Here is a 44,295-nt window from a genome sequence, read left to right as displayed (position 1 = left end):
GAGGCGGGGCGCGCTTTCGCATTCTGGCAGGGCCTCACCGCCCGGGACCGTCGGTGGCTGCAACTGGCTGCACGTGTTGCGTCAAGGGGTAGCCGATTCGGTGCTCCGCTTCCTCCCGATGAGGCGGGCTCTGCCGGCAAGGGTGACGTAAGTGAATGGGTCCAGCGACTTCCGGGCATTCCCCTGTCACTGCCCGGGAGGTACTGGATCCATGTCCAATCATGGCAGGGCAGCTCGCATCTGCGGTAGATCTTCGGGGAAGAAAGACCCCGTCGGCGGATGCGGGGGGCGCCGACGGGGTCTGAATCGCCTCACAGGGGATGGGGGCGACCGATGGATTCAATCACAAGAGAACCGTTCCGGCAGGAAACCTGTTACCGGAAGAGATGTGGCCTGCGCTGGATCTGAGGGTCCCGGTTGTCTGCCCTCGTCGTCGGTGAGCATGATCGTTCCGGTGGTGTGGACCTCGGCAACCCCGGCAGGAAAGGGAAAGGAGCGGGGCGGTTACTTTATGCGCGTGCTCAACAAGATCGAGACCGTCACTGTCATGGTTTCGGCACATCGCGACGACTCGTACCGGAAGGTCGAACAGTGTGCGAGACGGCAGTGGGCAGACGTGCTCGCCGAACGGGGTGGACAGTGGAGTGATGCCGGCCTCGAACTTGTCGACCGCCAGCCGGACACCGACATCGTCGGCCGCCTTGTCTACCGGTTCGAAGGGACGATCGTCGAGTACGCCGGTCGCGTCAGCGGGTAGAAGGCCCAAATCTGCCCGCGAAGAAGTGGCCTTGCTGCGTACATCCGGTGAAGGCCAGTGAACTTCTGCCGGGTGGACTTGCGCCGTCTTCGTTATCCCAAGCCGGATTGGTTCTGCATATCCACGTGAGGGCGGGCAAGGGCTGGTGCTTCCCAGGCTCATGCCCCGTCGACCGCCACACCGAACCCTACCGTGCAGCAGAATGCCCTGCTCCTCTTCGGAGGAGCAGGGCATTCTGGCGTTTAGGGGATGACTACGGGCGCATCACAGGAAGGACCGGAAGTTCGCCGATCTCGATGTCCGTGCCGGCGACAGAGCATGCCCGGGCGACAGCCTCCGATGTGGAGTTGAAGTCACTCGCAGCTGATTTGCTCAACCCCAGATCCAGCGGATCGTCCGGAAAGGATTGAACGACCTGGCCTATCCGATCCTTGATGTCAGGGTTCGTCGAGGTCAGTCCGGCAGCGTCGATCTGCCCGACAAGGTTGTCCATCTGCGCGTACCAGTCGGCCTTCGCTCCTCCCCACCCGGCGCGAATGCCATCGGAGATATCGGACTGAGCGGTGGAGAAGTCGGTGCAGACTTGGGTGCTGTTGTCTGCCGGTTCGGATTCGCCGCCGCACGCGGACAGTAGGAGTAGGGCGGGTGCGATCACCAGCGGGCGAAGACGAATCATGCTCGGATCATCTCGTCATCTGTTGCTGGTGTTACGCGCGTAACCGTCACCAGACCATCAGCGCATCCATGGCAGACACGAAAGAGGTGGCCGGACCCGTCGTCTGGTTCCATCCTGCACAGCTCGGAATGCTTTCCGCACTTCGGGCAGTTGGCATCCTGAATGTGGAACAGCTGATAGAGGGGTGCAATGCTCAACTCTCGTTCCTCGCAATCGATGCAATCCGATGTTCCGACCCGCTCAAGGGTAAGGGTGTAGATCAGCAAACACCGTGAACACGCCGGCTCTCATGCGGCGGCCGCTTCGGCGTCGCGCCACTTCCTCACCGAGGTGTCGCTCACCCCAATCTCGCGGGCGACTGCACGTAGCGACATGCCGGTGGCGAGGAGCTCGAGCGCATGGGCCCGACGGTCCTCTGGGGTGGCATGTGCCGTGGCCGTGGCCGTGGCCGTGGCTGTTTCGGGTTCGATGTCGATGGTGGGGGAGTCCTCGAGCTGCTCCCGGGCATCTCGCGCGAGCAGCACCGCGAGGTGGGGTGCCACCAGAAGGCACAGTGGTGGCACCACCGACACTGCAGCCGCGAATACCGGAGGTAGCGGGCCTGGCGGGATGAGGTGGTTGGCGACGGCGGCGATGACGGAGACGGTGGTGCCGGCGGCGAGGAGTGCCCACGCGTAGGACCGGTTTGCTGTGAGGCGGAGGACGCCGCGGGTGGCGACGATGGTCAGGCCGTCGACGATGAGTGGCCATGCGTGTGCGGCGTACGGGTCGTAGCCGGCGCGTAGGGCGAGGTCGGTGAGTTTGGTGTAGGACAGTCCGAACGCCAGGGCGGCGATCGTGATGGTGGCGTATGCGTCGATGTCGTGGACGCGTTTGGTCACAGGGTTCCTCCGGGGAAGTCGAAGGGGATCAGGGGTGCGGTGGGTATGCCCACCTTTGCCCACAAATTGCCCACACTTGCCCATGAATCACGATCGGAGACAGTCGGTGATGATCGCAGTTTCAGCAGGTCAGAGTGGATAATTGACAGGAAGTCGCAGAGTGTGCGTGGGGGTCTGAACGAACTCATAATCCATTGGTCGCGGGTTCGAGCCCCGCCCGCCCCACCAGAGTTAGTGCAGGTAGAGCCCACATTCCGAGCCTTGGGATGTGGGCTCGCCGCATTTCTGCCCACATTTTGCCCACGCTCGGATCACGCCTGACCCATCCGAAGCGGCAGGACATTTGCGCCAGTGGGGTTGATGTCGGCGTCGATCGCAGCGGCCACGTCGTCGAGATCGTCCTCGAACAGATGCCCGTAGATGTCGAGCGTCATCGACGCTGATGCGTGCCCGAGCATCCGCTGCACAGCCTTGACGTTGGCGCCGGCGCGGATCGCGATCGACGCCGCCGAGTGCCGCAGATCGTGTGGGGTCACCTCGAGCGATGGCACCGGCTTCTTGCCATCCTCCGGTTCTTCGGTTGGCGGGAACGTTGCGAGCACCGCCGCGTCGAACCAGTCGCGGCGCGCGTTCTTGTTGCGCATGACGCCACCACCTCGCGCAGGGAACAACAGATCGTCCGGCGCGCGCCCCTTCACTGCCTCGTCGAGTCGTGCAGCCAGGAACCCCGGTACCGGCACCGACCGAACCTCGTGCGTCTTCGGGGTGCCCCACTTCAACTGGCCGTTCACCTCGGTGACAGCCTCGGCGACCGCGAGGCGACGCCTCTGAGAATCCCACCGCTTCACGCGCATGGCAGCCATCTCACCCCACCGCAATCCGGTGAACCCGAGGGTGAGCGTGACGAGCTCCCCGCGCCCCGAGTTACCGGCGAGCTCGAGCACCCGATCCGAACTGAGGAATGTCGGTTCCTTCTTCAGGAGCCGTGGCAATGTCACACCGGCGGTGAGGTTCGCTGCCACGCATCGGTCCCGCACCCCTGTGTCGACGATCATCGACAGGAGGTGGTGTGCCTTGCGGACCGTTGAGGGTGACAGGCCGCTGCGGGACATACGTGCTATCCATGCCTGGACGTCGCCTTGCTCGACATCAGCGACTGCGATCGGGGCCCATTCCGGTTCGACTTGGCCGGACCATGATGCGCGGTACCGTTCGAGGCTCGAGTCCTTCAGGTGGACTTGTTCGTCGCGCCATTGTTCGTAGAGTTCGCCGATGGTGACGCGGCCGGCGGAGGCGGCGATGTAGGTGCCGCGGAGTTTGTCGACTTCGACTGTGGCGGCGAATGCTTCGGCGGCCTTCTTGGTGGTGAAGCCGCGCTTGTCTGTTTGGCGGCCTTGGGGTGTGCGATAGCGGACGCGGTACCGCTTGCCTTTCGCGGTGTCGTAAGCACTGACGGTGGCCATGTGACCTCTAGTTGTTCCAGGGTTGGCGGCGTGCCAACTCGCGGTTGATGTGCGCGCGCTCCTCTCTGGTGAGGTGCGCGACCCGGGTGGTGAGGGTTTCGACTGTCACCCACAGTTCTTCGGCGAGTTCGTGAGGGTGCTGGGTCCAGACGGCGGCGTCGAGGAGGTGGGGGAGTGTGATGAGCCTACGGGCGGCGAGTACCTCGACGATGTGCTCTTCGAGTGCGGCGAAATGTGGATGGTCGGGCGCGGGGCCGCGTTCGAGGTGCTCTATCTCGTGGGTGAGGGTGCAGCGTCGGCCTGCCTGATTGAGGCGACAGTCGAGGTAGATGCCACTGGTGGTGAGAAGGCCCTTGCGTCCTGCTTCGAGCTTGTATTCGCAAGTTACGGGCACGCGTGGGTGGTGGCGTCCGAGGTGTCGCCAGGGATGCCAACGCTTCGGTGTGCATGCTATCGACTGCCGCATGCCCGGATTAGAACATATATTCGAACATTACCGGCGGGTTTCTACTACGCGATGTCGTCACATTCTGTTGGTCGCGGTATTCGGATGTGGCAGCCTGCTGGTGCGACCCCAGCGTGATGTCATCGCCGAATGTAGAAGCCGTTGAGGTCGTCGCGGACTCGGTTTGCCTGGGTGTATGCATAGAGCAGGCGTGGAATCAACATCAACGCCAGGATGACCGTGTACGTGAAGAGGCCAGCACTGATCCAGGCAGCAGGGCCTGCTAGGGACTTGGCATCTTCCGGCGCCATAACAAGTCCGATGGTCAGGACTGCGGCGTTGACGAAGAGCAGGAAGGATGCAAACAAGACGTGAGTCACACTCTCGTCAATGGCAGCCTTGTCGTTTTCTCCATCCTGCTCGCCGGGGTCGTAGCGCTCGCCGAGTTTGATTCTGAGCGACGATAGTTCGGCAAACGCTGCGATCAACGCCCCCGCCAGCAGCGCCACGGCAGTCAAGAGTGCAGTTGGTTGCGCCAGACTCCAGCCGCAGACGATCATCACTCCCGGCGCGACGATGCTCGGTATGAGAAGCCCAAAACGGGCAGGCCAGTCAGGTACTGTTCCGTCGCTCGTGTCCTTGCTTAGAACCTTCCAGTGGGCACGGAAGATCGGGCTCAGATCGAATCGTCCCAGCATGCAACCCTCCTCACCATCCGGTGAAACCGATCGTAGCGTGAGCCACTGACGCGATCCGTGTGATCTGGGTTCTGATCTCGTTGCGAATTTCCTGGTCAGAAGGCCTGCTGCTACTGATTGGGTACGTGAAAATCTCGGGCATGCGAGAGGGGCTTACGTGCTTCTTGCCCCTGCCTGTGTCGATGACAAGCCAAGCATCGTCAAGCCCGAGCGCAGCGACACCTGTACCCAGTTCCTGGGCAAGTTCGTCGGCAAGGTCCGCATCGTTCTTCTGGTTGAGAAGAACTCCCTCAAGCTTCTTGAGTGATCGGCTCTTGCTTGCTGGATCGAGTCGACTAGTGATTCTGAACTCCTCGCGGCGGGTCATCCTCGATGCCCCAACCGACTTCTTGATCAGTACCATCTCTTCGACCGTGCTGGACTGCAAGAAACTCTGCACCTGTTGAGGATCGGCAAGCCCCCAGGCGTTGAGCTTGTACCAAGCGTCTGGTGTGCCGTTCATCGTTGCATCTTCCTGTGACCAGTACCGGGCCCAATTCACAAGATGCTTTGACGGGCACGCGCCGGAAACGGCCTCGACCGCGAGGACTCCTTCGTGACCTGCTGATGGGAACATCAAGGCGAAGCGGTAGGTCCGTGTGGGCGCGTAACTAGTCAGGTTGATGGGCGTCTGCCCTGCGTGGCTAGCGGTTGGAACTGCCCAATCGTGGCCGGCGGGACGTCCGTAGCGGAGTGCGCCGAAGATGTGATCGCCGAGTTGTTTGACCGAGCGCAATTCCAGCACTGGATCAGTGTCCGGAGATGAACTGCGAGGTTGCCCATCCAGCCGCGGTGGGAGTCCGTAAGCGCAGTGAGTCAGTCGAGATGACATCGCCGCGAGTACGTGATCGCGGTAGGTCCAGGTGGTGCCATTGCCGGCCGGTGCTACAAGCGGATGTAGTGACCGCGCTCGAGCCAAGTTGATATTGAATGTGAAGAGTCGCACTCCGTAGCTATCCAAGGACAATGCCTTTCGTGGTGAAAGTCTGAAGAAGGCTGATCTGGCTTTAACTGCTGGTGTCGTCGGGATACACGCCGCTCGGATCGTCGCTTGTGTGCGCGGCGAGGATCTCGTCGGGTCGCAGTTGGTCAGGTGGCGGCATCTGGTTGCCGGCAACGCTTACAGCACCCGGTCCAGACGAAGGATCGAGATCAGTGCCTTGGGTCTTCCGATTCAAGCGTGTGGCCTTGCCGCGTTTTATGGGGGCTCCTGGCCGGCCGCGATCCGCGCCAGCCTTGCCGCTGTCGACCGTGCTGCCCGCTTGCGCCCGCGATTCCTGCTCTTCTTCGGTGCCTGCTCCATGGTCATCTCCGAGGCTTCGGTCGCGCTCGTTTCGGATGATCGTGATCAACGTTCGTCGGACATGCTCCGGGAGTGATGGGTCCATCCGCACCGCTTGCTCGGCATCGGTGGCCGACGCGATGTAGCCCGGTATTCCCATGCTCTCGAGGCCGGCCGCAGCGAGCTGCTGAACCGAAACCCCGAGCCCTGCGGAGAGTGCGTGGAGCTGCTTTCCGACGAGCGTCGTCACTTCATCATTCCGAATCCGTGCGACGTTGGACTTACTGAGGACGTGGCCGCGTGCCTTGGCTCGGTTCGCCACATCGATGTCAGACCAGCCGTTGGCTTTCTTGGCCTGCTCGATGAGGGCCCCGAGTGGGTGCTTTGCGTTCACGGTGATCAGTTCAGCCTCTCGTGGATAGAGCGTCAAAACATCCGGCCACCCGTCCAGCAATCCAGGCGGACACTAGCCGGATTCCAGATTACTGCCAGATCGCGCCAGGTCAGCACCTACGTGCAGGAATGTTGTCTGCGCTCCGCTTGCGGAGTGGACACCATGCCGTCTATGGTTTCCAGTATTCCTGGACACCATGGACCAAGTGAGGTAACTTCAATGGCGCAAGTAACACCCATCCGAATCGGGGAGCTGTACATGATCCTTCGGGACCGCAAGCGCCTCGCTCGGCTGATGGTCATCCAAGACGTTTCCCAGAGGGAGCTCGCGAGAGCTGCTGGGTGGAAAGCCCATTCATATCTGGGCCGACTACTGAAGGGGGACGCGAAAACCTTGGAGCCAGAGCCGGCGTTGCGAATCGCGAATTACTTGCAGGTCGCTGTCGACGATCTTTTTTTGATCAAGGTGGACAGCATTCCTGGTGGCACTGCCCAGGAACGCAAGAAGATCTGCGCATGAAAACGGCCCCACACCTGAGCGACCAGGTGCAGGGCCAACGACAAGAGATTGGAGATCACATGTCCCACACAGTCTACAAGCTGCTCACGAACGACGACCTCGTCGCTGACGAGATCATCGAGGTTCACGAGTACTGCGTATCGACGCTCAACGGATTCCCGGAGCCGATCGCGATCGTGTCCGTTCAGATCGACGCGTTCGAGCCGCTGCGCCTCGGCCTGCCGCTCGACAAGTTTCAGGTGCGGGCGGTGCTGGCGTGACCAACCTCGTCGAGATGTCCGCCACCGATGCTCGCCGCATCACCGATCAGATCAAGGCTGGCGTCGAAGCTGTCTGGCATCTGATCGAGCAGGCGTACACCACCCGTGCGTGGTCGGCTCTCGGATACAGCTCATGGGACGACTACTGCACCCGAGAGTTCGGCACGTCGCGGCTGCGGCTGCCGCGTGAGGAACGTTCGGAAGTTGTTGCGTCGCTGCGGGAATCGGGGTTGTCGATCCGGGCTATCGCGTCCGCAACGGGACTTGGGGACGGAACGGTTCGGCGAAGCCTTGAAGGTGCGCCATTTGGCGCACCTGAGCCGAAGCTGATAACCGGCACAGACGGAAAGACGTACACGCCGAAGCCGCGGCCCGTCGACCCGGAACCGATGATCGACGACGAACCCGAGCCCGAGCCGCTCCCGCCCGGATTCAATCCCGGAGACCTCGACGCGCTCAATACTCCGGCTCCCGCTACGCCGAAGCGGAAGCCGCTGACCGACAGCTTCTTCGAGGCCGCGTACGACCTCCAGAAGATTGCGGAACGAATCGAACGGCTCGCATCAGATGACCGCTTCGAAAAGAACTCGGGCCAGATCGCCCAGAAGAACCTCGGCGAACTGACCCGATCCCGAGACGCGCTGCAACGCGTCATCAACCAGCTCTCTCAAGCCTGAAACGAGGATACCCATGTCCAACGAAATCCCCAACGGTGACGAACTCGAACTGGCCGTCGACCGAATCACGCACTCAATCGTCACCATCTCTTCCGACACAGCTCGCCGCTGGCTCGAGCAGAACAAGAAGAATCGATCCATCTCCGCGGCAGTCGTCAACCGCTACAAGACCGACATGGAACAGGGGCTCTGGCAGTTCGCGGCCGACCCCATCCGGTTCGACATTAATGGGCACCTGATCGACGGACAGCACCGACTGACCGCCCAGTCCGAAACGGACGTCACGCTTCCCTGGCTTGTCATCAGAGGGCTCCCGCTCGAATCGCAGGGCGTGATGGACCAGGGGCGCAAGCGAACCCCCGGGCAGCAGCTTGAGCTTCAAGGCATCAAGAACTCATCGAACGTGGCTGCCTCGATCAAGGTGCTCATGCAATGGGAGCAGGGGCTTCTATTCCGTGACACTGCGCTCAGTGCTCGACTTACCTCGCCGAAGATCACGCAGTACGTGGAATCACATCCCATTGACGTGGAAGCGCTTCAGGGGCAGCTGGTCAAGATCCGATCGATCGACGCGACCCCTTCGGTTTGCGGAGCCTTCTTCATTGTCGCGCACCGACTGTCACCGGACGATGCACTTCGGTTTATCGATCAGCTGTACAGCCAGGTCGGAATGAGTGAAGGGCACCCGATCTACACGCTGGATCGGCGGCTGCGCCGAATCCGCAAGGAAGGAATCAAGACGTCGAATCGCGACTACCTGGCATTCCTGATCCTCGCTTGGAATGCATGGCGTGACGGGCGACGCATGACGAAGTTCCAGCGCCCAGCTGGTGGATCCTGGTCCGCCGAGAACTTCCCGGTGGTGAAGTGACGATGAGCGACCGCAACGATATGACCGCTCCACACGGCCTCACGCACGACGACGCGCATGGATTGACGGTGTCATTCCAGCTGAACAATCCCTATTCGACAGCGATGGCTGCACTTGTCGCCAATGACGACGGTGAGATCTCGGTCGGCGTGAAGGCGCCGGATGGGCTGAGCGAAGACGAAGCATTCGACCTCGCTCAGCTCCTCAATCACCTGTCGGCAGTCGCTAGATTGGCGCGCAACCTGCGGGTGTCATCCCCATGCAGCGGAACTGGACTTCCGGATGGGCTGAATGATGATGGGGGTCGACGGCTCGACCAGGATTCGAGTTCCATCGTCGATTCTGAACAACTCCCGCTTGCCGGCCAGGATGACCGCCTCGAGTCTTTCGATCGTGGCGGCGTCAGTTTTGATCGTCTCGCCGGCATAAATGATCTTCCATCCGACGATGGGTCGATCGCTCACGATTCTTCTCCTTCTGTTGATGGTTCTGGCGATCCCACAGTAGGAGACGGGCAGGTCGCGGAGGGTGAACAGCCCTCCGCGACCGACACCACGGGCGGTGCAGCATGAGCGCCGCAATCCGACTCGACGGCTGCGAGCGTGTCGACCTGGTCGAGTTCTACACCGGCACGGACGGCAGGCAGCTCGCCCTCATCGAAGCCGACTACCACGACGGGTTCGGCCCGATTCAGATCGCTGTCACTACCGATCGTTTGGTGGTGACGGCATGAGTGCCTTCATCAGATTCGATCCGTACCCCGGCGATGATCTCGCGTCGCGGTTGGCGTCGCGCTGCAGCGCAGCGAACGAAATCGGCCACGTCTGCGATCGCATCGAAGGTCACGACGGTGAACACGTCGAGGTCTCCGGTACCAACCTGGTGCTGGACGCCTGGGGCGGCCCCAATTCGGCCGGCGGGATCGACGCTCGCACCCGCAAGGTGATCGAGAAGCTCGCCCGCATCCGAGAAGTGCTTGAGGAGGCGATCCGAGAAGCCGACTGGGAAATCTACAGCCTCCGCAAGGAATACAAGGACGACGAGGTTCTCCTCGAGCTCATCAACGATGCCGATGTTCCTGACGTGTACGTCGAAATCGGGCTCACAGATGAGGAATCGGAGTGGCCTGCCCAGATTGACGCGATCCGGCGGCGGATCGCGAAGCGCAAGGAGCGTGCAGCATGACCCTCAAGAAGCCGTTAACTGTCGCCGAGGTGATGGCCGTATCGGGCCGCGGCGAGGTTCGTGTGCGCAGCGCCGCGAACTCGGGTGCCCTCAAGCACCTGCCGCGTAACCCCCGCGCCCGGTTCTTCTTTACCGAAGATGCGGTCGCCGAATGGATCGCGCAGGGCTCCCCGGAAATGCCGGCGCCGCAGCGGCGGGGGAGGCGAGCCGCATGAGTGCCTCTGTCGGAGAACCGATCATCCAGATCGACGGCCGCAGCTACACGTTCCCGCAGCTGGTCGCTCGGATCCGAGAGTTGTCGCCGGAGTGCGGGCCCGACGCGAAGGTCGGCACGTACACCAATGTCACGTACTGGGTGTACGAGGACAGCCCATACGGCAAATTCGGGTGGCTTGTGAGCGAGGGTGAGGCCGCAGCGATCTCGTACCGGGACAAATTCCGTCCCAAGGGGCGAGTGGAGAAGCACACCGCGGTCATCACTTCGGCCACGGAAATCATCTCGGCGCCGAAGGAGGTGTCGGCATGACTCGCCTCCGTGCGTCCCTGTTCCTGGCCTGTTTGTTCGCTGGCGGCTTGATCGCTGGTGCCTGCCACGACGAGCCCGTGTACACGCCGCCGGTCGGCACGTGGGAGGTGCAGCGATGAACACTCGCCCGAACGAAATCGACGTGCGTATCGCAGCGGCCGGCATCGGTTTCTTCGCTGCCCGTAACCGCAAGCCGCGCACTGATACCCCGATTCATGACGCGCTCTGGGATGAGCAGCGTCCCCCGATGTTCCGTGAGGAGGACTGATGCAGCACTTCACCATCCGTGACGGCGAGATCATCGAGGCTCCGCGTGTGCGCCTCGGCTGGCTGTTCTGGCTGTCTGTCGGACTGTTCACGATCCTGCTCGGGTTCGTCATCCTCATCCAGGGGCCGGGACTGTGAGCAAAAAGCCGCCAACCATCAACGAAGCCACCTGCGGAACGAGCAGCGGATACACCATCCACCACCGACGGGGTGAAAGCCCTTGCGGCCCATGTCTCGCAGCACGTCGCGACTACGACCGGCGCAGGTGGGCCGTCAAGCGCGCCTCTGTCGCCATCGAAGACGGAGTGCGTGTTCCGGCAATCGACTTCGCTGAGTTGTACCTCGCTGCCCCGATCGAGCTGCAGGACCGATTGGACAAGCGACTCGGGACCATCACGATAGATGCCCTCATCAAGGCGTACGACGCCTACATCGATTCGACGCAGAAGGACCGCGCATCATGACCGCCGCCAAGTGCACCACCCGCGGATGCGGCGGAGGAGGGCAACTCCGCCGCGGCATGTGCAAGAGCTGCTACGAACGCTGGCGGGTCAGGCAGCACGCGTACGGCCGATTCGAGTCGCAGTACGTCGACGCCAGCAAAGCGCGCACCCACATCACCCAACTCCGGGAAGTGGGCGTGTCCTGGCGGCAGATGGAACTCCTCACCGGAGTGAACCGCAAGCAGCTCACCACCATCTACCGCGGCGCCGACATCTCGTCTCACCGAACCGTGACACGAATCTTGTCGACACCGATCCCCGCCGGCAAGCACGTGGCGGCCGCAGACTACGACCGCGTCCCATCCATCGGGGCAACCAGGCGCCTGCAAGCGATGGTCGCGAACGGCTGGACCCAAACGTACATCGCGCAGCGTCTCGGCATGACCGTCCACAACCTCGGTGTGGTCGTCCACGGGCATCAGGCCGCGGTGAGTGCCCAACGCGACCGAGACATCCGCGCCCTGTTCAACGAACTCGAAGTCCGCAAGGGCCCCTCGACGCGGGCCCGGAACCTCGGCGTCAAACACGGGTGGGCTCTGCCGCTCGAGTGGGACGAGGAAGCGATCGACGACCCTGCCGGCGAACCGATCCCGTCTCGCCGCACCTGGGGCGACGCACGCAAGGACGCTGCCGCTGAGCGTCGCGGCCGCGTACGGGAACTGACCGAGCAGGGCCTGTCCGCTGAGGTCATCGCATCCCAACTGAAGGTGTCCACCCGCCAGATTGTGAGAGATCGGAGCGCAGCATGACCGCCATCTTCGACCACCATGATCACCTGATCGTCGACGACGAAGCCCTGTCGAAAGCAATCGACGTCTGGGCTCGGTCGATCCCGAACCGGCCGGCATTGAAACCGGATCCGGCCCTGTGGGAAGCCTTTTCCGAGGACCGGGCACTGTATCCGGCGCCGGTGTCAATGCCCATGGACGTCGAACTCAAACGCTGCGCGAACCCGGACTGTCAACAGTTGATCCGGCCGAAACGCGCACGTGCCACCCAGTTCCCCGGAACTGTCCTCGCTGGATCGAAAGGCATGTGTCAGTGGTGCTACCGGACAGGTAAGGCCGCATCATGACCGCCCCGTTGCCGCCGGTGCCTGCCGGTCACGCCGACTGGATCGAAGTCGACGAACGCGAATTCTACCGGGCATGGAAAGACGACTTGCCGTGCTGGAAGTCCGATGTCGTGCACGGAGACCGCCACTACACCACGTACATGATCGCGCACTACAGGAGCCACCCATGACTGACATCACCCGCCGCACCATCGCCGCATCGATCGCCGCCCTCGCCATCGTCGGAATCACCGCCGGATGCTCGAGCGACGCCGACGTGGTCTCCCAGAACCTCTCCAAGGCAGCCGACCAGTTCGAAATCACCCGCCGCGTCGTCTTCTTCAACGGCATCACCGACAGCTACCTCCTGACGATCGAAGGCAAGTGCTCGATCAAGGACGAGAACCGGCAGCTCGAGGTCACCTGCAAGACCGCCGGCGGCGAGTACAAGAAGCACTTCCTCGGCTTGAGCGACAACGTCTCCTACATCGCCGAGCAGATCGAAGGCGCGAACGTCAGCGCCGACCACTACCGCGTCATCTTCAAGCCGGAGGTGGTGGTCCCCGATGTCGATCGCCCGTAGCGGATCGCGAATGCACGCCGCCCACCTCGCCAACCGCCACAGGAGCCACCCATGACCCACACCCCAGAATCGTTCCGCACCGCAGCTGACTTCCTCGCATCCATGCACCTGCATGCCGCAGCCGACACGCTGCGTATCGAAGCCGACAAGCTCGAACGCCAGGCCGACGAGAAGCGCATCGACGAGCTGGCGCGCATCTTCTACGAGGCGGAGATCGTGGAGATCGGCGATCCCGACGGCTATCCCGAGTACCACGATCAGAAGACGAACTACCGCAATGGCACCATCGCCGGCGTACGCGCCCTGCTCGCGAAGCTCGACAAGGAGAATGCCGCCGCCACCGGTACCGCCAAAGAGTGGACGGTACCGACCCGCAGATGGGGCGACCTGGACGACATCCCCGCTGACGTGCGCACCGTCTACAACGCGAGCGGCAACCTCCTATGCCGGCAAGGCGACGGATGGCTCGACACCGAATGGAATCTCCACCCCACCAGTGGCAACGGCGCGCCGTTCACCGAGTCGAACAGGAACCTGAAATGACCGCTCTCGATCCTGGCGCTGCGGCTGACCGCGCCCACGAAATCCAGCTCGACCACGAACTCGGCATCACCACCGGCCAGTTCCGGCACCCCGGCCCCACATGGATCTGCAACCGCGAAGGCTGCGGACGCACCGCCGCCTGCAAACCCGCCGGATGCGCCAACGACCTCATCGACCGACGCGAATTCCGCGCCCAATACCGCGGATACACCATCACCGACGTCGACTTCGCAGACGGGTGGGACGAATGAGCGACATCTACCACAACGGTCACTGGACACTCCACATCTACCCCAACCTCGTCACCGGACGCGTAATCCTCGAACTCACCCTCGACGGCGAAGTCATCGCCGCACCGTCCTTCGCACCGCAGATCGCCACACAAATCGCCAACGACATCGCGCACTACGCACAGCGAGGAACGAAACCATGACCGACCTGTTCGACCCACCCGGGTCCGCTACTGGCGAAGTGGCGAAGGACTTCAAACGCAACGGCCGGATGCAGCCGATGATCCTCCCGCCAGGAGCATCAAAGCCGCTGCCCTACAGCAGGTGCACCACCTTCGTCGACGCCCTCGACGACAAGTCCGGGCTGATGAAGTGGAAGGCCCGCATGGCAACCGTCGGGCTCGCCGGCCGCCCCGATCTGCAGCTGGCGATCTCCTCCACACCAACCGACGACAAGCGCGGATTGGATCGCATCGTCGAACAGGCCCTCGAGGCTGCGCAGGCATCAGCGGCGGCAACCACCGGCACCGCACTGCATCAGCTGACCGAACGCATCGACCTCGGGCTCGGCATCGACGGACTCATCTTGCCCGATGAGCACCGCGCAAGCCTCGACGCCTACCGCAACGCCACCACCGGAATCGAATGGCTCGGTGTTGAGCAGCGGCGAGTGTGCCACCAGCACAAGGTCGCTGGCACCGCAGACCGGGTCGCGATCGTCGACGGAAAACTCACAATCTTCGACATCAAAACCGGCAGCATCGACTACGCACTCGGGAAGATCGCGATGCAGCTGGCGATGTACGCACACTCGCAGCCTTACGACGTCGACACCGACATCACCGGCGAGGATCTTGCACCCGTCGATCTCGAACGCGCGGTCATCATCCACCTGCCCGCCGGGCAAGGCGTCTGCACCCTGCACTGGGTGGACATCGCGGCCGGATGGGAAGCAGTCGGGTTGGCAGCGCAGGTCCGTGCGTGGCGCAGCCGATCACGGAAACTGTCCACCCCAATACACAGCAGCCTCACTGGCAGCCCCGACCTTGTCGACCAGGTGGAAGCATTCACCGACCTCGACAAGCTGCGGTCCTGGTATCTGCAGATGGAAGCCGCCGGCCGAGGATCCGCCGCGCTACTCGCCGCCTGCACAGCCAAAGCCGACGAACTCAAGGCCGCCTGATGGCCAAGATCCGCCCACGCTGCACCGACATGTTCGACACCGTGTGCCCCGACTGCGGAGCCCCGGTGGTGCAGTTCCGCGACGACGTCGGGCTGGTGTGGCGGATCGAGGCAACACAGCTACCCATCACCACGAACCTCGCCGACATGGCAGGTCGGGTGTGGGTGTGGAATCCGCAATCCGATTCGTGGATCCACAAATTCGGTCTCCGCCGCGACTGGCGAGACCACCGTGCCGAGCACCAATGCGCGGCACATCAACCCTGAGAGAAAGCGAAAGCACATGACTGACATGTTCGATGCCCCCGGCTCCGCGTCCGGTGTCAAGTGGGAAGACCTCAATGGCAAGCTGCTGCTGATCCAGCCGCTGTCCGAAGAGGCCGGTATCAACACCTCGTTCGGTGCGGCGAACGCGGTACGCGCCAACGTCACCGTCCTCGACGGCCCCACCGCCGGTGAGGAATTCAACGACACCCTGATCTTCCCGAAGGTCCTCCAGTCACAGGTGAAGGGGAACGTCGGCACCGGCCGGTTCAACCTTGGGCGCCTCGGTAAGGGACTGGCGAAGCCGGGCCAGTCCGCCCCTTGGATGCTCGGTGACCCCACCGACTCCGACAAGGACATTGCCCGCGCCCACCTCGCGAAGGCCGCCTCCGCTCCGTTCTGACCGGTGTGTCTCACCCATCCGAGTGCGCGCCTCGGGTGGGTGGGGCAGACCAGGCCAGAACCTCAGCTGCAGAACAGGAGACCACGATGGACAGCTACACAACCTGCAGAGTGTGCAGCGAGCTGATGTTCGTCACCGACGAACTCGAACCACCCGTACACCCGATGTGCGCCGACAACGACAATCCGCTGTACGTCGAAGACCTCACCACCCGATTCCTTGCAGCAGTCACCGGTGGCGACAGCGCCGAAGCGGACCGACTCGAGAAGCTCGTCACCGACTTCGATGCGGCACCGCCGCGGCTCCTCGATGCCGCACTGCTGTACGCGTCGTGGGGGTGGCCGGTGTTCCCACTCCGCCCCGGCGGAAAAGCACCGTTGACGCGCCACGGATTCAAGGACGCCTCCACAGACCCGAACCAGATCCGCGCCTGGTGGACGAACACCCCGGCGGCGAACATCGGACTGCCCACCGGGCACGCGTTCGATGTGGTCGACGTCGATGTGCCCGCCGGGATCTTCGAGTGGGCGAAGCTGCGGGATTCGGATGCGATGCCCGACGGGCATGGGGTCGTCACCACCAGTTCCGGTGGCCGGCATATCTACATCCAGCCGTCCGGTGGTGGGAATCTCGCCGGGTTGCGGCCGGGCATCGACTACCGCGGGCGTGGCGGGTTCGTGGTGGCACCACCGTCGCGGCGGGCCGATGGTCGTCCGTGGGTGTGGACGGTGAAGCCGTCGCCGGTGATCGTCGGGCAGCCGGCGGCGGCCGGGAAGGCTGCGTGAGGGGAGTGCACCCATTCCTGCAGCGGCTCGCCGACCACGGCATGTACGACCCAGGTCGACCTGTCGCCGTGAAGCCGCTGAACGTTCCGACCGCCGCACCGGGTGACGCCACCCGATATGCCGAGGCGGCCCTCGAGGCGGAATGCCGCGCTGTCGCCTCCGCTGTCGAAGGCACCCGCAACCATGTTCTGAACAAGGCAGCGTTCAGTCTCGGGCAGCTCGTGTCCGCTGGGCACCTCAACGCCGATCATGCGTTCAATGCGCTCGCCCAGGCCGCGCAGATCGCCGGGTTGTCGTCGTCGGAGATTCAGCGCACCGTACCGCGGGCTCTCGGTGACGGTGCGCAGCATCCACGGCAGGTGCAGTTGCAGCAAGATACTCCACAGGCGTTCACGATCGACGCACCGAAGCCGGACACCGGCGCCGACGGAGACACCACCACAGGCGAGCTCGAGAACCCGTTCGACGGGAAGATGAAACCCGGTGGGGCATGGATCCTCGACATTCCAGACATGCCGCCGGTGATCTGGGGGACCGGTCAGCGGGTGGCGTGGGTCGAAGGTGAATCGTTGATCGTCACCGGCCCTCCCGGTGTCGGCAAAACCACTGTGGTGCAGCAGTTGATCCTCGCCCGCTGCGGGCTCGCCTCCACATTCCTCGGGCTCGATGTGACACCCACGAAGTCGAAGGTGCTGTATCTGGCGATGGACCGGCCCAGGCAGATCGCCCGATCGTTGCGGCGCATGGTCGACGAAAAGGATCGCGAACTGCTCGACAAGCGCCTCGTCGTATGGCAAGGCCCCCTCATCGCCGATGTGGTCGCCGCCCCCGGGATCTTCGCAGCCATGGCCGAACACGCCGGCGCCGACACCATCGTCGTCGACTCCGTCAAGGACACCTCCGTGGGGCTCACCGACTCCGAAGGTGCAGGCCGCTACAACCGGGCCCGGCAGATCGCCCTCGACGCCGGGGTGCAGATGGTGGAGATCGCGCACCAGACGAAACGTGGCGGCGGCGAAGGGAAGTCCCCGAAGACGCTGCAGGACGTGCACGGCGGTATGGAACTGACCGCCGGCGCAGGTTCGGTGATGCTCATCTGGGGTGCCGCCGGTGACCCCGTCGTCGAAATGCGGCACCTCAAGCAGCCGATGGAAGCGTTGGGTCCGTGGCAGCTCGTCCACGATGCGCCAGCGGGACGCACCACGATCCAAGAGTCGCTGGATGCGTACACGGTGCTCAAGGGCGCCCCGTTCCAGTCGATGACGGTGCAGCAGGTGGCGGAGAAGATCACCGATGCGGTGAAGCCGTCCCGGGCTGATATCGAGAGGGCTCGCCGTCAGCTCGAGAAGGCCGTGCAAGACGGTCACGCTGTCTGCATGGAGATGCCTGCATCGTCCGGAGGCAAGCCGGAGAAGCGGTACCAGTGGTCCGACAACGGGGCCCGCTCCACGACGTGGCAGGGGGAGATGTGAGCAATCACGCGAGCAATCACGGAGCAATCACGCGAATCACGGAATCTGGCCATCTGCGGCGTTCCTGCTGGTCAGAGCGAAATTCGTTGCGTGATTGGAAGAGTTCCAGAAACGACAAAACCGCAGGTCAGATAGATACACGAAAACCTGCGGAGTGGCTGGCGCCGCCGCAGGCTCTGGCGCCAAGCCTAACGGAGCAGAAAAAATCCGTCAATTTTCCGGCGTGTCGCCCACCGAAAACAACACTCAGGAGTGCCCCGATGACCCGCACCCGCAAATCCGCCAAGGCCGCCGGACAACAGTTCGAGAAGCTCATCGTCGACCATCTCGCCACCCACGTCGACGACCGCATCGAACGACGACGCCTCAACGGCAGCAACGACCGCGGCGACATCACCGGATTGAAGATCCACGGACTGCGCACCGTCATCGAATGCAAGGACTACGGCGGCCGATTCCAGATCAAACCGTGGCTCGACGAGGCGGAGATCGCCCGAGGTAACGACGACGCCGACATTGCGTTGGTGGCCGCGAAACGACGCGGAACGGCGAAGGCCGGAGAGCAGGTCATCTTCATGACCCTCGACGACTTCATCGCACTCATCACCGGCACACGACCAGGAGAGCCCCAGTGACCGACACCCTCACCCGCATCGCCGCGGTCGTCGACAACATGCGCCGCGAAGCCGACCGACTGCGCCGCACCAACCGCCACGACGCCGCCCAATACGTGGCGGGTTATGCCGACAACCTCGCCACCATCCTCGAAAAGAGCCAGCAGTGAACCTCATCAACGTGACCACCTGGTCCGGCCGCAAACTCCACCTCGCCAACCCCGATAGCGAGCAGCCGCGCACGTACGGCACGTACCTGCCGATGCTCTGCGGAACCAGCGACGCAGTGCGCCCGGGAGACCGGTGGGTCAGCCACTACACGCAAGGCCTCATGAGGCAGGAGTTCATCGACTCCCTCCCGCCGTGCAAGAAGTGTGCCAAGCGCCGCGAAATCCTCGAACGGAGCCAGCTGTGAAGACCGCCGCCACCCTCGCCGGTGTCACCGGCCTGTGCATCGCCGGGTGGCTCACCGTCGCCGCCTGGACCATCGACCGAGCCTCACAAACCCTCTACGAGTGGAGCGACCATGAGTGACCGAGACGAACTCGCCGAGATCATCGGCCGCCACGAGAAGCCTGGCTTCACCACACGATTCGTCGGCTCCCAGCAGCGCACTGTGTGGGATTGCGTGTGTGGGTGGAAGAGCGACGAGCAGGTCGGGTTCGACTCGATTGTTGCGAAAAATCATATCGCCGACGCGATCCTCGCTGCCGGCTACCGCAAGCCCCGCATGATCTCCACCGAGGTAGAAGCCCTCGCACTCCCCGAAGGAGCAGTCATCCGCTCGCTGAGCGGCGACGTATTCGAGATGCACGAACCCGAATACGGGAAGCCCTACGGATACGGCATCGCCGAAGAGTCGGGCACCTTCATCGATGGCTGGCATCTGCCCGCGACGGTCCTCTACACCCCCGAGGAGCCACGGTGAGCCTTCACCACGATCGGCAGCGCGCCCAACACGGCCACCCCTTGCACCGCGACCACACCGAAGACCTCGAAACCGGCATCGCATCCGCCGTACGCGAAATCGACGAGATGCGCGCCGCACTCGACGACATCCGCAAGTACGCCCAGCTCCTGCGCGACCTTGCCCAGGCGCACCGCGAAGCCGAAGCCCCATTCATGGCGCGCCTGTACGACGACATCGCCACCACCCTCGAACGCAAGATCGGAGACAAGCCGTGAACGATCCGACGACACCCGAAGGCCGCGCCGAACTGCGAGAACGCCACGTGCTGGCGACCGATCACGGCAAGGAAACGCTCGCTACCCGGCACCTCACGCACCCTACGATCTACGTCGACCACAGTGACGGTAACGAGGACGGACTTGTTGGTGCTCTGCCGATCTGGGGCAACCGTTACGCCGAGCTGATCGTGGCCGCGGTGAACGCACTACCGGCACTGCTCGACGCGCTCGACGACGCCGAATGCGAGATCGAGCGGCAGCGTGGCGACCTCGTGATCGAGCGCCGGCGCGCCAACGCCGCCGAGGCCGCACTCGCCCGGGTGCGCAAGGTCGCCGACCGGTACGCAGCAGCCCGCCCACAGTGGGACCGCCTGCCGTACATCTCGGACGACCGGGCCGAAGGCATGAACACCGCTGGCGAGGCGATCCTCCGCGCCCTGGACGGTGACCAGTGACCGCCACGACCAGCCGGCTACCCATCGCATGGGACGGGCACCCCGTCGAATGGGGTGCCTTCACCGAAGACCCCACCATGTGCCGACTCAGCGAGGACGGCACCACATTCGAGGCCGTGCCACCGGGCCTGTGCTGGCACTGCGGAGTCCGCGCCGAATCCGTCACCGCAGAAGGCCGCGTCCACATCCCGAACTGGCCCTACCGACTGGTGTTGCGCCGCTGCACTCGCTGCGGTCACGACCGAGTGCGGAATCCACTGACGGGGCAGGAGTGGGATCTGGACGAGTCCGACTATGGGCCGGACGGGTCGTGGGAGGAGGCGCCATGACCGCCGAGCAGCTCGACCTGTTCGCGCGCACCGACATCAACCTCGACCACCTCTGCGCCACCTACTTCAACGCCTGGTCCGACGACTGGCACACCGTCCCCGGAGTCATCTACTGGCACAACCTCAGCAGCGAAACCGCCAAAGACCACGTACGCGCCGGCATCCGCGCCGTACTCACAGAACTGAGGCTCACATGACCTTCACGTACTGCGATGCCCGACACGACGGCACACCCGTCCACCGCTGCCTCTGTCAACACCAAGTTATGCATAACGGTGCGCATAAATGTGTATGCGGGCACACCTGGGGCCTCGACTGGAACCACCTCACCTACGACTGTCCCGCACCACCGAACCACAGGAACTCACCCTCTTCTGAGGAGACACATGCTCCGACCATGCCGACACCCCCGCTGCGACCTCGACAACGGAAACCCCACCATCACCAACCTTGGCATCTGCGAACACTGCCAACGACGACTCCGCAAACTCTTCACCTGGGTCGTCCTCGACTGGGTCGACCTCACCCACAACCTCCCCACCCCCACCCCACACCAAGACGTCACACGGCGATCCGCGCAACAGGCCTATGGACATCCCGCTGAATGGGCATCTGACACCGCCCGAACAATCGCCGACATCCTCAACGACACACACGACGCACTCGCCGAAGCCCTAGGGGAAACCCCACCACCTCACCCCGGAATCACAGACCAGATCAGAGTGCGTGCCGCCTGGAACTACCTTGAGCCCCGAATCTCCGCACTCGCCAAACAAGACTGGGCCACTGACACAATCACCGAACTCCACGACATCCACAAACGCATCCGATCCAGACTCGGACACACACAACCTCGGCAAGTGCTAACCACCCCGTGCCCAGCTTGTGAACTGCGAACAGTCACACGCACAATGAATCCACATCGAGACCAAATCGAATGCGGCACATGCGGATGGCGCATCCAACCAGAGGACTACCAACACTTCGCGCAAGCAGTACTCGACGCGATCACCACCGCCCCCGATGAAACCGATCAGGTTTACATGTAAAGTAGGGAGCACTGGCACACTTGTACCCACAATGCCCCCGAACCACCATTCCGGTTCGGGGGCATTGTGCTGTCCAAGGGAGGTAGCACCCCGTGTCCAAAGTCCTCGCACCCGAAGGCATCGACTCCCTCATCACCGCAAGCGAAGCCTCAACACTCTGCGGCGTCGCACTGTGCACCATCTCCGCATGGACAGCCCGCGGAAAACTCACACCATCCGGCCTTGATCACAGAGGCCGAAAGCTCTACCGCCTCATCGATGTAGCAAAAGCTGAACGATCAACACGAAAGAAGGCGCGCCGATGAAACGCTCATGGGAAGACCGCATCCGCGCCGGAGGCTACCGCCCCCCCACGATCGACGGCTACCAACTCACTTTCCACTCACTGGGCAGGATGCTTGAACGACAGATCCACGTGCGCTCCGTCCGCTCCGCGCTCACCAACCCGACGCTGAAGCGAATGACCACCAAAGGCAGCACCCAATACTCAGGTAAAGACGCAACAGTCATGGTCGACGACAGAACGAAAACCATACTGACCGTCTGCCACCCCGCCACTGCAGGAAGAATCTGATGACGGCACCCACCCAACCACAAGCAGGCGGATACACCCTCACTCCTGCAGCACTCCGCGACGATGGACTCATCGGCATCACAGTGCAAGACATCGGCCGTGCACTCCGTAAACCTACTGACAAGCGACCGCTACCACTCAGCGGAGACCGCTGCAGCACCATCGGCACATATGCCACCGACAAGAAGATCAGGCTTGTCCTAGACCCGCTCGCATCCACGATCGAACGAGTCTGCCGGGCCTAGCTCCCACACGTCCACCCTCGACGCAGCCACAGGCGCTCGGGTGGACCCAGCCCCGCACCGCTCATTGGATGGTGGCGGTGCGGGGCCACCAACCACAGGAAGACGGCATGCCCCAACACCCCAGCCGCCCCCACAAAACCACCAAACAACGCGGACTCGGATGGACCCACGAGAAAACCCGCGCACGACTCCTCCGCACACACATCGACGGAACACCCTGCTACTGGTGCGGCCGCCCCATGTACCGCGACCGCACACACAACTGGGACTACGACCCCACATCCACCGACCGCGCATCCGGCTCCCTCGCCGCCGACCACAGCCACGCACGCACCCACGGCGGCACCAAAGCCGACCGACTACTCCACGGCACATGCAACAAACAACGCGGCGACGGCACCCGCGACCACAAACGCCCCGCACTCCGCGCCACACCACCACCAGCCGCCTTCCCATGGCCAACCACAATAACGCCCTGACCAGCACAAACGGCATCCCCCAGGGGGCCTACCCCAAATCCTGGAGGATGCCGATCCCCGACTCCCTCGGCGCCCAGTCGGGAATCTCTCTCCGGCGCTTTTTCCACCACGACGCCCTGTGACAGGAGGTGATGCCGCATGGCCACGAAGAAGCCTCCGCTGCGCGCTGTCGCTGCTGACGAGACCGCAGCACCCCCCTCACAGCCGATGACCGTGGAGCAGGCCGCGAAGAACGGCTCACATCGGGACCTGCTGGTGGCGATACGTGACCGGATCGCAGAGACAGTCGCCGGCGCGAGCTGCCCGCCCCGCGATCTGGCGTCGCTGACGAAGCGGCTGCAGGACATCGCACACCAGATCGAGGCCATCGACGCCCGGGACGCGGAAGGCGATCCGGGGCAGCGGATACGGGAACTGGAGTCAGCGCTGAGGGCGATCGATCCGTCTCATCCGCTGCTGACCGGCGCGATCGACGATCGATATGACGCCTCGGCCATCTGAACGGAAACTCTCGGAGGTCGCGCGGCATCTGGTGATCCCGGACGGGATCGTCACCTCGCAGTTCCCCCGCGTGTACCGGCGGCTGCGGGATGTCGGTGTCACGTTCGACCGGTGGCAGCAAGGGTTCGGGCAGGTCGCGCTGGGGTGCCGCAAGTCCGGGAAGTACGCGGCGTCCATCGGTGGCGTCGTGGCGTCGATCCCGCGGCAGGTCGGCAAGACCTACACGGTCGGCAACCTGATCATCGGCATGTGTCTGGAGTTCCCGGGCCTGCGCGTCATCTGGACGTCGCACCACAACCGGACGACGACGAATACTTTCCGGTCGATGCAGGCGATGGTGCGGAAGAAGAAGGTGTGGCCGCACATCGCGCCGAACGGGATCCGCACCGCGAACGGTGAGCAGGAGATCCGGTTCACGAACGGGTCGATCATCATGTTCGGTGCGCGTGAGCAGGGCTTCGGCCGCGGCATGGACGCGATCGACGTCGAGGTGTTCGACGAGGCACAGATCCTCGGCGAGAAAGCACTCGACGACATGGTGGCGGCCACGAACGCAGCCAAACATCCGCACGGTGCCCTGTTGTTCTTCATCGGGACACCGCCGCGGCCTACCGATGATGGTGAAGCGTTCGCTGGGAAGCGACGGAAGGCCATCAAGGGGCAGACCAAACACCAGGTGTATGTCGAGATCTCGGCGGATCCCGACACCGACCCGGACGACCAGTCGAAGTTCGCCACGTTCAATCCGTCGTATCCGCATCGCACTCCGCTGGAGTCGATGCTGCGGCTGCGGGAGAACCTCGGCAGTGAGGACAGTTGGCGTCGTGAGGCGATGGGCATCTGGCCTGATGACGATCTCGACGACGACAAGTTGCCTGTCGATCTGGCGCGGTGGTCGGCCTTGTACTCCGGGGAACCGGAGTTCACGGGGGTGACGTGCCTGGCGGTGGATATGTCGACGGAGCGGGACCACACCGAACGGACCTGCTCGGTGGTCGCGGCGGCGGAAACCCGCACCGGGGCTCATCTGCAGATCGGGTATCACGGGTCTGCTGATACCGCGACGGTGGTGAAGTTCCTCGTCGCGGCCGTCGAGGCCGGTGATCCGGTCGCTGTGGTGATCGATCCGAAGTCCGCGGCGCAGGTGCTGATCCAGCCGCTGCGGAAGGCCGGGGTGGAGCCGGAGTTGATGCGCGTCACGGATGTGATGGCGTCGACGACCGGGTTTCTCGCCGCGGTGGACGAGCGTCGGATCACGCATGACGACGACACGCGGATGAGCGATGGATTGAGGGCAGCGAAGCTGAGGGAGATCGGCGATGCCGGCGGCGTGGCCTGGGCCCGCAAGTCGTCGGGGGTGATCTGCCAGGTTGTGGCTGCATCGAATGCCCTGTGGGGCCTGACCGAATTCAAGCCGAAGCCGACACCTCCTCCGCAGGAGTTGAGGTTCGAGCCGACACCGAAAGGCGGGTCACTCATGGGTGATGTGATGGAGATGTCATGGTGAGCGCGGTCGGTGTGCCGTCGCCAGGCGAGATCGGGTACGCGGTCGCCAATCCCGACGCTGGGTATCGGGAGATCGACGCGGAGAACACCTTCGAGTTGAAGTGGCCGTCGTGCCTCAAGGTCTACGACGCGATGCGCCGCCAGGATGCGCAGGTACGGACGGTCCTCAAGGCCGTGACGCTGCCGATTCTGGCCACCCAGTGGCGGCTGGATCCCGCGGGTGCCCCGGACGAGGTGGTGAACTTCGTCGGGGAGCAGCTCGGGCTTCCGATCGTCGGCACGGAAGGTGATGAGGCGCCGCCTCGTCGGATGCGCCGGTTCTCGTGGGCTGAGCATCTTCGCATGGCGCTGTTGGCGTTGCCGTTCGGGGCGATGTACTTCGAGCAGGTCGTGGAGTTCAACCCGGAATCGAACCGGGTCGAGTTGCGGAAGCTCGCTCCGAGGATGCCGTCGACGCTCGCTGACATTCATGTGGCGCGTGACGGTGGCCTGGTCGGTATCGAGCAGCGTCCGCCGGCATCGTCCGGCACGATCCGTGCATCGGATCTCGAGCCCCGCGTGATCGGCATCGACCGTCTGGTCGCGTACGTGCATGAACGTGAGGGAAGCAACTGGGGTGGTGAGTCGATCCTCCGTGCCGCGTACAAGAACTGGACCCTCAAGGATCGGCTGCTCAAGCTCGAGGCGCTGACGATCGAGCGCAACGGCATGGGCGTGCCGGTCTACACGAACCCGCCGGAAGCACAGCCTGACGACATCGAAAAGGGTCGTCGGATGGCCAACTCCTACCGGGCTGGTGACGCGGCCGGCGCGTCGATCCCTTACGAGTCGAAACTCGAACTCAAGGGTGTGACGGGGCAGCTACCGGATCCGCGGCCTGCGATCGACTACCACGATGCGCAGATCGGCCGGGTGGCGCTGGCCCACTTCCTGAACCTCGACGGGCAGGGCGGCTCGTATGCGCTGGCCTCGACGCAGGCTGATCTGTTCTCGACTGCGGTGCGGTCGGTGGCGGAGATGATCCGTGACGCGGCGAACCTGTACATCGTCGAGGACCTGGTGGATTGGAACTTCGGTGAGAGCGTGCCGGCGCCGAAGATCGTGTTCGACGAGATCGGGGAGTCGTCCCTGTCGATCGCCAATGCGCTGCGCACGCTCGTCGACGCCGGCGTGATCATCCCGGACCGATCCCTCGAGGAGCAGGTGCGGAGATGGCTGGATCTGCCGACGAAAGACCCATACGAACCGAAGTCAATGACCCCGAGGGGGACTCGTGAGCAAGAAGACGTGGTGCCAGATCAACGCGAGGGCGGACAGCACCACCGAGATCCTGATCTACGACGTGATCGGGAGCTACTGGATGGATACGGACGCCGCGACGATCGCGAAGCAGATCAACGATCTCGACACCGATCGGATCACGGTACGGATCAACTCGCCCGGAGGGTCGGCGTTCGACGGCGTCGCGATCATGAACGCGCTTCGTTCGCATCCGGCGTCGGTGACCGTGCGCGTCGATGGCTTGGCCGCGTCCGCGGCGTCGATCGTCGCGATGGCCGGTGACGAGATCATCATGGGCCCCGGCACGCAGCTGATGATCCATGACCCCTGGGTGTACACGCAGGGCGATGCTGCGTTCCTCCGGTCGGAGGCGGATCGTCTCGAGAAGACGGCCGAGTCGATGGCGTCGCTGTATGCGCGCCGGGCGGGCGGCACGGCCGATGAGTGGCGTGACCTCATGACCGAGGAGACCTGGTTCACGGCCGAGGAGGCTGTCGAGGCTGGTCTCGCTGATCGTGTCGACAGTGATGACGCGGCCCCGGTCGAGAACAACATCGCTGCGACGTTCAATCTGGCGCATTTCCGATACGCGGGCCGGGCGCACGCTCCGGCTCCCCGAATCCCTTCTGCCGAGGCGGTAGAGGGCACACAAGGAAAGGAGGGCGTGATGCCCACCTTCATGGAAAGTCTTCGTACGCGCCTCGGTGTCACCGAGGACGCCAGCGAAGACGACGTTCTGGCTGCGCTCGACGCGGCACTGGCTGCTCGTACCGAGGGGCAGTCGATCGAGGCCCGCGCTGACGTGGTCGCGGTCGATCGGTCTCGGTTCGCCGAGATGCAGTCCCAGCTGGCCGAGCTCGCTGCGTACCGGCAGCAGCAGGAGCAGGCTGCCGCTGAGTCGTACCTGGCTCAGGCGATGGCGGACGGCAAGTTCCCGCCGGCGAAGCTGTCCCACTACCGGGATCTGCTCAACGCGGCGCCGGAGCAGACGCGGGCGCTGATCGATGGGATGCCGAAGAACGTGATCCCCGTTGCGGAGATCGGTCACGACGGCGACGGCGTTCACGTCGATGAGCTCACCGCGCAGCTGAACGCAGCTGCCGACAAGTCCGGAGTGTTCCAGCTCCGGGGTCTCTGAGGAGGACCTCAATGTCCAACCCCACTTTCGGAATCGGCCCGATCACGCACAAGGTCGCGACCGCCGTCACCAAGTTCCACGTCGTGAAGCTCGGTTCCACGGGCATCGCACCGTGCGGCGCGGCTGACCTGCCGTACGGCGCTGTCGCACAGTCCGGTGCCCCCGCAGCCACGCGCGCAGACAATGACCTGTCCCACGGTCTTCCGGATGCTGTCGCGGTTCACACCGTCGGTGTACTGCCGCTGACCAAGGCGACCACCAGCGCCGCGTTCGCCACCGGCGACGTCGTGTACGTGGCAGCCGATGGGAAGGTCGCCAAGACCGGTGACACCGCGATCGGCATCGCTGTCAAGGCGTCCACCGCCACCGACACCACTGTTCGTACTCAGCTTGCCGGCCCGTTCTTGCCGGCGCCTGTGACCGAAGGGTCCTGATACTCATGGGAAACATCACTTCCGCATACGACGGTGACAAGATCACTGTCGACTCGATGCTCAAGGACCCGACGTGGATCCCCACCCGGGTGATCAATTCGCTCGACGGCGCGTTCCTCGAGAACCTGCTGTTCCGCAACGGCGGGTCGAACGACTCCGGTGTCGTCGCATTCCGCGAGGCAGCCAAGCCGTACCTGAACGACGACGCTGAGCGGGTCGCCGAGTTCGGTGAGATCCCCGTCTCCGATCTCAGCCAGGGCAAGGTCCGCGCGGTGATCGGCGAGAAGGTCGGTCTGGGTATCCGGGTCTCGTGGGAGATGCGGCACGAGAACAAGGTCGATCTGCTCAACCAGCAGGTGACCGCGCTGCAGAACACCATGATCCGCTCGGGTGTCCGCGCGTCGCTCGCCGCGTTCAACGCTTCCAGCGTGCCCACGGCCCCCGCGACCGACGAGTGGAACGCCTCGAACGGCGACCCGGTCAAGGACATCTTCGACGCGATCGAGCAGATCCAGTCGGCGCAGCCCACCGGTGCCGGTGATGACGACTACTTCGGGTACAACCCGGACACGATCGTCGCGCACCCGACCGCGGTCACCGCGCTGGTGCGAAACGAGGCGGTGCAGAAGTTCTACATCGGCAACGTCGCGGGCGAGAATCCGCTCTACCGCGGTGTCCTCCCGCAGACGGTGTGTGGCCTTCGGGTCGTGCAGTCGCGGTTCATGGACCCGTCGAAGGTGATCGTCCTCGAGTCGGGTGTGGTCGGCTTCTACTCCGACACGTACCCGCTGCAGATGACCCCCTTCTACGAGGAGGGCGGCAACTCCGGTGCGGGTGGCCCGAACCAGTCGTGGCGTGCCGACGCATTCCGTAAGCGGATCCTCGGTGTGGACAACCCGAAGGCTGCGGTGACCATCACCGGAGTTCTCTGATGGCGGTGTTCAAGCTCCTCGTCTCCCGGTGGGACGAGAAGGTGCGGACCAAGCCGGACGAGTACGTGCGGCATACGCAGGGTGAGGTGTTCGAGGTTCCTGACGGGCAGGTCGAGCGTCTTCTGCGTATCGGTGCGATCGGTCCGGTCGATGAGGAACCTGCCCTCCCTGAGGGTGCGGCAGACGATCCCCAGGACGAGGAGTCCTCGGACGGGTCGGAGTCGGATGAGAGCTCCGGCGAAGTGGACGAGACTCCTGACAGTGAGCAGGTGAATCGCCCGAAGCAGACGGCACCCAAGCCTGTGTGGGTTGACTACGCAGTGTCCCGCGGCATGGCCCGTGAAGAGGCCGAGGCGCTCGACAAGCGTGAGCTGATCGCGGCTCTCGACTGACAGGAGGGTGCGAAATGGCGGACTTCGCCACCCCTTCCGACATCTTCCGGCCCCGCCCGGTCCCAGCAGACCGCGAAGACGATGTACGGGATCTGATCGCCGCGGCATCGAACTGGATCCGTACGCGCAAGCCAGAGATCGCAGATGACGATCCCGCAGCTCGTGTGGTCGTCATCCAGGTCGTGCGGGCGGCGATGGCAACCGAGAAGTACGCCGGTCACGTCTCCTACACGAAGACAGTGGGAGGCGTGACCCGGTCCGGCACGCTCGCCAACCCGGGGGCGCTGCTGATCTTCGAGCCATCGCACTACCAGCTCCTGGGGATCTCGCAGGCCGGAGCCCCCTCGTATTTCTTCGGAGGGCACTGTGGATGAGCTCGGAAATCAGACTGTCCGTGTGATCGAGCGGGTCCGCGGCAAACGTGGGGTCATGACCGAGCAGACCACGGTCGAGTATCCGGGCTGCTCGGTGCAACCCGTCGATTCCGTCGAGGGTGTTCCGCTCGAACGGCACGAACGATGGGTGCTGTACGCGCCGCCCGGGTTCCCCGAGTCCACCGAGAACATCCTCGACGTCGATGGGATCGGCCCGCGACTCCACGTGGCAGGCAACCTGCAGGCGTGGTTCGACGATGACGGGACCCCCGACCACGTGTGGGGCTACCTCGAAAGGTGGGAGAGCAGTGGCTGATCCGAAGCCCGGCACGTTCCGGTTCTCGTCCAAGGACGCGAAAGCGATCATGGCGTCCCCGGCCGTGCAGAAGGCGAGCCGCCGCATGGCGGAGGTCGGCGCCAACGCGTTCCGGAGGGAAGCTGGCCGGCACGCGAAGACAGGCAAGCTCGCCGCCCAGGTTCGTGTCGAGCGGGCCCGCGGCTGGGACGGCCGGCCAGGGCACCGGATCGTCTCCTACCGCCGCAACAACCAGTACGCACTGTTCGGGACACGCCGCTCGAAGGCAGTGCGCGCGAGCCAGGCCGCGATGCGTGCCATGAACCAGCCTCGGAGGTACTGATGGCCGTCGAACCCGACGACACCCTGTTCCCGGACATCCAAGAGGTGCTGATGGTGTACCTCGCTCCACTCGGGGAGACGGACACCGAACCGCCGCCCACCGACGACGGTATCGGCATCCAGATCAACCGGGTCGGCGGCCACGACGACGGGATCAGTGACTACCCGCGGGTGCAGATCACGTGCCATCACCCGGATCCGCGGGGCGCCTCGAAGCTTGCCCGGCAGGTGCGGAACCTGATGGATCGCATCGCCGGGGAGGCCATCGTCGTCGAGGACGAACCGAAGCCGATCTGCATCGACTCCTGCCGCGTCGACACCCCGCCGGAAGCCGAACCGTACGAGAACCCGGACGCCCGCCGCGAGGTCGCGTACTACGCGCTCAGCCTGCAGAAGCCCTGGCGGCGCTGACCACTCCACCCAAACTCGCCCAGGCCCACGACATCACCGTCGTGGGCCTTTCTCATGCCCAGGAGGCATCATGGCCACATCTGTTGGCGAACTCGAGGTCGCGCGACACCAGCGTGAACTCATCCTCAAGCCGAACCGCATGCACATCTTCGGGATGGGCATGGACGTCGACCCCATCGAGTACATCACCGAAGGGTCGAACTCCCAGCTCGCCGAACTCCCGGACGGAGCATGGGACTTCGGTCTGCTCCTCAAGGACGACGCGATCACCCTGACCCGCGAGATGGAGAAGTCCGACATCATGGCGGTCGGCTACTCCAACCCGATCCGATCGGACTTCACCTCCGACATCGCGGGCCTGCAGTTCACCGGCCTGGAGGCGAACCGGTACAACATCGAGAACAACCTCGGTGTGGACCTGTCGCAGATGGTCGCCAACGCGGAGACCGGTGAGATTGCGTTCGATCAGCCGGCGATCGCGGCGATCCGGCAGCAGCGTTATCTCGCTCTGGCCCAGTTCAATACCGGTGTCGACCGGATCTACCTCGGTCGCCTGTTCTACGCCGGTGAGGTCGCCGAGATGGGGGAGCAGACCCTCTCCGACGGCGAGGGTTCGCTGACCTGGCCGACGACGGTGAACGCGATGGTCGACACCGAGTACGGCGTCTCGGTGCGTCACTACTTCGGCGGCGAGGGCTGGAACCGTGTCCTCGAGGACGCGGGATTCAAGCGCGGCGGGCTGTCGATCACCACCGCGTCGCTTCCCGGCGGCACAGTCGGCGTGGCCTACTCGCAGACCCTCACAGTTGCCGGTGGTACCGGCACCAAGACGTGGACCGTCGCCTCCGGCGACCTGCCGGCAGGTCTGAGCCTGTCCACAGCCGGTGTCATCTCCGGTACCCCGACCGCGGCCGGGACGTCGAACTTCACTGTCCAGGTCGTCGACAGTGCGACCGCGGGCAGCGTGCAGAAGCCGCTGTCGATCGTCGTCGCTGCCTGACCGGCGCCCGGCATTCTCGCCGGGCTCGAGAACGCACTGGGCTGGGCGGGGATCGGCGGTCGACCGCCCGCCCAGTGCATCCAGACCGCCACACCGACCGTCACCGAAGGAGGTCCCGCCATGGGACAGATGCGCACCATCAGCAAGGCCGGATGGACGCCGCGCGAACTCGTCGCGGCGGACGGCCGCCGGTACACCCCGAGCTCGTTCCGCGAGGAACGTGAACTGCTCGCATCCGGCTACACGCTTGCGCCCCCCGAGCCCCCAGCGGCCACCGAACCGGCCGCGCCGGCAACGGCCGCGCCGGCAACGACCGCGCCGGCAACGACCGCTCCGGCAACGACCGCGACGAAGCCCGAACCCGAGGCACCCGCCGGCGACACAGTCGCCGCGCAGAAGCCCAAGACCACTGCACGCAGCAACGGAGGCACGAAGTGAGCACGGACAACCTCGACAACCTCGCCCAGCTCGACGACCAGAACGTCCGCCGGTACGGCGGCGAACAGCGAGAGCGCAAGGCACCGTTCCGGTTCCAGATCGGCGAATCGCCCGTCTTCTACGTCCAGGAACCGGACGCCGACACCGTCATGGACATCGAGGAAGCCCAGACATCGAGGCGCGTGCTCAAGCTGTTCCTCGGGGACCAGTTCGACGATGTCGCCGACTTCCTCGGGCCGGAACACCCGGACACGCTGATCGACCTCGCACGTGACCTGTCCCGACACTTCGGGCTGTTCGACGCCGAGCAGGCAGTCAACCGCGCCGATCGACGTAGCCGGCAGCGGCGCCTCGGTGGTCGTCGCCGCTGATCGATGAGCGACGACAACGGGTCGGCGGCCTCCTTCTTCAGGACCCTCCTCGAGGAGGCCGCCGGACCGTTTGTCGTGAATCTCGGCGACGACGGGCCCGAGCTGGTCATCGAGGCACCCGAAGCGGGCGACGTCGCCGTCCTCGACACCACCGTTTCCGTCCACGACCAACTCGACCTGCTCGTCGGCGAGCAGCTGGCCGACATCATCGCCGACCACTACGCGCACCGACCGTTCTCGGAACTCGCCGATCTCGTCGACGACATCCGCGAGCACTTCGGGATCCTCGTCCCGCCGGACGCCGGATGGGCGTACCTGGTCGACGAGATCGACCGCTACGGGGCAGCGATCGAGAAGGACCTGTTCGCCATGCCCGGTGACGAGCGGCTGTACGACTGGGTCCGCGACCATCTGAACAATCCGTGGAACCGGCTGCTGCGGCTGTTGCCCGCGTTTCCCGAGGGCGGCTGGTACTTCGCCGCGCTGGGCAACGACGACGAGCGTGCCCAGAAGATCCTCGAGATGGAGCAGCGCGGCGAGTTGCCGCCTCCGTCGAAGCGCCCGTCGCTGGTCGGCTGGACGTACGAGCGGGCGCAGCTGACCAACATGGTCGACTCGCTGCGCCGTATCGAGCACGCCACCTGGGGTGCGTCCCCGAAGTTCAAGGGCAAGGGCGGAAAGCCGCCGAAGGCATCGCCGCGCCCGCAGACCGCGCGTGAACGCGCCGAGGAGTACCAGGCGCTCGTCGAGCACGACGACATCGCTTCGCAGGTGCTCGGTAGCCGCTACACGCGGCGCCTCACACCGTCAGGAGGTAGCTGACCGATGAGTGACCTGCAGGGTGGGCAGACCTTCATCAATGTCCTGCCGTCGATGGGCGGCTACTTCAAGCGGGTTCGCGCTGAGATCAAAAGGCACCCTGTCGATCACACGATCGGCGTCGAGGTCGATCAGCGCAAGCTCGCCAAGGCCAAGTCCGACCTCGACAGTGCCACCAAGGCAGCGGCCGACGCACGCCGACGGGAGGTTGCCGCGACCAAGGAGGCCGGCGACGCCGAACGGCAGCTGCAGACCCTTCGCGGCAAGGGTGTCAACGACGCGAAACGGCTCGCCGATGCCGAAGCCCGGGTGGTCAAGGCCAAGCGGGACAGTCGTGCCGCGGCCGACGCGCTCAACGCGGCCGAGTCGAAGCGTTCGCGGGCCGCGGACCGCGTCGTCCGCATCGAGACGCGGATCGAGACTCGACGCGCGGAATCTGACAGCCAATCGTTCCTGCAGCGGATCGCCGGGAGATTCCGCAGTGGCGGCCAGGCGGCCGGTGCGCAGTTCGTCAGCGGCGTGAGCGCCGCGATGAACTCGCGTGGCCGAGGCAGCGACGAGGGGCGCAGTTTCGCGGCGGGATTCGTCTCCGCCATCGGCACCGGAATGCGCGGCGCCGTCACCGGTTTCACGCTCCTGAGCACAGCGGCGAATTCGGTCATCAAGAACGTTGGAACGGCAGCCACAGTTCTCGGGCTTGCTGCACGAGCCGTCCGCCACTTCAGCGTGGGGTTGCTGGCCAGCACCACGCTGCTGAAGATGATGACCGGTGTGGGCGTCGCCAAGCTCGCGGGCGCGCTCCGTCTGGCGGCCGCAGCGGCCGGCATCCTCGCCCGGGACATCGGCCGGGTCACGGCAGCTCTGCTGGTGATGGCCGGTGTGGCCAAACTGGTCGGGATCCTGACGCGGATCGGTCGCGCGCTCGGAGTGATCACCGTCGGGTCTGCCGCGGCGCTCGGGGCAGTCTCGGCGCTCGGATCGGTTGTGGCGACCTTCGCGGCGGGCCCGATGGTTTCGGGTCTGACGGCGATCGCTGCGGCGATGGGAACCGTTGCGGCCGCGGCGGCCGGCATCCTCGGCCCCGCCATCGGGGTGGCGAAGCTGGCGTTCGCCGGTCTGTCCGACGGTGCGAAGGCGTGGACCGACTCGCAGAAGAACGTGGGCGCCACCGCATCGAAGAGCGCGTCGGCGCTCAAGGCTGTCGACAACGCCAAGAAGGCACAGGCACGCACCGCCGAACAGGGCAACCGACAGATCGTCAACGCCGAGAAGCAGGTCGTCAAGGCGCAGGAAGCGGTCAAGGAAGCGCAGGACGACGTCAACAAGGCGCGGCAGCAGGCCAAGCGGGACGCCGAAGGGTACGCGCGGACTCTCGCCGGGTTGGCTCTCGACGAGGAAGGCGCCGCGCTGGCGTTGGCAGAGGCCGAGAAGAACCTGCGCGAGACGAGGGCCAATCCCGATGCGGACGGTCTCGACCGCTGGCGGGCGGAACTCGGTGTCCGCGAGGCGAAGCAGGCCTACGAGGAAATCAAGGCCACGGCCAAGCAGGAACGCGCCGAGATCGCCGACGCGCAGGCCAAGGGCATCGAAGGATCCGATCGGGTCGTCGAAGCCAAGCGGCGTGAGGCCGACGCACAGGAGCAGCTGAAGGACGCTCAGGCCGATCTGGCGCAGACTCAGAAGGATGTGGCTCAGGCCAACATCGATGCTGCCGAGGCTGTGGCGGACGCCTACGAAAGTCTGGCTGAGGCGCAGCAGTCGGCTGCTGGAGACGATCCGTTCGCGGCGATGATCGGTGAGCGGCTCGCGCCGCTGCTGCAGGCGTTCAAGAACCTGCGTGAGGAAATCACCGATCGCTTCAGTGCCGCGATGATCGGGTCGTTCACCACGCTCGGTGGACTACTTGACCGGCTCAGCCCGAACCTCGGCATCCTGGCCACCACGCTGGGCGCCATCGGGTCTCAGATCGCCACGTCGATCTCGAGCCCCGCCGCAGTGGCCGGCTGGGATCGGATGATCGCAGGGTCGAACACCTTCTTCAGCAGTCTCGCCCAGGGCGAAAGCGGTGTGGGTTCGGTGTTCTCCGGCCTGATCAGCGTTCTCGGAACGGCAGCGGAGACGTTCGCGAACACCGGTGCCTCGCTCAACGAATGGCTGCTGGGTATCGGTGAGAAGCTGCGGAACATCAGCGCAGACGATCTCCGGTCCTCGCTCGAGTCCGTACGGCAGACGTTCGAGAACATCCGGGCAGTTGTCGGTCCCGTGTTCGACCTTTTCCGCGGGTTCGGGGCAGAGGCTGCGTCCGGACTCGCGCCCGGGTTCGCGGCGCTGGGCCAGGCGATCCGGGACTCGATTCCCGGACTCATGGACATGGCTCGGGAGCTGATGCCGGCACTGGGGGAGGCGCTGGCCAACCTCGCTCCGGTGCTTCCCGGCCTGGTGGAGGCTTTCCGCCCGTGGTCGGAGGTGATCGCGGCGGTCGCTCCGCACCTGGCGACGATCGTCGAGAAGCTGGTTCCGTTCGCGCCGGTGCTCCTGGGTGTCGTCATGGCCGTGAAGGTCTTCGGTGTGGCGGTCACCGCCTGGAACGCCATCATGTTCGGTGCCTCGGTGGCGCAGGGTGTGTTCGCGGCCGCGACCGGTCGTTCCGCGATGTCGCTGCGCCGCAACACGGTCGCGTTGGCCGCGCATCGTGCCGCGCTGGTTGCGGGGGCCATCGCGCAATGGGCACTCAATGCGGCGATGAGCGCAAACCCCATCGCGCTCATCGTGATCGCGATCGCCGCCCTTGTCGGGGCGCTAGTGTGGTTCTTCACCCAAACCGAGACCGGGAAGCGGATCTGGGAGACGGTGTGGAACGGCATCAAGGCGGCGCTGTCCACAGCATGGGAGTTCATCAAGTCGGTGTTCGACAAGCTCGGTGAGGTCTTCACCTGGCTGTACGAGAACATCGTCCAGCCGATCTTCACCGCACTGAAGGTAGCGCTCGCGGTCGTCGTCACCGCGTTCCTGATGTGGTGGGAGGGCGTCAAGCTCTACCTCGAGCTGGTCGGCAACCTCATCTCCTGGCTGTGGAACACGATCGCCCGGCCTGTCTGGGAACTGATGAAGGCGGGCCTGCGGGCCATGGGTGACTTCTTCGCCTGGGTGTGGAACTCTCTGATCAAGCCTGCCTGGAACGCGCTCGGCGACGGTATCAAGGCCGTGTGGGAGCACGTGATCAGTCCCGTGTGGGACCTGCTCAAGGCGGGCCTGAATCTCGTCGGTGATCTGTTCTCCACCGTCTGGAATTCGGTGATCAAGCCCGCGTGGGAGGGGATCGGCAGCCTCATCCGGACCGTGTGGGAGACGGTGATCAGCCCGGCGTGGGATGCCATGAAGAACGCCCTGCAGAAGGTCGGGGACTTCTTCGACACGATCGTTCGGGGCATCAGCACTGTCTGGGACGGGTTGCGGGGCATCCTGGCCAAGCCGATCAACTTCATGATCAACACGGTCTGGAACGAGGGTATCGCGAAGGCGTGGAACAAGGTCCGCGAGTTCATCCCTGGCTTGGCGGAGGCAACGCCACTCGCGGGCATTCCCGAGCATGCCACCGGTGGCCCGATCTCCGGGCCCGGCACCGGTACGTCCGACGACGTGCTGATGTGGGGCTCGAACGGTGAGCACATGGTCACCGCGGCCGAGGTCATCGCCGCCGGCGGCCACAACGTGCTCTATGCGATCCGCGACATGATCGCCCGCGGTATCCCGTTCTCGTGGGACAACGGCCGGATCGTGTCCGAGGTGGGCCGCGACAACCTCAGCCGCTACGGCGCCCAAGTGGCGGCGAAGGGGCTGGGCAACGTCAACCCGCAGGGCATGTTCGACGGGCTGCTTCCCGGCTACAAGGACGGCGGCGAGATCCGCCCGATGTGGCAGACGCAGCTCGAGAACGGTCACCGTGCGGCGAAGATGCGCAACGGCAACCCGTACACCTGGGGCTTCGAAGACTGCTCGGGCTTCATGTCGATGATCGCCGACGCCATCATCAATGGCGGCAACGGTTCCCGGAACTGGTTCACCGGATCGTTCCCTGGGACTCAGCCGTGGAAGCCGGGCCTCGGTCAGGGCTTCTCGGTCGGCGTGTGGGACGACCCGGGCGGACCGGGCGGCGGCCACACCGCGGGCACCCTCACCGCTGTCGGGCCGTACTCGACGGTCAACGTCGAGTCCAGCGGATCCGGTGGTGTCATGTACGGCGGAGGCGCGATCGGCGCGGACTCGCCGTACTTCGCCGGCAAGCACCCGGGTCTATTCCACCTGGCGATCGGCGCGGACGGTGCGTTCGAATCCGGCGGCGTCGGAGGCGGCGGCGGACTGTCCCCGGAGGGCAAGCAGTCGTTCGTGCAGAAGAAGATCGCGGACATCTTCGACTTCTTCCTGAACCCGATCAAGTCCGGCATCGCCGCGGCGATCGGGACGCCTCCGCCCGAATGGAAGAGGATCCCACCAGGATTCCTCGACAAGGGCCGGGACATGACGTCGTCATTCCTGGCGGACAAGGTCACCGGCCTCGGTGACCTTCTCGGGTCGGTCTGGGACAAGGCCAAGAACATCGGTGGCTTGTTCCGCGACAAGGGCGGCTGGATCCCGAACGGGCTCTCGATCGTCCGCAACGAAACCGGCAGGCCCGAGGCGGTCCTGAACTGGGATCAGCTCGAGCTGATCAAGGACCTGCTCGTGGGCGGCGACGTCGCGGGCGCACTGCGCGCCGCGACGCTGCTGAACAACGCCCCCGCCACCGCCGAGGCCACCCTGGCCGCGGACTACAGCCAGTACGGCTACGAGCAGGACAAGGTCGAGGTCGGTCCGGCGGCCGCGGCGAAGTACGCCTCGGAGATCGACTGGCTCGGTATCGGCGGGCAGATCGGAACCTCACTGCTCGCGGAGTGGGGCAACGACCTGCTCGGCATGGCCGGGTTCTCGAACCAGTTCAAGGGCCTGCAGCTCGTCGACGACACCGGTCGCCGCTCGGACGAGGCCCAGGTGCGCAGCGAGGCCACGTACGACGACTACCAGACCGACACCCCGGCTCCGGCGACCACCGAGACGCCGGTGGAGTCGTCCGGTTCGACGGCCACGGCCGCCGAACCGGAGTCAGTTGTCGACGCGGTCAAGCGGGCCTTCGCCCCGTCCAGCTGGAGCGAGGGTGAGCAATGGGCCGCAACCGACTGGATCGTGCAGAAGGAATCGGGCTGGAATCCGCTGGCGCGTAACCCGTCCTCGGGTGCGTTCGGGCTGTTCCAGTTCCTCGGGTCGACGAAGGACGCCTACCTTCCGGACGAGAATCCTGACCCGTACATCCAGGGGCAGGCCGGCGCGAAGTATATCCGCGACCGGTACGGCGATCCGATCCGCGCGAAGTCGTTCTGGGAGAAGAACGGCTTCTACGACCAGGGCGGTATCGCGTCCGGTCGCGGCTTCATGCTCAAGGACGTCATCCGCCCGGAGCGTGTCCTGTCGCCGCGGCAGACCGAGGCGTTCGAGGCGTTGGTTCCGATGCTCGACCGGGTCCAGTCGGCTGCGTCCGCGCCGGGCGAGGTGATGTCAGCGGCTGATCGGTCGGCGCTGGAGTTGGCGCCGGTCGGTGGCGGCGACAGCTGGAACTTCAACGGTGAGCTCTCGCCAGCGATGAGGAGGGAGATCGAGATCATGTGGAACCAGCGTGAGCGCGGCCACGGTCGAGGATCCGAGTCCAGGAGGCGGTGGTGATCGACTCGATCAGCATGGTCGGGTGGAACGGCGCTCGTTACCGGCTGGGTGGGCCGAGCGGTGGGGTCCGGGACGTGTGGATCCAGGGTGGCCTCGATGGCCTCTGGGTTCCCGCGCCCCGGACCCCGACCCGCACTTCCCGTGCATATCAGCACGGTTCGACACCGAAGGTGACGAAGATCGAGGAACGGCTGCTCGACTTTGCGGTGCGGATCGAAGGCCGCACCCGCCGCGACTTCGAGCGCGCGTTCTCCGAATGGATGGCCGTGTGGTCGTTCGACCAGGACAACGAGGTCACGACGCGGACCGGCGACGGGCGACGCACGATCAGGCTGCGGCTCGATCGGACACCGAAGATCGCCGGCCGGATGTCGATGCAAACCACCCGCATCGACCTCGAGATGGTCGTGGTCGCGTGCTGGCCGTACCTGACCTCGGGCACGAAGGTCGTCAAGTGGGAACCCGGTGTCGGGTCGCACACGGGTACGGTGCCGATCTCGAATCCGACCGATGTGCCGTTGTGGCTGAAGTTCGAGGGCACCCCGGCCACGAAGTGGATCCTCCCGGATGGGTTGTCGGGTCGGATGGTGCCGTTGCGGCCGCAGACCACCGGTTGGCGGGTGCAGACCCGCCAGGACTTCCAGACCATCCGCGCCGCTGGCGCCGGGTTCGAGGTGTGGAAGGCGATGCGGGGCGTGAGCTTCCTGCACGAGATCCCGCCCCGCACACCGAGGACGGAAATTCCTGTCGAGGTGCAGGGCTCGGCGGTGCCCGCCGAGTTGCGTGTCCACATGCCTCGCTACCACGAGATGCCTTGGGGGTGATCGCTTGTGAGTTACGACCTCGATGCCGATCTTGCGGCGATCGACGCTCAGGAGCATGAGGAGGAAGCGTTCGCGCTGCTACGCACCCGGATCACAATCCACGACCGGGACCTCGAGCTCGTCGGTGAGGTCGAGGGCGAGTACGACGCAGACTGGGAGACGATCTGCAACGAGGTCGGTGAGGCGTCGGTCGGGCTCGACGGGCGGGATGATCTGGCGCAGTGGCTGATCGATGGGAGCAGGGTCAACCAGGACATGTTCCTGGTGTTCCGGTCGCCATGGAAGAAGGCGTGCTTCAAGGTCTACGACATCGAGTACGACGAGGACGAGCACGGCAACTCGATCGTGCGGCCGCTGGCCCGGCACATCCTCGACGAGGCGAAGCACTGGCAGTGCTGGCCGAACACACTCGCGCCGCTCGCGGTGCAGGCGCCCAAGGTTGATTTCCAATGGGGCGACTCGATCAAGGTGGTCAAGGGCTACGCCCACCGGAATCTGCTGCGTGAGCAGCAACCTGGGTGGATTCCGGCCTTCGACATCTGGGACGCGGCGAACTGGCAGGCGAACTTCGACAACGCGAAGTGGCCGATGGTGATGGTGCCGTACATCGCCGCACGAGACGGCGTCGGACCGTGGACGGCACTCGGGTCGCGGATGGACGACTTCTTCGACGTGGTCAAACCCACCCTCGACGACGGCGGTTTGCAGCTCACCGCGGACCTGTGGGAGCCGGGCGATCCGCAACCGTGCCCGTCGCATTTCATTCTCGATCGGCCGACGTTCGTGTTCGACGTCAAGCAGCGCGCCACGATCCCCGGCATCACCGGGACGATCCTCGATCCGATCAAGGATCTGCTGCGGATCTTCGGTTCGGACGGCACCACCGACACCGTCACCATCGCCGACCCGAATCTCGATCCTGACAACACGGACCCGAACGGGCCGTGGGTGATCTTCCGGCGCGGCCAGCATCGGGGCCTCAAGTCGAAGATGGTCATCCACAAGCCGATCGAGCACACGATCATGACCGGCGGTAAGTCGCCGGATGCGATCAACCAGGGCGCCAAGCTGATTTCGAACATCCTGCTGGGGTTGCTCGGCACACTGATCGGGATGCCGTGGCTCACGCTCGGGATCTTCGACAAGGCCGTCGAAGATGTCATTCTCGCGTGGGCTCGCGGCGTGGACTACTCGCGCAAGTCGGAAATGGGCCGGTTCGCCCACAAGGGCGGGTTCGAGACCGGTGGCGGTGTTGCGGTGTCGCCATCCGGGCTGCAGACGATTCGTGTCGGCCTGCACAAGGCACGCGGCTATGTCAGCTTCGCTGCCGATGTCGATGACGCCGCACCGTACCGGGTGGGCCTGCACATCGACGACGGGCTGCGGGCCGGGTTCGAGATCGGTGATCAGATCTGGCTTTCGCACATCGCATCGGTGCGGCAGTCATGGAGTCGTGAGAACCCGGATCAGCCGTGGGAGATCAATGTCGGCGACTACCGGGCCCAAGAACTTGCCGGTACCCGCGCGTTGCGGGCGCTCGAGGCCGTGTCCGGCACGTTGCGCCAGCACTCGAGCGCTACCTAGACCAGGAGGTTGTCATGACACCCGAAGAACTGCAGGCGGCATTGCCGCCCGAGATGCATCCGTACGCGTACGTGTTCATGCACCCACCGACGAACGGGGAGATGTCGCCGGTAGCCACGCTCGAACCGGACGAGATGAATTCGCTTGCCCGGCACATCGAACGGCTTGGCTTCCGGCCGGTCGAAGAGTCACTCGATCGGTACGACCCGCCGGCGTCTGGGCCGATACACCCCCACAACCCGGGGCAGTGGCGGTCGAAGAAGCGACCTGCCCCGCATCGGCCGGACCCGTACGCGCATCTACGTGCCCAGCTCGCAGATCTCCCGGCCTCCGTGCGCGCCGACCTCCTCGAGGAGAAACCGGAATCGTGACCACGAAACAGCTGCCCTACGACCGGACGATCGTGCCGCAGGAAACCGGCTACTGGTGCGGACCCGCCTCGATTCAGGTGGTGCTCGACAGTCTCGGCATCAAGGTCGCCGAGCCGGACATCGCCAGTAAGACAGAAGCCCTCGAGGGGAACATCGGCTGGGACGATCGGGACGGCACCGACCATGTCAGCCAGGTCGCGACGGTCCTGAACGAGTACACGAGCGCCGGGTACTTCGTCGTCGAGATGCCGCAGGATCCGCCCACCGGGGAGCAGAAGGAACGGCTGTGGCGAGACCTGGTGGCGTCGATCAACGGCGGGCACGGCGTGGTCGTGAACATCGTCGCTCCAAGAGGGAACTACCCGCAGGCGGTGGCGCCGTCGACGATCAGCCCGACCTACGGTGGCGGCACGGTCTACCACTACATGTCGGCGATGGGATATTCGGATGACGGTCCGCGTCGGGTGTGGATCGCAGACTCCGGGTTCGCACCATTCGGGTACTGGATGAGCTTCGACCAGCTCGCCACCCTGATTCCGCCGAAGGGGTACACGGCCGCGCCCGGTCCAGTGCCGCCCGCACCGGCCTCTGTCCCAGCGGTCGGGCTCACCGCCGAGACCCTCTCGGAGGCGATGGGCCACACGGTACCGATCGAGCGATACCGCACGCTGCTGCCGGCGTTCTCGGCTGCGATGGTCGCGGCCGGGTGCACGACGGTGGAGCGCGCTGCGATGTGGTGTGCGCAGCTCGGGCACGAGTCTCAGGGGTTGCGCCTGTTCCGCGAGTTGTGGGGCCCGACGGCCGATCAACTCACCTACGACGGGCGTATGGGCAACGGCCCGGGCGATGGGTTCCGGTACCGGGGTCGTGGCGCCATCCAGGTCACCGGCCGCAACCACTACACGGCGTTGTCTGCATGGGCCTGTGATCACGGATATGTGCCCACTCGCACGTTTTTCGTCGACCAACCGGAAGCCCTCGAGCGCGACGAGTACGCGTTCCTCGGTGCTGTTTGGTACTGGACGACGCAGCGACCGATGAACGACCTTGCCGACGCCCGCAATCTCGCGGGCGCCACACGCGCGATCAACGGCGGAGACAACGGCATCGCCGATCGTTCCGTCCGCTACCAACGGTGCCTCGACATGGGCGCCGCACTACTTCCCACTGGAGGACCGGTGACCACCTTCATCGACGCGGGTGTGGCGCAGCTACACCCGACGCCCGGACTGCTGCGCACGATCAACCGGCCGCAGAACATCAACGAGTCCACCCGCGACCCGAACAGTGCGTGGCCGGGCGCGATCTGGGCGGACATCTGGAACGAGACGGTGTGGGACGGGTACGACATCCGACCCGAGTACGCCGACGTTCCGGATGATGTGGGCCGCTCGGCGGTCGGCCTGCTGCAGACCATCGCGGCCCGCCAGGTCCGCATCGAAGCCAAACTCGACCGCCTGTTGGGAGACAAGTAGATGTTCTCGAATCCGACTGTCCGCAAGTGGATGTACGTCATCAACCCGGTAGTCAGCACCATCTTGCTGATCCTGGTCACCCTCGGAGTGATCGACGAGGGGATGAGCGCGAGCATCGCCAACGCGATCGCGAGCATCCTCGTCATCGCGACCGGCGGTGTCGCAGTATCGAATCTCTCGCCGAAACCGGCCACGATCACCGCGGACGGTATCGCCGTGATCACCGACGCACTCGCCGCATACGCGGCGACGACGCAGCCCGTCGAATCCGTGCAGCAGGCGGCGACCGAGATCCGGGAACAGTACATCGATCCCTTCATCCGGCGGTGACACGTGGATGAACTCGGCATTCCCGAAGAGTCCACCACCCACCCTGCTGTCGTCGCCGCCGGCGCGTGTGCCTTGATCGTGCTCATCCTCGTGTTCGTCGGCCGCAGGGTCGCCGCGACTCTCGCGCCGGCCTGGGAATGGTGGCAGAGCCGGACCGAACGACGATTCCAGCGCCAGGTCCGCATCGAGGCCGCTGCGAGGATCCTCAACGACGAACGTGTGGCGATGCTGCTCGAACGGGTCGATGGACTGTCGGCTGAGATCAAAGCCCAGCGAGAGGAACTGCTCGCGCAGCGTGACGAGGAGCGGGCGCGCGCCGACCACCTCGAGCAGGAGCTGTTCATCGTGCGGAGTCGGCTCGATGACGCGCTGAGCGAGATTCGTGGCTTGAAACGAGCCTCGGAGGAGGTGCGATGACCTCACCTGATGGATTCATCCCCGGTAGCACGAATACCGGATGGGGTGATGTTTCGGAGATGGCCGACGCTTTCGTCAACGACCAGGGCGGCCTGCTCGGGATGGTCGCCAATCTGGCGATCCAGCGGATCAACGACTTCGCCCACGACATGCTCGACGCGATGGACGGCGCGACCGGCGGCGTGTTCAACCTCGATGATCTCGCTGATCGCCTGTACGGCACGGAACGTGGCCTGCAGACGAACGTGCCGCGACTCGACAACAGGATTGACCAGATCGTCCTGGATAACATGCAGGCCCAACTCGCCACTTACAGTTCGACGGACTGGTGGTACAAGCCCACGGACGCGAAGTTCATCAGGGTCGTGGTGATCGGCGGGGCGTCCGGTGGGGGCCGCGGCAACAACGGCGGAA

64 protein-coding genes and 1 pseudogene are annotated in these 44,295 nt (G+C 64.7%); 58 read left to right on the top strand and 7 right to left on the bottom strand.

Features of this window, described 5'->3' with window-relative positions; all coding sequences use genetic code 11:
• The first annotated feature begins 442 nt into the window (after nucleotides 1–442).
• Nucleotides 443–757 (top strand): hypothetical protein, encoded by a 315-nt coding sequence (locus tag M1M07_RS23935; protein WP_248675773.1) that lies wholly within the window; start codon nucleotides 443–445, stop codon nucleotides 755–757.
• A gap of 253 nt (nucleotides 758–1,010) precedes the next feature.
• Here the strand turns inward: M1M07_RS23935 and M1M07_RS23930 are convergent, their stop codons facing one another.
• From M1M07_RS23930 to M1M07_RS23900, 7 genes are all read right to left on the bottom strand, one after another.
• On the bottom strand, nucleotides 1,011–1,433 hold the full coding sequence (locus tag M1M07_RS23930; protein WP_248675772.1) for a hypothetical protein: 423 nt from the start codon (nucleotides 1,431–1,433) through the stop codon (nucleotides 1,011–1,013).
• A gap of 287 nt (nucleotides 1,434–1,720) precedes the next feature.
• Nucleotides 1,721–2,314, bottom strand: coding sequence for a DUF2637 domain-containing protein (locus tag M1M07_RS23925; protein WP_248675771.1), 594 nt, complete (start codon nucleotides 2,312–2,314; stop codon nucleotides 1,721–1,723).
• A gap of 311 nt (nucleotides 2,315–2,625) precedes the next feature.
• Entirely contained in the window at nucleotides 2,626–3,777 is a 1,152-nt protein-coding gene (locus M1M07_RS23920) for a site-specific integrase (RefSeq protein WP_248675770.1), read from the bottom strand.
• A gap of 7 nt (nucleotides 3,778–3,784) precedes the next feature.
• Nucleotides 3,785–4,171 (bottom strand): ImmA/IrrE family metallo-endopeptidase, encoded by a 387-nt coding sequence (locus M1M07_RS23915; protein WP_248675769.1) that lies wholly within the window; start codon nucleotides 4,169–4,171, stop codon nucleotides 3,785–3,787.
• A 191-nt stretch (nucleotides 4,172–4,362) separates the two neighbouring features.
• Nucleotides 4,363–4,920, bottom strand: a complete 558-nt coding sequence (locus M1M07_RS23910; RefSeq protein WP_248675768.1) for a hypothetical protein — start codon at nucleotides 4,918–4,920, stop codon at nucleotides 4,363–4,365.
• 10 nt (nucleotides 4,921–4,930) lie between these two features.
• A complete protein-coding gene (locus M1M07_RS23905; protein ID WP_248675767.1) occupies nucleotides 4,931–5,704 on the bottom strand; it encodes a hypothetical protein in 774 nt (257 codons plus the stop codon).
• Nucleotides 5,705–5,966: 262 nt separating this feature from the next.
• The gene (locus M1M07_RS23900) at nucleotides 5,967–6,671 is read right to left on the bottom strand and encodes a hypothetical protein (protein WP_248675766.1); all 705 of its coding nucleotides are present in this window, start codon (nucleotides 6,669–6,671) and stop codon (nucleotides 5,967–5,969) included.
• Between the two features lie 126 nt (nucleotides 6,672–6,797).
• Here M1M07_RS23900 and M1M07_RS33090 point away from each other — a divergent pair, with 126 nt between their 5' ends.
• The 57 genes and pseudogenes from M1M07_RS33090 to M1M07_RS23615 all read left to right on the top strand — a co-directional run.
• The gene (locus M1M07_RS33090; protein ID WP_308200840.1) at nucleotides 6,798–7,154 is read left to right on the top strand and encodes a helix-turn-helix transcriptional regulator; all 357 of its coding nucleotides are present in this window, start codon (nucleotides 6,798–6,800) and stop codon (nucleotides 7,152–7,154) included.
• Nucleotides 7,155–7,213: 59 nt separating this feature from the next.
• The gene (locus tag M1M07_RS23890; RefSeq protein ID WP_248675765.1) at nucleotides 7,214–7,414 is read left to right on the top strand and encodes a hypothetical protein; all 201 of its coding nucleotides are present in this window, start codon (nucleotides 7,214–7,216) and stop codon (nucleotides 7,412–7,414) included.
• Nucleotides 7,411–8,091, top strand: coding sequence for a hypothetical protein (locus M1M07_RS23885; RefSeq protein WP_248675764.1), 681 nt, complete (start codon nucleotides 7,411–7,413; stop codon nucleotides 8,089–8,091). Before M1M07_RS23890 ends, M1M07_RS23885 begins: the two co-directional genes overlap by 4 nt.
• 13 nt (nucleotides 8,092–8,104) lie before the next feature.
• Nucleotides 8,105–8,962 (top strand): hypothetical protein, encoded by an 858-nt coding sequence (locus tag M1M07_RS23880; protein WP_248675763.1) that lies wholly within the window; start codon nucleotides 8,105–8,107, stop codon nucleotides 8,960–8,962.
• Between the two features lie 2 nt (nucleotides 8,963–8,964).
• A complete protein-coding gene (locus M1M07_RS23875) occupies nucleotides 8,965–9,534 on the top strand; it encodes a hypothetical protein (protein WP_248675762.1) in 570 nt (189 codons plus the stop codon).
• Nucleotides 9,531–9,695: a hypothetical protein gene (locus tag M1M07_RS23870; RefSeq protein ID WP_248675761.1), complete on the top strand. Its 165-nt coding sequence runs from the start codon at nucleotides 9,531–9,533 to the stop codon at nucleotides 9,693–9,695. Before M1M07_RS23875 ends, M1M07_RS23870 begins: the two co-directional genes overlap by 4 nt.
• A complete protein-coding gene (locus M1M07_RS23865; RefSeq protein ID WP_248675760.1) occupies nucleotides 9,692–10,147 on the top strand; it encodes a hypothetical protein in 456 nt (151 codons plus the stop codon). The genes M1M07_RS23870 and M1M07_RS23865 overlap by 4 nt, the downstream gene beginning before the upstream one ends.
• The gene (locus M1M07_RS23860; protein WP_248675759.1) at nucleotides 10,144–10,362 is read left to right on the top strand and encodes a helix-turn-helix domain-containing protein; all 219 of its coding nucleotides are present in this window, start codon (nucleotides 10,144–10,146) and stop codon (nucleotides 10,360–10,362) included. Before M1M07_RS23865 ends, M1M07_RS23860 begins: the two co-directional genes overlap by 4 nt.
• The gene (locus tag M1M07_RS23855) at nucleotides 10,359–10,673 is read left to right on the top strand and encodes a hypothetical protein (protein WP_248675758.1); all 315 of its coding nucleotides are present in this window, start codon (nucleotides 10,359–10,361) and stop codon (nucleotides 10,671–10,673) included. Before M1M07_RS23860 ends, M1M07_RS23855 begins: the two co-directional genes overlap by 4 nt.
• Before the next feature lie 115 nt (nucleotides 10,674–10,788).
• Nucleotides 10,789–10,941 carry a hypothetical protein gene (locus M1M07_RS23850; RefSeq protein ID WP_248675757.1) on the top strand — a complete coding sequence of 51 codons (153 nt, stop codon included), beginning with the start codon at nucleotides 10,789–10,791 and terminating at the stop codon, nucleotides 10,939–10,941.
• Nucleotides 10,941–11,078, top strand: coding sequence for a hypothetical protein (locus M1M07_RS23845; RefSeq protein WP_248675756.1), 138 nt, complete (start codon nucleotides 10,941–10,943; stop codon nucleotides 11,076–11,078). The genes M1M07_RS23850 and M1M07_RS23845 overlap by 1 nt, the downstream gene beginning before the upstream one ends.
• 167 nt (nucleotides 11,079–11,245) lie before the next feature.
• A complete protein-coding gene (locus M1M07_RS23840) occupies nucleotides 11,246–11,404 on the top strand; it encodes a hypothetical protein (RefSeq protein WP_248675755.1) in 159 nt (52 codons plus the stop codon).
• Nucleotides 11,401–12,192: a hypothetical protein gene (locus M1M07_RS23835; protein ID WP_248675754.1), complete on the top strand. Its 792-nt coding sequence runs from the start codon at nucleotides 11,401–11,403 to the stop codon at nucleotides 12,190–12,192. Before M1M07_RS23840 ends, M1M07_RS23835 begins: the two co-directional genes overlap by 4 nt.
• The gene (locus tag M1M07_RS23830) at nucleotides 12,189–12,518 is read left to right on the top strand and encodes a hypothetical protein (RefSeq protein ID WP_248675753.1); all 330 of its coding nucleotides are present in this window, start codon (nucleotides 12,189–12,191) and stop codon (nucleotides 12,516–12,518) included. Before M1M07_RS23835 ends, M1M07_RS23830 begins: the two co-directional genes overlap by 4 nt.
• The gene (locus tag M1M07_RS23825) at nucleotides 12,515–12,688 is read left to right on the top strand and encodes a hypothetical protein (protein WP_248675752.1); all 174 of its coding nucleotides are present in this window, start codon (nucleotides 12,515–12,517) and stop codon (nucleotides 12,686–12,688) included. Before M1M07_RS23830 ends, M1M07_RS23825 begins: the two co-directional genes overlap by 4 nt.
• Nucleotides 12,685–13,080: a hypothetical protein gene (locus M1M07_RS23820; protein WP_248675751.1), complete on the top strand. Its 396-nt coding sequence runs from the start codon at nucleotides 12,685–12,687 to the stop codon at nucleotides 13,078–13,080. The genes M1M07_RS23825 and M1M07_RS23820 overlap by 4 nt, the downstream gene beginning before the upstream one ends.
• Before the next feature lie 51 nt (nucleotides 13,081–13,131).
• Nucleotides 13,132–13,623, top strand: coding sequence for a hypothetical protein (locus M1M07_RS23815; protein ID WP_248675750.1), 492 nt, complete (start codon nucleotides 13,132–13,134; stop codon nucleotides 13,621–13,623).
• Nucleotides 13,620–13,874: a hypothetical protein gene (locus tag M1M07_RS23810; protein WP_248675749.1), complete on the top strand. Its 255-nt coding sequence runs from the start codon at nucleotides 13,620–13,622 to the stop codon at nucleotides 13,872–13,874. The genes M1M07_RS23815 and M1M07_RS23810 overlap by 4 nt, the downstream gene beginning before the upstream one ends.
• Nucleotides 13,871–14,056: a hypothetical protein gene (locus M1M07_RS23805; RefSeq protein ID WP_248675748.1), complete on the top strand. Its 186-nt coding sequence runs from the start codon at nucleotides 13,871–13,873 to the stop codon at nucleotides 14,054–14,056. Before M1M07_RS23810 ends, M1M07_RS23805 begins: the two co-directional genes overlap by 4 nt.
• A complete protein-coding gene (locus M1M07_RS23800; RefSeq protein ID WP_248675747.1) occupies nucleotides 14,053–15,036 on the top strand; it encodes a hypothetical protein in 984 nt (327 codons plus the stop codon). Before M1M07_RS23805 ends, M1M07_RS23800 begins: the two co-directional genes overlap by 4 nt.
• A complete protein-coding gene (locus tag M1M07_RS23795) occupies nucleotides 15,036–15,302 on the top strand; it encodes a hypothetical protein (RefSeq protein ID WP_248675746.1) in 267 nt (88 codons plus the stop codon). The genes M1M07_RS23800 and M1M07_RS23795 overlap by 1 nt, the downstream gene beginning before the upstream one ends.
• 16 nt (nucleotides 15,303–15,318) lie before the next feature.
• On the top strand, nucleotides 15,319–15,702 hold the full coding sequence (locus M1M07_RS23790; protein WP_248675745.1) for a hypothetical protein: 384 nt from the start codon (nucleotides 15,319–15,321) through the stop codon (nucleotides 15,700–15,702).
• Between the two features lie 86 nt (nucleotides 15,703–15,788).
• Nucleotides 15,789–16,487: a bifunctional DNA primase/polymerase gene (locus M1M07_RS23785; protein ID WP_248675744.1), complete on the top strand. Its 699-nt coding sequence runs from the start codon at nucleotides 15,789–15,791 to the stop codon at nucleotides 16,485–16,487.
• Nucleotides 16,484–17,959, top strand: coding sequence for an AAA family ATPase (locus tag M1M07_RS23780; protein WP_248675743.1), 1,476 nt, complete (start codon nucleotides 16,484–16,486; stop codon nucleotides 17,957–17,959). Before M1M07_RS23785 ends, M1M07_RS23780 begins: the two co-directional genes overlap by 4 nt.
• A gap of 260 nt (nucleotides 17,960–18,219) precedes the next feature.
• Entirely contained in the window at nucleotides 18,220–18,594 is a 375-nt protein-coding gene (locus M1M07_RS23775) for a hypothetical protein (RefSeq protein WP_248675742.1), read from the top strand.
• Nucleotides 18,591–18,743: a hypothetical protein gene (locus M1M07_RS23770; protein WP_248675741.1), complete on the top strand. Its 153-nt coding sequence runs from the start codon at nucleotides 18,591–18,593 to the stop codon at nucleotides 18,741–18,743. The genes M1M07_RS23775 and M1M07_RS23770 overlap by 4 nt, the downstream gene beginning before the upstream one ends.
• On the top strand, nucleotides 18,740–18,988 hold the full coding sequence (locus M1M07_RS23765) for a hypothetical protein (protein WP_248675740.1): 249 nt from the start codon (nucleotides 18,740–18,742) through the stop codon (nucleotides 18,986–18,988). Before M1M07_RS23770 ends, M1M07_RS23765 begins: the two co-directional genes overlap by 4 nt.
• Complete coding sequence (locus M1M07_RS32870) at nucleotides 18,985–19,107, top strand: hypothetical protein (RefSeq protein WP_282582274.1); 123 nt, start codon at nucleotides 18,985–18,987, stop codon at nucleotides 19,105–19,107. The genes M1M07_RS23765 and M1M07_RS32870 overlap by 4 nt, the downstream gene beginning before the upstream one ends.
• Nucleotides 19,100–19,501, top strand: a complete 402-nt coding sequence (locus M1M07_RS23760) for a hypothetical protein (RefSeq protein ID WP_248675739.1) — start codon at nucleotides 19,100–19,102, stop codon at nucleotides 19,499–19,501. Before M1M07_RS32870 ends, M1M07_RS23760 begins: the two co-directional genes overlap by 8 nt.
• A complete protein-coding gene (locus tag M1M07_RS23755; protein WP_248675738.1) occupies nucleotides 19,498–19,758 on the top strand; it encodes a hypothetical protein in 261 nt (86 codons plus the stop codon). The genes M1M07_RS23760 and M1M07_RS23755 overlap by 4 nt, the downstream gene beginning before the upstream one ends.
• Nucleotides 19,755–20,216 carry a hypothetical protein gene (locus M1M07_RS23750; protein ID WP_248675737.1) on the top strand — a complete coding sequence of 154 codons (462 nt, stop codon included), beginning with the start codon at nucleotides 19,755–19,757 and terminating at the stop codon, nucleotides 20,214–20,216. Before M1M07_RS23755 ends, M1M07_RS23750 begins: the two co-directional genes overlap by 4 nt.
• A complete protein-coding gene (locus M1M07_RS23745) occupies nucleotides 20,213–20,545 on the top strand; it encodes a hypothetical protein (RefSeq protein WP_248675736.1) in 333 nt (110 codons plus the stop codon). The genes M1M07_RS23750 and M1M07_RS23745 overlap by 4 nt, the downstream gene beginning before the upstream one ends.
• Nucleotides 20,542–20,742 carry a hypothetical protein gene (locus M1M07_RS23740; protein ID WP_248675735.1) on the top strand — a complete coding sequence of 67 codons (201 nt, stop codon included), beginning with the start codon at nucleotides 20,542–20,544 and terminating at the stop codon, nucleotides 20,740–20,742. Before M1M07_RS23745 ends, M1M07_RS23740 begins: the two co-directional genes overlap by 4 nt.
• Before the next feature lie 1,153 nt (nucleotides 20,743–21,895).
• Entirely contained in the window at nucleotides 21,896–22,168 is a 273-nt protein-coding gene (locus tag M1M07_RS23730) for a hypothetical protein (RefSeq protein WP_248675733.1), read from the top strand.
• 931 nt (nucleotides 22,169–23,099) lie between these two features.
• Nucleotides 23,100–23,393 (top strand): hypothetical protein, encoded by a 294-nt coding sequence (locus tag M1M07_RS23725; RefSeq protein ID WP_248675732.1) that lies wholly within the window; start codon nucleotides 23,100–23,102, stop codon nucleotides 23,391–23,393.
• Nucleotides 23,374–24,900 carry a terminase gene (locus M1M07_RS23720; RefSeq protein ID WP_248675731.1) on the top strand — a complete coding sequence of 509 codons (1,527 nt, stop codon included), beginning with the start codon at nucleotides 23,374–23,376 and terminating at the stop codon, nucleotides 24,898–24,900. The genes M1M07_RS23725 and M1M07_RS23720 overlap by 20 nt, the downstream gene beginning before the upstream one ends.
• A pseudogene (locus tag M1M07_RS33085) lies at nucleotides 24,894–26,258 on the top strand (DUF935 family protein); the annotation flags it as partial. The gene M1M07_RS23720 and the pseudogene M1M07_RS33085, both read left to right, overlap by 7 nt.
• A 1-nt stretch (nucleotide 26,259) precedes the next feature.
• Nucleotides 26,260–27,318, top strand: a complete 1,059-nt coding sequence (locus M1M07_RS23710) for a head maturation protease, ClpP-related (protein ID WP_248675730.1) — start codon at nucleotides 26,260–26,262, stop codon at nucleotides 27,316–27,318.
• Between the two features lie 11 nt (nucleotides 27,319–27,329).
• On the top strand, nucleotides 27,330–27,752 hold the full coding sequence (locus M1M07_RS23705) for a DUF2190 family protein (protein WP_248675729.1): 423 nt from the start codon (nucleotides 27,330–27,332) through the stop codon (nucleotides 27,750–27,752).
• 5 nt (nucleotides 27,753–27,757) lie between these two features.
• Nucleotides 27,758–28,684 carry a hypothetical protein gene (locus M1M07_RS23700; protein WP_248675728.1) on the top strand — a complete coding sequence of 309 codons (927 nt, stop codon included), beginning with the start codon at nucleotides 27,758–27,760 and terminating at the stop codon, nucleotides 28,682–28,684.
• Nucleotides 28,684–29,076 (top strand): hypothetical protein, encoded by a 393-nt coding sequence (locus M1M07_RS23695; protein ID WP_248675727.1) that lies wholly within the window; start codon nucleotides 28,684–28,686, stop codon nucleotides 29,074–29,076. The genes M1M07_RS23700 and M1M07_RS23695 overlap by 1 nt, the downstream gene beginning before the upstream one ends.
• A gap of 14 nt (nucleotides 29,077–29,090) precedes the next feature.
• Nucleotides 29,091–29,450, top strand: a complete 360-nt coding sequence (locus tag M1M07_RS23690; protein WP_248675726.1) for a hypothetical protein — start codon at nucleotides 29,091–29,093, stop codon at nucleotides 29,448–29,450.
• Between the two features lie 55 nt (nucleotides 29,451–29,505).
• Nucleotides 29,506–29,766, top strand: coding sequence for a hypothetical protein (locus M1M07_RS23685; protein ID WP_248675725.1), 261 nt, complete (start codon nucleotides 29,506–29,508; stop codon nucleotides 29,764–29,766).
• The gene (locus M1M07_RS23680; RefSeq protein ID WP_248675724.1) at nucleotides 29,759–30,088 is read left to right on the top strand and encodes a hypothetical protein; all 330 of its coding nucleotides are present in this window, start codon (nucleotides 29,759–29,761) and stop codon (nucleotides 30,086–30,088) included. Before M1M07_RS23685 ends, M1M07_RS23680 begins: the two co-directional genes overlap by 8 nt.
• Complete coding sequence (locus M1M07_RS23675; protein WP_248675723.1) at nucleotides 30,088–30,498, top strand: hypothetical protein; 411 nt, start codon at nucleotides 30,088–30,090, stop codon at nucleotides 30,496–30,498. Before M1M07_RS23680 ends, M1M07_RS23675 begins: the two co-directional genes overlap by 1 nt.
• A 70-nt stretch (nucleotides 30,499–30,568) precedes the next feature.
• A complete protein-coding gene (locus M1M07_RS23670) occupies nucleotides 30,569–31,498 on the top strand; it encodes an Ig domain-containing protein (protein WP_197253674.1) in 930 nt (309 codons plus the stop codon).
• A 120-nt stretch (nucleotides 31,499–31,618) separates the two neighbouring features.
• A complete protein-coding gene (locus tag M1M07_RS23665) occupies nucleotides 31,619–31,936 on the top strand; it encodes a hypothetical protein (RefSeq protein WP_248675722.1) in 318 nt (105 codons plus the stop codon).
• Entirely contained in the window at nucleotides 31,933–32,307 is a 375-nt protein-coding gene (locus tag M1M07_RS23660) for a hypothetical protein (protein WP_197253676.1), read from the top strand. Before M1M07_RS23665 ends, M1M07_RS23660 begins: the two co-directional genes overlap by 4 nt.
• Nucleotides 32,308–32,310: 3 nt before the next feature.
• A complete protein-coding gene (locus M1M07_RS23655; RefSeq protein WP_197253677.1) occupies nucleotides 32,311–33,129 on the top strand; it encodes a hypothetical protein in 819 nt (272 codons plus the stop codon).
• A 3-nt stretch (nucleotides 33,130–33,132) separates the two neighbouring features.
• On the top strand, nucleotides 33,133–38,880 hold the full coding sequence (locus M1M07_RS23650) for a transglycosylase SLT domain-containing protein (RefSeq protein ID WP_248675721.1): 5,748 nt from the start codon (nucleotides 33,133–33,135) through the stop codon (nucleotides 38,878–38,880).
• A complete protein-coding gene (locus tag M1M07_RS23645; RefSeq protein ID WP_248675720.1) occupies nucleotides 38,877–39,704 on the top strand; it encodes a hypothetical protein in 828 nt (275 codons plus the stop codon). Before M1M07_RS23650 ends, M1M07_RS23645 begins: the two co-directional genes overlap by 4 nt.
• A 6-nt stretch (nucleotides 39,705–39,710) precedes the next feature.
• A complete protein-coding gene (locus tag M1M07_RS23640; RefSeq protein WP_248675719.1) occupies nucleotides 39,711–41,288 on the top strand; it encodes a hypothetical protein in 1,578 nt (525 codons plus the stop codon).
• A 14-nt stretch (nucleotides 41,289–41,302) separates the two neighbouring features.
• A complete protein-coding gene (locus M1M07_RS23635) occupies nucleotides 41,303–41,659 on the top strand; it encodes a hypothetical protein (RefSeq protein ID WP_248675718.1) in 357 nt (118 codons plus the stop codon).
• Nucleotides 41,656–43,134, top strand: a complete 1,479-nt coding sequence (locus M1M07_RS23630) for a C39 family peptidase (protein WP_248675717.1) — start codon at nucleotides 41,656–41,658, stop codon at nucleotides 43,132–43,134. The genes M1M07_RS23635 and M1M07_RS23630 overlap by 4 nt, the downstream gene beginning before the upstream one ends.
• Entirely contained in the window at nucleotides 43,135–43,464 is a 330-nt protein-coding gene (locus tag M1M07_RS23625) for a hypothetical protein (RefSeq protein WP_248675716.1), read from the top strand.
• A 3-nt stretch (nucleotides 43,465–43,467) separates the two neighbouring features.
• The gene (locus tag M1M07_RS23620) at nucleotides 43,468–43,881 is read left to right on the top strand and encodes a hypothetical protein (RefSeq protein WP_248675715.1); all 414 of its coding nucleotides are present in this window, start codon (nucleotides 43,468–43,470) and stop codon (nucleotides 43,879–43,881) included.
• A gap of 59 nt (nucleotides 43,882–43,940) precedes the next feature.
• The coding region (locus tag M1M07_RS23615; RefSeq protein ID WP_248675714.1) for a hypothetical protein at nucleotides 43,941–44,295 on the top strand (355 nt) is incomplete at its 3' end.

It is taken from the genome of Rhodococcus sp. HM1, assembly GCF_023218075.1.
In the GTDB taxonomy this organism is placed as follows: domain Bacteria; phylum Actinomycetota; class Actinomycetes; order Mycobacteriales; family Mycobacteriaceae; genus Rhodococcus.
Note: the sequence above shows the minus strand (reverse complement) of the source record. Positions and strands in the feature narration are given on the sequence as shown.

Excerpts from the sequence above, each read along its gene's own strand:
- M1M07_RS23935 (WP_248675773.1), top strand. The coding sequence starts at position 443 with ATGATCGTTCCGGTGGTGTGGACCTCGGCAACCCCGGCAGGAAAGGGA.
- M1M07_RS23930 (WP_248675772.1), bottom strand. The coding sequence starts at position 1,433 with ATGATTCGTCTTCGCCCGCTGGTGATCGCACCCGCCCTACTCCTACTG.
- M1M07_RS23920 (WP_248675770.1), bottom strand. The coding sequence starts at position 3,777 with ATGGCCACCGTCAGTGCTTACGACACCGCGAAAGGCAAGCGGTACCGC.
- M1M07_RS23910 (WP_248675768.1), bottom strand. The coding sequence starts at position 4,920 with ATGCTGGGACGATTCGATCTGAGCCCGATCTTCCGTGCCCACTGGAAG.
- M1M07_RS33090 (WP_308200840.1), top strand. The coding sequence starts at position 6,798 with ATGCCGTCTATGGTTTCCAGTATTCCTGGACACCATGGACCAAGTGAG.
- M1M07_RS23890 (WP_248675765.1), top strand. The coding sequence starts at position 7,214 with ATGTCCCACACAGTCTACAAGCTGCTCACGAACGACGACCTCGTCGCT.
- M1M07_RS23880 (WP_248675763.1), top strand. The coding sequence starts at position 8,105 with ATGTCCAACGAAATCCCCAACGGTGACGAACTCGAACTGGCCGTCGAC.
- M1M07_RS23875 (WP_248675762.1), top strand. The coding sequence starts at position 8,965 with ATGAGCGACCGCAACGATATGACCGCTCCACACGGCCTCACGCACGAC.
- M1M07_RS23870 (WP_248675761.1), top strand. The coding sequence starts at position 9,531 with ATGAGCGCCGCAATCCGACTCGACGGCTGCGAGCGTGTCGACCTGGTC.
- M1M07_RS23865 (WP_248675760.1), top strand. The coding sequence starts at position 9,692 with ATGAGTGCCTTCATCAGATTCGATCCGTACCCCGGCGATGATCTCGCG.
- M1M07_RS23860 (WP_248675759.1), top strand. The coding sequence starts at position 10,144 with ATGACCCTCAAGAAGCCGTTAACTGTCGCCGAGGTGATGGCCGTATCG.
- M1M07_RS23855 (WP_248675758.1), top strand. The coding sequence starts at position 10,359 with ATGAGTGCCTCTGTCGGAGAACCGATCATCCAGATCGACGGCCGCAGC.
- M1M07_RS23850 (WP_248675757.1), top strand. The coding sequence starts at position 10,789 with ATGAACACTCGCCCGAACGAAATCGACGTGCGTATCGCAGCGGCCGGC.
- M1M07_RS23845 (WP_248675756.1), top strand. The coding sequence starts at position 10,941 with ATGCAGCACTTCACCATCCGTGACGGCGAGATCATCGAGGCTCCGCGT.
- M1M07_RS23835 (WP_248675754.1), top strand. The coding sequence starts at position 11,401 with ATGACCGCCGCCAAGTGCACCACCCGCGGATGCGGCGGAGGAGGGCAA.
- M1M07_RS23830 (WP_248675753.1), top strand. The coding sequence starts at position 12,189 with ATGACCGCCATCTTCGACCACCATGATCACCTGATCGTCGACGACGAA.
- M1M07_RS23825 (WP_248675752.1), top strand. The coding sequence starts at position 12,515 with ATGACCGCCCCGTTGCCGCCGGTGCCTGCCGGTCACGCCGACTGGATC.
- M1M07_RS23820 (WP_248675751.1), top strand. The coding sequence starts at position 12,685 with ATGACTGACATCACCCGCCGCACCATCGCCGCATCGATCGCCGCCCTC.
- M1M07_RS23815 (WP_248675750.1), top strand. The coding sequence starts at position 13,132 with ATGACCCACACCCCAGAATCGTTCCGCACCGCAGCTGACTTCCTCGCA.
- M1M07_RS23810 (WP_248675749.1), top strand. The coding sequence starts at position 13,620 with ATGACCGCTCTCGATCCTGGCGCTGCGGCTGACCGCGCCCACGAAATC.
- M1M07_RS23805 (WP_248675748.1), top strand. The coding sequence starts at position 13,871 with ATGAGCGACATCTACCACAACGGTCACTGGACACTCCACATCTACCCC.
- M1M07_RS23800 (WP_248675747.1), top strand. The coding sequence starts at position 14,053 with ATGACCGACCTGTTCGACCCACCCGGGTCCGCTACTGGCGAAGTGGCG.
- M1M07_RS23795 (WP_248675746.1), top strand. The coding sequence starts at position 15,036 with ATGGCCAAGATCCGCCCACGCTGCACCGACATGTTCGACACCGTGTGC.
- M1M07_RS23790 (WP_248675745.1), top strand. The coding sequence starts at position 15,319 with ATGACTGACATGTTCGATGCCCCCGGCTCCGCGTCCGGTGTCAAGTGG.
- M1M07_RS23785 (WP_248675744.1), top strand. The coding sequence starts at position 15,789 with ATGGACAGCTACACAACCTGCAGAGTGTGCAGCGAGCTGATGTTCGTC.
- M1M07_RS23775 (WP_248675742.1), top strand. The coding sequence starts at position 18,220 with ATGACCCGCACCCGCAAATCCGCCAAGGCCGCCGGACAACAGTTCGAG.
- M1M07_RS23760 (WP_248675739.1), top strand. The coding sequence starts at position 19,100 with ATGAGTGACCGAGACGAACTCGCCGAGATCATCGGCCGCCACGAGAAG.
- M1M07_RS23740 (WP_248675735.1), top strand. The coding sequence starts at position 20,542 with ATGACCGCCGAGCAGCTCGACCTGTTCGCGCGCACCGACATCAACCTC.
- M1M07_RS23730 (WP_248675733.1), top strand. The coding sequence starts at position 21,896 with ATGAAACGCTCATGGGAAGACCGCATCCGCGCCGGAGGCTACCGCCCC.
- M1M07_RS23725 (WP_248675732.1), top strand. The coding sequence starts at position 23,100 with ATGACCGTGGAGCAGGCCGCGAAGAACGGCTCACATCGGGACCTGCTG.
- M1M07_RS23720 (WP_248675731.1), top strand. The coding sequence starts at position 23,374 with ATGACGCCTCGGCCATCTGAACGGAAACTCTCGGAGGTCGCGCGGCAT.
- M1M07_RS23710 (WP_248675730.1), top strand. The coding sequence starts at position 26,260 with ATGGATACGGACGCCGCGACGATCGCGAAGCAGATCAACGATCTCGAC.
- M1M07_RS23705 (WP_248675729.1), top strand. The coding sequence starts at position 27,330 with ATGTCCAACCCCACTTTCGGAATCGGCCCGATCACGCACAAGGTCGCG.
- M1M07_RS23700 (WP_248675728.1), top strand. The coding sequence starts at position 27,758 with ATGGGAAACATCACTTCCGCATACGACGGTGACAAGATCACTGTCGAC.
- M1M07_RS23695 (WP_248675727.1), top strand. The coding sequence starts at position 28,684 with ATGGCGGTGTTCAAGCTCCTCGTCTCCCGGTGGGACGAGAAGGTGCGG.
- M1M07_RS23690 (WP_248675726.1), top strand. The coding sequence starts at position 29,091 with ATGGCGGACTTCGCCACCCCTTCCGACATCTTCCGGCCCCGCCCGGTC.
- M1M07_RS23685 (WP_248675725.1), top strand. The coding sequence starts at position 29,506 with ATGACCGAGCAGACCACGGTCGAGTATCCGGGCTGCTCGGTGCAACCC.
- M1M07_RS23675 (WP_248675723.1), top strand. The coding sequence starts at position 30,088 with ATGGCCGTCGAACCCGACGACACCCTGTTCCCGGACATCCAAGAGGTG.
- M1M07_RS23670 (WP_197253674.1), top strand. The coding sequence starts at position 30,569 with ATGGCCACATCTGTTGGCGAACTCGAGGTCGCGCGACACCAGCGTGAA.
- M1M07_RS23665 (WP_248675722.1), top strand. The coding sequence starts at position 31,619 with ATGGGACAGATGCGCACCATCAGCAAGGCCGGATGGACGCCGCGCGAA.
- M1M07_RS23655 (WP_197253677.1), top strand. The coding sequence starts at position 32,311 with ATGAGCGACGACAACGGGTCGGCGGCCTCCTTCTTCAGGACCCTCCTC.
- M1M07_RS23650 (WP_248675721.1), top strand. The coding sequence starts at position 33,133 with ATGAGTGACCTGCAGGGTGGGCAGACCTTCATCAATGTCCTGCCGTCG.
- M1M07_RS23635 (WP_248675718.1), top strand. The coding sequence starts at position 41,303 with ATGACACCCGAAGAACTGCAGGCGGCATTGCCGCCCGAGATGCATCCG.
- M1M07_RS23625 (WP_248675716.1), top strand. The coding sequence starts at position 43,135 with ATGTTCTCGAATCCGACTGTCCGCAAGTGGATGTACGTCATCAACCCG.